A 57,671-nucleotide genomic window follows, 5' to 3' on the forward strand; every position below is an offset into this window, starting at 1 on the left:
CCCACCCGGTTCACTTGCCGGTGTTCTTCGCCGACGCGCCGCGCCGGGCGATGGCCGCATTCATCGTCTCGATCGACACGCTCTTGCGGGGCTTGCCGAACATGCCTTTCAGCGCGGTCACGGGCCGGGTCGCAGCGATGACCTCATAACGGCCGGCCGCGATCTCGACAAATTCGACCCGGTCGCCGGCATCCACCCCGAGTGCCGCCCGCACCGTCGCCGGTATGGTGATCTGCCCCTTGCTGGTCAGTGTGGCCGTAGTCATCGAAAGGCTCCGTCGGTTGTTCCTTACAATATAGTAAGGAATGGCTCTTGCGCAAGGACCCGCTTCCGGATTGACGATCATGCCGTCCGTGGCGGCGCGTCCTGGCCGCTCACTTCTCCCCCGGAAACCCCACACCCTTGGTCGTGAACCGCTGCCCCCCGCGCGCACGTCCCGCGCGCTGCTTCGGCCGCGCCTTCGCACCCGGCTCCTTCGCCGCCCACCCCGCCGGCTGCCGTTCCGGCACGAGCTGGTCCTCGCGCGACCCGATCAGATCCCCGCGCCCCATCTTCTGCAATGCCTCGCGCAGCACCGGCCAGTTGTCCGCATCGTGATAGCGCAGGAACGCCTTGTGCAGCCGGCGTTGCGTCAGGCCCTTCACCGCCTGCACTTCCTCGCTCCCGCCATGCCGCACCGCCTTCAGCGGGTTGACGCCGCTGTGATACATCGCTGTGGCCGTGGCCATCGGTGAGGGCAGGAAGGTTTGCACCTGGTCGGCGCGGTATTTGTTCTTCTTCAGCCAGAGCGCGAGGTTCATCATGTCCTCGTCGGTCGTGCCGGGATGCGCCGCGATGAAGTAGGGGATCAGGTAGTATTTCTTCCCCGCCTTCTTCGCCGCCGCGTCGAACATCGCCTTGAAGCGGTCATAGGCGCCGATCCCCGGCTTCATCATCTTGTCGAGCGGCCCGCGCTCGGTGTGCTCCGGCGCGATCTTCAGATACCCGCCGACGTGATGCGTCACCAGCTCCTCGACATATTCCGGGCTCTTGATCGCGAGGTCGTAGCGCACGCCGCTCGCCACCATCACCTTCTTCACCCCCTTGGTCTCCCGGACCTTGCGATAGAGCCGGATCAGATCGTCGTGGCTGGTGTTGAGGTTGGGGCAGATCTCCGGGAAGACGCAGGAGGGGCGCCGGCAGGCGGCCTCGATCTTCGGGTCCTTGCAGGCCATGCGGTACATGTTGGCGGTCGGCCCGCCGATATCGGAGATCACGCCGGTGAAGCCCGGCGTCTTGTCGCGGATCTTCTCGATCTCTTGAAGAATTGAACCCTCCGAGCGGTTCTGGATGATCCGGCCCTCATGCTCGGTGATCGAGCAGAAGCTGCAGCCGCCGAAACAGCCGCGCATGATCGTGACCGAGAACTTGATCATGTCCCAGGCGGGGATCTTCGCATCGCCATAGGAGGGATGCGGCGCCCGCGCATAGGGGAGGTCGTAGACCGCGTCCATCTCCTGCGTGCTGAGCGGGATCGGCGGCGGGTTCAGCCAGATGTCGCGGTCGCCATGTCTTTGAACGAGGGGACGCGCATTGCCGGGATTGCTCTCCCGGTGCAGCACACGGCTTGCCCGCGCATAGGCCTCCTTGTCCTCGATCACCTGCTCGTAGTCGGGGAGGCGGATCACCACGTCGCCCTTGGCGCGCGCCGCGCCCTCATCGCTTGAGTCGAGATCGTCGGCGCGGAGCTCGGTGTACGTGTCGGGCACCTTGCGATAGAGCGCGACACCGCGGATGTCGTCGAGATCGCTGGGGCGTTCGCCGGCATCGAGCCGCCGCGCGACTTCAACGACCGCGCGCTCGGCATTGCCATAGAGCAGCAGGTCGGCCTTGGCATCGGCCAGCATCGAGCGCCGCACCTTCTCCGACCAGTAGTCGAAATGCGCGATCCTTCTGAGCGAGGCCTCGATGCCGCCGAGGATCACCGGCACGTCCTTCCAGGCCTCGCGGCAGCGCTGTGCATAGACGAGCGTGCAGCGGTCCGGCCGCTTGCCGCCTTCGCCGCCCGGCGTATAGGCATCGTCATGCCGCAGCTTCCGGTCGGCGGTGTAGCGGTTGACCATGGAATCCATGTTGCCGCCGGTGATGCCGAAGAAGAGCCGCGGCTTGCCCAGCGCCTTGAAGGGCTCCGCCGACTGCCAGTCCGGCTGCGCGATGATCCCGACCTTGAACCCCTGCGCCTCCAAGAGGCGCCCGATGATCGCCATGCCGAAGCTCGGGTGATCGACATAGGCATCGCCGGTCACCAGCACGATGTCGCACTGCTCCCAGGCGAGCGCGGTCATCTCTTCGCGGCTCATCGGCAGGAAGGGTGCGGCCTGGCTCGCCCGGGGGCGGGACGCGGGCATCAGCGGCGGGGTGATCGCGACCTGGGTCTCCATGGCGCACGCATAGGACGCTGCGGCCGCAAAGGCAACCCGCCGACTCCCGCATCGACTCTCGAGAACAAACATGGTACAGTTACCGGGTTGCCGATTCCAGCCGACGGGATCCGCCGGCCTGCAACCCCGACCGGGCCCCGACAGAATCACCCGACCCCGACGGGACCAGCGAACCTTTACAGGGCCTTTACGCTGCGCGGATGTGCTTTTGGCCCCTGCCGCGAGAATTTGTGAAGTCCTGCCAGAGAGTTAGCCTGCCTTTCCAGGGTGGGAAAAGGCCGGGGGGTCGTAAAGGTCGGCCCGCGCCCGGCTCACGGCGCGACCTGTCCAGCGTAGCTTTAGCGAAGCTGGATGGCGGCCCGGAACGTGACGTCGAAAGAGGAGGTGTTGCCGAAGAACTCCGTCGGTTCCGCGCTCTGGTAGCGGGCGTCCACGGTCTTGCCGTCGAGCGTCTTCGGGGTGAACACATCGGCGGTGGAGAGCCCGCTGGGCGAGGGGCCCTTGAAGCCGTTGTGGCGCCAGACGGTGGAAATCGGCTTGCCCGAGGCGTCGAGGATGATCTCGAAGGCATGCAGCTTGCCGGCATCGGCGAGATCGCTGCGGGCGAAGTCGTCGCTGAGCGCGGTCGCGTCCAGCGGCACGTCGCTCACGATCACCAGCGTGTCGGTGGTGCTCTTGTCGAAGAAGCCCGGCACCGACTGCGCATAGGCATAGGCGACCTCGGTCACCTGGCCGTTGACCGTCAGCGTGCCTTCGGCCTTGCCCTCCGCCGGATCGGCCAGGCTGCCCATCGCCGTCGCCGAGAGGGCGAGCAGGCTGAAACCGGCCAGGACCATGGATTGGCGTGTGAGCGGATTCATCGACGAAGCTCCTGCGGATACGGGTGGCAGAGGCCAGTGGGTATCCCGGGCTTCACCGCGGGTTCACGCCCGCCCCGTGATCCCGCTCACTCCCACTCGATCGTTCCCGGCGGCTTGGAGGTGTAGTCGTAGCAGACCCGGTTGATGCCCTTGACCTCGTTGACGATCCGCGTCGCCATCCGGCCGAGCAAAGCCGGCTCGAAGGGATAGAAATCCGCCGTCATGCCGTCGGTGGAGGTGACGGCGCGCAGCGCGCAGACATGATCATAGGTGCGGCCGTCGCCCATCACGCCGACCGTCTTCACCGGCAGCAGCACGGCGAAGGCCTGCCAGATCTGGTCGTAGAGCCCGGCCTTGTCGATCTCTTCCAGATAGATCGCATCGGCCTTCCTGAGGATGTCGAGCTTCTCCCGGGTGATGTCGCCGGGAATGCGGATCGCAAGGCCCGGGCCGGGGAAGGGATGGCGCCGGATCATCTGCTCCGGCAGGCCGAGCTCGCGGCCCAGCGCGCGGACCTCGTCCTTGAACAGCTCGCGCAGCGGCTCGACCAGCTTGAGGTTCATCCGCTCCGGCAGGCCGCCGACATTGTGATGGCTCTTGATGGTGACGCTGGGACCGCCGGTGAAGGAGACGCTTTCGATGACGTCGGGATAGAGCGTGCCCTGGGCCAGGAAGGCCGCGCCGCCGATCTTCTTCGCCTCCTCGTCGAACACCTCGATGAACAGGCGGCCGATGGTCTTGCGCTTCTGTTCCGGATCGGTGACGCCGGCGAGCTGGCCGAGGAAGAGATCGGAGGCGTCGCGATGCACCAGCGGGATGTTGTAGTTGTCGCGGAACAGCCGCACCACCTGCTCCGCCTCGCCGCCGCGCAGCAGGCCGTGATCGACGAAGATGCAGGTCAGCTGATCGCCGATCGCCTCATGGATCAGCACCGCCGCGACCGAGGAATCGACGCCGCCGGAGAGCCCGCAGATCACCTTGCCCTTGCCCACCTGGGCGCGGATCTTGGCGATCATCGATTCCTTATAGGCCGCCATGGTCCAGTCGGCCTTGCAGCCGCAGATCTTGTGCACGAAGTTCTTGATGAGGGCCGCGCCCCGCGGCGTATGCACCACCTCGGGATGGAACTGCACGGCGAAGTATTTGCGCTTCTCGTCGGCGATCGCGGCATAGGGCGCGCCGTCGCTGACCGCCACCACCTTGAAGCCTTCCGGCAGCCGGACGACGCGGTCGCCATGGCTCATCCAGACCTGGTCGGTGTCGCCGGGCAGCCAGACCCCATCGAAGATCGCCGAGGGTTCCTTGATTTGCAAGGTGGCGCGGCCGAACTCGCGGTGATCCGAGCCATGCACCTCGCCGCCCAATTGCGCGCACATGGTCTGCTCGCCGTAGCAGATGCCGAACACCGGCAGCTTCGACTGCCAGACCTCGTTGGGCGCCCGCGGCCCGTCCTCCGTCGTGACCGAATGCGGGCTACCGGAGAGGATGATCCCCTTCGGGTCGAAGCCCTTGATCTTCGCGGCGTCGGTGTTGAACGGCATGATCTCGCAGTAGACGCCGGCCTCGCGCACCCGCCGCGCGATCAGCTGCGTCACCTGCGATCCAAAATCGAGAATGAGAATGCGATCGGTCATGAATATCCTTGCGTCGTCTTAGAAAGCATTCAGGGACAGGCGATGCTCAATGGCCTGCGACAGCGCCCGCGAATCGAGTCCGAACAGCACGGGCGGGATGCCGATCCGTTTGCACGGTCGCTTACGCCAGCGCGGGCGCGTCATGCGGTACTTGTCGGAAGTGATGAGATCCAGAATCACCAGCGGAAAAGGGAAGACTGCCTTCCTTTGAATGCCCGCAATATCTCCCCAAAGGATTGTCGATGGCGTTATCCGGTTGAAACGGAGACCATCCTCCGAAAGCTCCAGCGCAATCGGGGTGGTGAAGACGGTGGCAAACAACGAATAGCCGCCCATGGCGAGGAAGGCATACTCATAGCCGGGAAAGACGTGAAGGCTCGGCAGACCCAGCATAGGCAATAACCCTACCGAAGCGATCCCTACGGAGGCGATTATGCGGCAGCAGCGCTCTGCGAAAGGCTCGGAGAGCCGGACGGTCACACTCGGATTAAACAAACCGGCAGGATGATGAGGGCGAATGTCACGCCAGACGCGCAAGAGGGCGCCAGGCAGGAACCCGGCGAACATGCAGGCGATGCCGAGGCTCTCGGACTTCAAGAGAGAACTTCTCGCCGCGATTTCGTAGGAGACGCTGGAGTAGATGCACCACGCCAGGAGCAGGAGGAAACCGAGGTGGAAAAGCAATGTGCGCCGTCCGGACACAGATCAGCCTCTCTGCGCCGGTTGGCAGGCCGCGATCAGCGCATCGAGGTCCTGCCATCCATACGCCACGTCCGGCGCGCCTTCATCGACACCCTCGGCGAAGACCGTGCCGCCGAGCTTGTCGTAGAGCTTGCGATAGTCGTTGTCGCGGAAAGCCCAGAGCATCGGCGCGCGCTTGCCGCCGACCTGCCAGTGATGGGCGATCTCGGCCATTAGCGCGCGGCCCAGGCCTTTGCCCTGTGCTGCGTGGCGGCAATGGACGATGTTGATCTCGCAGTCGAAGTCCTTGAGCTTCGGCTGGCCGGGGATCTCGCGGGTGATCTCGTGATCCAGCACCGGCCCGCCATAGATGAAGCCGAGGATCGGCCCGTCGGGCTCCTGCTGGCCGACCAGGACCAGGTTCTGCCCGTCCTGCATCTTGTGCTTCCAGTAATCCAGCCGCTTCTCCGGCTGCTTCGCCGCGATCTGCGCGTCGCTGACGACGCCGGCATAGGCGCTCTTCCAGCCGAGGTAGTGGATCTCCGCGATCTCCAGCGCGTCGTCGAGCACGGCCGGGCGGATCAGGTAGCCGCTCACGCCGGCGTCTCCACCGCCGCCTTCCGCTCCATCACCGCGACGAAGAAGCCGTCGGTGCCATGCTTGCCCGGGGTCAGCACCAAAGTATCGCCGTCGCCCGGATACGGCGTCTCAAGGCCCAGCCGCTCGGTCGCCTCGGCCCAGACCTTGGGCGCGGGCAGCAGCGCGAAATCCTGGTTGGCTTCGAGAAAGGCTGCGACTTGATCGGCATTCTCTTCCTTGAACAGCGAGCAGGTCGCATAGACCAGCCGCCCGCCGGGCTTCACCAGCCGCGACGCGCTGTCGAGGATGCGGCGTTGCAGATCGACCAGCTCCTCGAGGTCCTTTGGCTTCAAGCGCCATTTCGCATCCGGGTTGCGGCGCCAGGTGCCGGCCCCGGAGCAGGGCGCGTCGATCAACACCCGGTCATAGCCGCCGGCATGGCGCTTCACCCAGGGATCGCGTTCCGAGGAGAGATCGCGGCGCTCGACATTGTTGATCCCGGCGCGGCGGATGCGGGTCGCGGAGCGCTCGATCCGGCCTTTGAGCACGTCCATCGCGACCAGCTTGCCCTTGTTCTCCATCATCGCCGCCAGGGCCAAAGTCTTGCCGCCGGCGCCGGCGCAGAAATCGACCACCCGCTCGCCGGGCTGAGGGTTCACCATCAGCGCGATAAGCTGCGAGCCCTCGTCCTGGATCTCGATCAGGCCGTCCTTGAAGACGGTGAGGGTCGCCAGCGGCGCGCGGCCTTCGACCCTGAGGCCCCAGGGCGAGAGCGGCGTTGGCTTGGCCTCGATATCGGCCTCGCGCAAGGCGCGGATCGCCTGCGCCCGCGTGCCCTTCAGGGTGTTGACCCGGATATCGGTGGTGGCTTCCACCAGCGCCGCGCGCATCTCGGCTTCGAGATTCTTGCCGAAGGCGCGTCTCAGGCGCTCCTCGCACCATTCGGGAAATTCGTAGCGCACCCAGAGCGGCGCCTTGGGATCCTCGAGCGTCTGGCCTTCCAGCGCCTTGGCGATCCGCTTCTCGGTCTGGTCGAGGGTCGGCGGGCGATATTGGCCGCCGTCGAAGGCGCCGGCGATCCGGTCGGCCGACCAGCCTTCCATCACCGCCATGCGCGCAATCATCCGCGCCCGCTCCAGCTCCGGCAGCTTCACGTCGCCGCGCGCCCGGTCGAGCTTCCAGCCCAGGGCCGCGCGCCGGCGCAGGATGGCATAGACATGGTCGAGCACCGCGCGCCGGTCGGCGCCGCCGATATAGCGCCGGGTGCGGAAGTAGGCCGCGGTGGCGCGATCGGCCGGCGCCGTTCCTTCGTGGATCGCTTTCAGCAGTTCAATCGCGGCTTGGAGTCGGGCGCCTGGAGTCACTTACGGTGTCACTTACATGTTCTGCCGATAGTTCGGCGCTTCGCGGGTGATCTGCACATCATGGACATGGCTCTCCGCGAGGCCGGCATTGGTGATCCTGAGGAACCGGCACTTGGTCTGCATCTCCGGGAGCGTGGCGTTGCCGGTATAGCCCATCGCCGCCTTCAAGCCGCCGACCAGCTGGTGGATCACGGTGCCGGCGGGACCCTTATAGGGAACGCGACCCTCGATGCCCTCGGGCACGAGCTTCAGCTTGTCGGCCACTTCCGCCTGGAAGTAGCGGTCGGCGGAGCCGCGGGCCATCGCGCCCAAGGAACCCATGCCGCGATAGGACTTGTAGGAGCGGCCGTTGTAGAGGAAGACCTCGCCCGGGCTCTCGTCAGTGCCGGCCAGCAGCGAACCGACCATGGCGCAATCCGCGCCGGCCGCGATCGCCTTGGCGAGGTCGCCGGAATATTTGATGCCGCCGTCGGCGATCACCGGGATGTTGGATTTGTGGGCGCGCTCCGCGGCATCGGTGATCGCGGTCAGCTGCGGCACGCCGACGCCGGCGACGATGCGGGTGGTGCAGATCGAGCCCGGGCCGATGCCGACCTTGATCGCATCGGCGCCCTGGTCGATCAGCGCCTGGGCGCCGTCGGCTGTGGCGACATTGCCGGCCACCACCTGGCAGTCGTTGGAGAGGCGCTTGGCCGCGGCGACCGCGGAGAGCACGCCTTCAGAATGGCCATGCGCGGTGTCGATCACCAGCACGTCGACGCCGGCCTCGAGCAAGGCTTCGGCGCGGCGGAGCCCGTCTTCGCCGACGCCGACCGCGGCGGCGACGCGCAGGCGTCCGCGCTCGTCCTTGCTGGCGGAGGGATAAGCCTGGGCCTTCTCCATGTCCTTGACGGTAATGAGGCCGATGCAGCGATAGGCGTCATCGACCACCAGCAGCTTCTCCAATCTATGCTGGTGCAGCAGCTTGCGCGCCTCGTCATGCGCGGTGCCGGACTTCACCGTGACCAGGCGGTCCTTGGTCATCAGGTTGCCGACGGTCTCGTTCATGTCGGTGGCGAAGCGGACGTCGCGGTTGGTGAGGATGCCGACCAACTTGCCGGAAGACTTCTCGACCACCGGGAAGCCGGAGATCTCATGCGCCTCCATCAGCGCGCGGGCCTCGGCCAAAGTCGCCTCGGGATGGATGGTCAGCGGGTTCACCACCATGCCGCTTTCGAACCGCTTCACCTTGCGGACCTCTTCGGCCTGGCGCGCAATGTCGAGATTCTTGTGGATGACGCCCATGCCGCCGTGCTGCGCCATGGTGATCGCCATCCGGGCCTCGGTCACCGTGTCCATGGCCGAGGAGAGCAGCGGGATCGAGAGCTGGATCCGTTTGGTCAGCTTGGTCGCCGTGACCGCCGTCGCGGGCAGCACGGCGCTTCGCGCCGGCTCCAGCAGCACGTCGTCAAAGGTCAGAGCGTCACGGATTTCCATCGCCAAACCCCGCTGGAGGGACCGTCGGTGGAAACCGGTCCGTCCTTAAAGTGTATTCCTGCCCGGAATCGGGTTGGCGCGGCATCATACACAGGGACTTCCGGCCGTCCAGGAAAAGGGCCGGAAAACCGCGGTTTCGAGCCGCAGGGCAGGCATGCCCCCATGGCTATGGCGTCCGAGATTTGACTTCGCTATATCTGGGAGTCGGGGCCGGTCTCCGGCCTCAATTCCGCGCTCATCTTGAATTGGACCATTGGATGGTCCAAATTGTCTTGGATGATTGGTCCAGCGATAGGTGCGGCATGCGCATTTCGGTCTCCGAAGCAAAAGCCCAGCTCACCGAACTCGTACGTCGTGCGGAAGCCGGCGAGGAAGTCGTGCTGACGCGTCATGAGCAAGAGGTCGCGCGCATTATTCCGTCGAAAAAGGTGGTCGATCGCGCGGAGCGTCGCCGCATCATTGAGGAGATCAGCAAGGCGGCGGCAGCCGAAGCGACTCCCGGCCCCTGCGCCGCGCGCAGCCAGGATTTCCTTTATGACGAGTTCGGCGTGCCAAGATGATCGTCGTCGATACCTCGGCGATCATGGCTGTGTTGTTGAGAGAAGCGCCGGGCGAAGCCTGCTCCAAAGTTCTCGATCTCGAAGAGGACTTGCAGATTTCAGCCGGCACGTTCGCTGAGGTCTTGATCGTTGCCGCCGGGCGCCGCATTGCACGACGAGCGTCGGATCTTGTCGAGCAACTGGGCATTGCGATCATCCCCGCTACCGAAGCTACGGCGCGCCAAGTCGGTGCTGCATACGAACGGTGGGGTAAAGGCTTCCACGCCGCGAGTCTCAACTTCGGAGACTGCTTTGCCTACGCTCTGGCGAAGGAGCGCGGCTGCCCCTTGCTCTATGTCGGTGGCGATTTCTCAAAGACGGATATAAAGAGCGCGATCTAACGCTCTATAGGATGCTGCCGGGCCAGTTCCCAACCACGATCGTAGCGGCAAGTCCGGAGATCGCCATAAAGCCCGCCGACGCGCCACGCCGTTGCAGTAGAAACGGCATTGCCAAGCCTGTTGCGAGCAGGACGACTCGAACCCAGCCGCCCGTCAGATAATTCTCTTGGCTTCGCAGGATTCGCAACTCGGCAAATGCACCTTCCCAGCCCCAGGGATAGCAACCGCCTTGCATGAAGGCATCGACGGTCTCGCAACCTTGCCCAAAATGGGCCTGCCACAGATCGACGGTGAAGTAGAGCAACGCAAGCAGCAGAAGTGCCTGGAGTGCGATTTCCCATCGGGATGGAGCGCGCAGCGTCACGACCGTCCCCGGAAACTCAGCGCCACCACGTAGATCTCCGCCGAATCCTTGCGGCTGGCGGCCGGCTTCACGTGGCGGACCTCCTCGAAATCGCGTTTCAGCGTCTTCAGGAGATCGCCGGTGGCGCCGCCCTGCAGCACCTTGGCGATGAAGGTGCCGCCGGGCGCCAGCACCTCGGCCGCGAAGGCATAGGCGGTCTCGGCGAGCGCCATGATCTTCAGATGGTCGGTCTGCTGGTGTCCGGTCGCGGAGGCGGCCATGTCGGACAGCACCACATCCGCTTCGCCGTCCAGCAGGGCCTTGAGCTTGTCCGGCGCCTCGTCGCTCATGAAATCGAGATGCAGGATCTCCGCGCCCGGCAGCGGATCCATCTCCAGGATGTCGATGCCGATGACTTTACCGCGCCCCGACTTCAGCACCTTCTCGCCGGCGACCTGGGTCCAGCCGCCGGGCGCGGCGCCGAGATCGACCACGCGGGCGCCGGGCTTCAGGAACTGGAAGCGCTCGTCCAGCTGCAGCAGCTTGAAGGCGGCGCGCGAACGGAAGCCCTGCTTCTTTGCCTCGGCGACATAGGGGTCGTTCAGCTGGCGGTGCAGCCAGCGCGTGGAGGAGGCGGTGCGTTTGTTGGCAGTCTTCACCCGCTCGGTGAGGCCGCGCCCTGATGGATTGGAGCTCCTGCCGCCCCTCGTCATGTCCGGCTGACGCGCCCCGCCCTTGGGGCCACCCTTCGAACCGCGCGCCATGCTCTAGGCCGAGAGGACTTGGCCGTTGGCGAGCGGAATCGGCGCTTCCAGTGCGGCGTTGCGCGCCGGGCCGCTCATCAGGCTCATCAGAATGCCTTCGCGCACGCCGCGATCGGCGACCCGCAGCCGTCCCACCGGCCAGAGCTTGCAGATCGCCGACAGAATGGCGCAGCCCGAGAGAACGAGATCCGCGCGCTCCAGACCGATGCAGGGAATCTGTGCGCGGCCGGCCACGTCGCGGCGCGCGATGTCGCCGCTGATCCGCTCGACATCGGCGAAGTCGAGATAGGAGCCGTCGACCTGGCCGCGGTCATAGCGCGGCAGCCCGAGGCGGATGCCGGCGAGTGTCGTCACCGTGCCGGAGGTGCCGAGCATCTGCACCTCGCCGGCGCCGATGGCGCGGGCGGCGCTGATGGCGCGGTGCAAGGGCTCCAGGTGTGCCGCGACCAGATCGACCATGCGCTGGTAGAAGGCCTCGGCGCTCTCGCCGGCCCCAGCCTCGGCGCCGAATTTCTCGGTGAGCGACACGACGCCCAGCGGCACCGAATGCCAGGCCACCATCTCCGGCGCCTGGTTGGGTCGGAAGCGCAGCCAGCCAAGCTCGGTCGAGCCGCCGCCGATGTCGAAGACGATCGCGTAGGGCCGGTGCTTGTCGAGCAGCGGCAGGCAGCCCTTGAAGGCGAGCTGGGCTTCCTCGCCGGTGGTGATGATGTCGAGCCGCACGCCGGTCTCGGCCAGCGTCCGGCCGACGAAGTCGGTGCAGTTCTCGGCGCGGCGGCAGGCTTCGGTGGCGACCGCGCGGCTGAGTGTCACCCCACGCCGCGCCATCTTGCCGGCGCAGATCTTTAGGGCTTCGAGGGTGCGGTTGATGGCGGCTTCGGAGAGCCGGCCGGTCTGCGACACGCCCTCGCCGAGGCGGACGATGCGCGAGAAGGCGTCGATCACATGGAATCCGGATCCGGCATGCCGGGCCACGAGCAGCCGGCAATTGTTGGTGCCGAGATCGAGCGCGGCCATGATTTCGCCGGGCCGGGCGGCGCGCGCAAACACCGGCTGCGCAGCCTCCGCCGGACCGGAAAGGCCCGTAATCACCGTCTGTAACTCCTCAGCCCGGGTCGCCGCCGCCGCGCTTCGCCCGGGGCCTCCCCGGAGCGCCGGCCGCTCTCGCGCCTGGACCGTTCCACCGCCGATCCTACACGCAACGGGGTACAAAATGAAGGATTTGGGACAGGCCTTCAGCCCAAGCCGGGCTGAATCGGGCGGAAAACCGCGGGATTCCGCGCTTTTCGGCGCCGGGAATGCCGGAAAGCCGTCCGCGTGAAAGGCGGGTTGAAACTCCAGAGTCGAGACGATAAATTCCGCCCGCTTCCGCCGACCCGGCCTCCTTATATAGAGTGCCGGTCATAAGGCCCCTGCTGGGGGATCGTCTAGCGGTAGGACTACGGACTCTGACTCCGTCAACCCTGGTTCGAATCCAGGTCCCCCAGCCATCCGCTCCCGCCACAGTTTCGATCGGCACACTGCGACGCTGACGCCGGTCAGCGGCCGCACGGCGATTCGTGCCGTCGATGATCCGGAAGGATCTAGGCCAATGGATCCAAGGCCATCCTCCGCCTGATCTGCGCCCGTTTAACCGCCGCCTGAACCGTTGGCTGCATCGCCGCGCTCGATCTTCCATGGACCATCGGCATCGATTGTCAGTCTCGGTTGCACGCGATCATCCTCGCTCGAATTGCGCGACCAGCGAAGACGAGGCGGCGCGACGTGGCTCTCAAGGTCATGATCATCCAATCGCAGAAGGACGTGCTCGGCCAAGTCGTCGAAACGGCCATTATCGACGCGCCGGATTTCGAGCTGGCGGAAGACCGCGTTGTCGCGATCGAGAACATGGGTCTCGCACTGGAGACGCATGGCGCGACCCTGGACGTGCTGATCGCGATCGGCGACGGCCTGCCGGTGCGAACCGTGTTGGCCTGGTATCCGAGCCTCATCGTGTCGCACATCGTCATCGGCCCGGATGCCGTCCACCTGGACTTGAAGCATGTCGGCCTCGATCAGCTGCTGTCGACCTTGCGCCTGCTCCACCGCAAAGAGGATGACCGCGCCGCCGGCTGCGCACTGGAATACCACATCGCCTCTCGCCCCGGCCAAGCCGCCGACGATGCCTGCGAGGTGGTGCCGGCAGGCATGAAGGTCACCACCGCCATGACCAAGGCGCTGCGCTGGGTGGACGCGCTGCTGCTGCTCTATCACCAGCAGAATCCGCCGGCGGAAGGCGACATTCCGGGGCTGTCGCGGGGCGGCCGACTGCCGATCGAAGCCATGGTCAAGCCTGCCGCCGCAGAACAGGCCCTGCGGCTCGAGGCGGCGCGCGCCGCGCTGCTCGAAGCGGACAAGGCGTTGCGGGCCGAACTGGAGCGGGTCGGCGGGTCCGAGCCGCTGGGCGCGCTGCTTCATAATCTCTCGCTGAGCTTCCTCGAACTGCAGGCGATCCTGCTCTGCCTCGCTCCTGAACTCGATCTCCGCTACCAGGCGGCCTACGGGATGCTGCACGACGATCTCGGGCGGCGCTCCGCGACCCTGGGTCTGATCTGCGCCTTGCTGGGCGAAGCGGAGCTTGTCCGCGCCGAGCTGTCGCGGACGCAAGGCCTGGTGCGCTGGCGGCTGATCGAACAGGCAACCGCGCTGCCGCATGCGGACGAGCCGCTGCGCCTCGAACCTGAGCTTATCGCCTGGCTGCTCGGCGAGCATGACGCGCTGGCCGCGGATGGGCGTCTGCGGCGTATGGTCCGAGTTGCACCCTGGCCGGGCGCCGGCTGGGCGCGCGAACCTGAGCGCGCGCAGATGCCGCAACAGCTCGGCCGGCTGCTGGCGGAAACCGTCGCCGAGGACCGCGTCGTGCTCCTGACCGGCGACGGCGCCGATCGCTGGCGTGCCGATCTCGAGGCGGGGGCGACGACAGTTGGCAAGCCGCTGTTGCGCATCGTCCTCGGCGCCGCCAGCGAGGGGAATGCCGAGGAAATCGGCATCCGCATCGCGCGCCTGGCGCAAGTGCAGGCGGCTGTGCCGGTCGTCGATCTCTCGGAAATGGAGCCCGGCGCGACTCCATCGGACGGCGTCGCCCGCCTGTCGGTCGCGATCCAGGAGCGCGTGCCCCAGACCATGGTCATCGCGCCGGACGGCGAATGGCTGTTGGGCGCGATCGGTGCAAGGCGTTGCCTGCTGCTCCGGAACCAGAGGCTCGATCGCCGCGCCACCGGCGTGAGTTACGTCGCGGCCGCGGCCGAGGCCGGGCTCGCCATCACCGCGGAGGAGGGCGCCCGCCTCGCCCTCACTTTCGAACTGTCGCTGGGTGGAGTCGCGGCAGCGGCACGGCTGGCCGCCATGGAAAAGCCGGCGGCCGAGCTGGAAGGCAGAGCATTCCCGCGCTTGGTCGCGGCCTGCCGCAGGACCGCCAGCCCCGACCTGCCCAAGTTCACCCAGCGGATCGAGCCCGCCTTCTCGCTGGACGATGTGGTGCTGCCTGCGGAGCGCAAGGCGCAACTTCGGGAAATGATCGGCCATGTCCTGCATGCCCCCCGCGTGCTCAACGACTGGGGCTTCGGCGCGCAATTGCCCTATGGGCGCGGCGTGGCCGCGCTGCTGAGCGGTTCCAGCGGAACCGGCAAGACCATGGCTGCGCATGCGGCGGCGCGCGCGCTGGATGCCGTACTTTATGTTGTCGATATCTCCCAGGTCGCCAGCAAATACGTCGGCGAGATGGAGAAGAACATCGATGTGGTGTTCACCGAGGCCGAGCGCGCGGGCGCGGTCCTGCTGTTCGACGAGGCGGATGCCTTCTTCTCCAAGCGCAGCGAGGTCAAGGATGCCCATGACCGCTACGCCAACATGGAGGTGGCCTATCTGCTGCAGCGAATGGAGTCGTTCGCCGGCCTCGCCATCCTCACCACCAACTTCCGCCAGAACATCGATCAGGCCTTCCTGCGCCGGTTGCGATTCGTGATCGAGTTCCCGCGCCCCGGCGTCGAGGCCCGTGAGGCGATCTGGCGGCGGTGCTTTCCGCAGGACATGCGACAAGATTCCGCGATCGACTTCGCTTTCCTGGCGCGGCAGCTCGACATCACCGGCGGCAATATCCGGCAGATCCTGGTCGGCGCCGCCTTCGCCGCGGCGGCGGAGAACGCGCCGGCAATCGAGATGCGCCACATCGTTGCCGCCTCCGGCGCAGAACTCACCAAGCTCGGCAAGCAGAGCACGGCGCGCGAGTTCGCGGAGTACGAAAACTATCGCCGCCAGTCGGCCAACGCGGCGTGAGGCGAGGATGCAAAGCAACGCGATCCAGCAGGTCGGGGAAGCTTTCAAGGAACGCATCCGGGCAGCGCTCGCGGCGGAGCCGGATGCGCCGATCGGCGACCAGATAGTGGTGCATCTCGGACCGCTGGACGACGACGAGGCGAAGAACGCGGACGCCGTGCTCTTCCTCTATAGGGTCGCGACCAATGCCGAGCTCCGCAACAGTCCACATGCCGTCGATCCGGCGCACAATGGCGCGCCACCCGTACTTCATGAAGGCGCAGTCCCTCTCGATCTGCATTTCCTGCTGACCGGCGGGGGCGCGCTGAAGGGCGGCGAGACGGAAGCCCTATGGATCCTCGGCATCGCCATCCAGGCGATGAACGAGGAGCCGAACCTGGTGGCTGCGTCGCTTCAAGGCGAGACCGTTCGCGTCAGCCTCGACCCGGTCACGAGCGAGGAGATGAGCCGGATCTGGTCGCTGTTTCCGACCGTGAACTACCGCACCTCGGTCGCCTATCTCGCCTCGCCGGTCTGGATCGATCCCAAAACGCCGCGGGTCCAGGGACCGCCGGTGGTCGAGGAGCCGCACCGCTTCTGGCACAAGCGCACGAGGGCAGAGGCATGATCGCCGACGATGTCATCGGCCAGCCGGATCGCCCGAACCGCACGGTGCTGTTGGCGGTCGAGCTGATCGACCCGGTAGCGCGGAGCCTGGTGTCGCGGGGCGTCGAGGTGACGGCGGTCGGGTTGAGCAGCCGGCCGATCGTCAACGCGTCCGGCCGGTTCGTTTGGCTGACCGAGGGCCAGGCTTGGCCCCAGCGGATAGTGGTGACGCCGACCACGGCGCCCTATGCCGCGCAGATCGCCGCGCCGCCGGTCCTGCCCGAGCGGCTGCGCAGCATCTTCCTGCGACCGGCGCGCGACTACGAGCCGGTGGATGGAATCACTGGATTGCGCGGGCGGCTCAAGGCGACGGCCGCAGACGACGCGCCCCCGATTGTCGGCGCGCGTGTCCAGCTCGCCTGGTCCGATCACAAGGGCAATTTCCGCCCGCTGAAACCGAAGCCTGAGAGTGCCGGCGCCGACGATCCCGACGCGCCGTCGCCGGCCGAGGTGCAGACCGACGCAAACGGCGAGTTCATCGCCCTGCTGCGGCCGCCCGGACTCGGACCGAAGATCGTCAACGGGGAGATAACCGTGCGTTTGCAGTTCACCCGCGGACGCGAAGTTCCGGTGACGAAGTTTTCCGCCGCCCACATCGTCCGGGAGGGCCGGCTGTCGGCGAAGCCGCTGACTCTCTCCTGGGCCAATCTCGATGACCCGATCTGACACAACGATAGGAAGGTGGAAAGTGGCACAGGCGAGAACCCCAGACGAAATCCTGACGATGGTGAAGGACGACCTTCGTCTCACAGACTCCAAGAAGTACGCCCAATACAAGAGCGAGCTCGAGGAATACCTCGGCAAGCGCAAAAAGCTGATCGAAGATTACCAGGCTGCCTACCCGAACAAGCTGAAGCGCTGGCAGGATCATCATGGCGACCTGCGCCGCCTGTGGAACGATCTGTCGAAGATCTATCCGAACTGGATCGATGCCGTCAAAGGTCCGATCTGCCAAAGGATTTCCGAGATCAGCGGGACCGAATACCTGATCAATACCCGAAAGTATCGAACCAAAGGGATCTACGAGCGCAGGCTCGAGGCAAGCAACGCGGCCGCCCAGCTTGCCCTGGACGAAAGGAAAGCCTGGATCGCCGCCCCGCAGCAAATCGATGCCGCTCTGACGGCGCATGATGGGCTGATCAAGGCGATCGACGACCTGGTTCCAGGCCGGCAGCAGGGACAAGCGATCTACACATTCTGGTTCAAGTTGCTGCCGGATCATGTCCGGGTCGGACCCGAGAGGCCGGGCGCCGAGTTTCCATCCTTCCCACCGCAGGACACCGGCGCCGCTTGGTTGTGTCCGGTCCAGGACGACACCGTTACGACGCCGCCGGAAGACGGTGCGTTTCCGCCCAAGCCGACCGCCCCCGGAAAGCGCGCGCCTTGGCTCGTCCCGCCGGAGGACTACGGCGACAAGCTGGATGCCGCCTGGATCGCCTACGACGCTGCGCGACAGGCTGCAGTCGCGGCGGAAGTCGAGTTCAAGAGGCAGCCCGACGACACCGACACAATCAGTGCACGGCTCAAGGATCTCAACAAGACCCTCGAGCAGCGAATCGCCGATGCCCTGACCGGATACGGCGCTGCTGCGGCCGCCGTGTCCCAGAAGGGCAACGGCGACCACACCGCCGATTAACCCCAGACGCACGAACCCAGGGAGCCAGTCATGCCGGAATATTTGACGCCAGGCGTCTATGTCGAAGAAATCGAGCGCGGGCCTCGACCCATCGAGGGCGTGCCGACCAGCACTTCGGCCTTTCTTGGAGAAACCGAGCGTGGGCCGCTCTGGCCGCGCCTGGTGACCAGCTACACGGAGTATCGGCGCTGGTTCGGCGGCGTCTTCCGTGCCGGCTGCTTCATGCCCTATGCGGCGAATGGCTTCTTCGAGAACGGCGGCAAGCGGCTCTACGTCTGCAGGATCGTCGGGCAGAACGCCACGCCGGCCAGAAGGGTGTTCGGCGACTTCACCGTGACGGCGGTCGGTCCGGGCGCTTGGGGCAAGCACGTCTGGGTCAAGATCCAGGACGGCTCGACCAGAGACAACAATGGAAACGCCGGCTTCCGCCTGCAGCTCGCCTACTGGAGCGAGGATCCCGGCAGCTTCCAGAAGTACGATCCCTTCGACCGCGACAACCGGAACCAGCTGCCGCGCCCGCAGTACCAGGAGGACTTCGACGACCTCTCCGTCGATCCGAAGTCGCCGGACTTCTTCGAGAAGCGTCTGGTTAATAGTTCGAGCAACATGCCGGTCTCCGCGCTGGCGATGATCGAGCGGACCAACGGGACCGATTCCAAGCCCACGAACACCGCGGCCGATGGAGAGTATCTGGACCAGGACGGCGTCGATGACAACGACCTCAGCGACGACGACTACAAGGGCGAGGTGAATCCTCCGCGCGAGGACGTGCAGGGCCTGGCGGCGCTGAAGCTTGACGCGTTCAAGGACGTCGCGCTGGTCCATGCGCCGTTCCCACTGGCCAACCAGGTCGCCATCGCGAAAGCCGTCATCGAGCACTGCGAGCTCGAACGCTTCCGCTTCGCCGTGATCGATCCCGGCCGGACCGCGGCGCCAGGAGATATCAATCCGCGCGACGATTTCACCACCGACAGCTCCTACGCCGCGCTCTACACGCCCTGGATACACATTTCCGATCCACAGACCGGGGTCATCCTGCCCGTCCCACCCGGCGGACATGTGCTCGGCGTCTACGCGCGCACCGACATTGAGCGCGGCGTCTTCAAGGCGCCCGCCAACGAGATCGTCCGCGGCGCCTTGGACGTCGAGTTCGACATCAACGACGAGGTTCAGGGCACAATGAACCCGCGCGGCGCCAACGCGATCCGCAAGTTCTCAGGTCGCGGCATCCGCGTCTGGGGCGCGCGCACCATGACCTCCAACGGGCTGTGGAAGTATGTCTCGGTGCGGCGGCTGTTCATCTTCCTCGAGCGCTCGATCTACGAGGGCACGCAGTGGGTGGTGTTCGAGCCGAACGACGATCGGCTGTGGGCTCGGGTGAAGGACACGATCCGCCTGTTCCTGCGCACGCAGTGGCGGGAGGGCGCCCTGTTCGGGCGCACCGAGGACGAGGCGTTCTTCATCACCTGCGATCGAACCACCATGACCCAGGACGACATCCTGAACGGTCGCCTGATCTGCGAGATCGGCATCGCGCCGGTCAGGCCCGCCGAGTTCGTCATCTTCCGCGTGTTCCAGCAGACCGCGGAAGCGCAGCGTTAGAGGAGGCAGACCGAAATGGCACGCAAGGACCCGCTCCGCAATTTCCGCTTCCGGCTGGAGATCGCCGGAATCAAGCAGGGCAATTTCAGCGAAGTCACCATGGGCGAGACCACGACCGACGCCGTGGACTACCGGGAGGGCAGCGACCCCGCACATGTGCGCAAGCTCGACGGCCTGACCAAGTTCGGAAACATCACGCTCAAGTGGGGAGTCACCGACTCCACCGAGCTCTACGATTGGCACAAGGCGATCATGGCCGGCCAGATCCAGAGCAACCGCAAGCAGGTCGCGATCATCGTGATGGACGAAGCCGGCGCCGACAAGGCCCGGTTCGTGGTCAGCGAGGCCTGGCCGATGAAGTACCAGCCGAGCGGCCTCAACGGCAAGGGCAACGAAGTCTTCATCGAGCTCCTGGAGCTCGTCAACGAAGGCATCGAGCGCGTGCAGTAGTAGCGCGGCAACAGGAGCCAAGACATGCAGCCGAAATCTTCAGCCGGATTCCAGACCGAGGTCGAGTTCACGCTGCCGAAAGGCTATCTCGACCAGACCGGCATCCTGCATCGCAAGGGCGTGATGCGGCTCGCCACCGCGGCCGACGAGATCCTGCCGCTGCGCGACCCGCGGGTGCAGCAGAACGAGGCCTACCTCGCGGTCATCGTGCTCTCCCGCGTCGTCACCCGCCTCGGCGAGCTGCAGGAGGTGGATACGCGGGTGATCGAAGGCCTGTTCGCTTCCGACCTCGATTACCTGCAGCGGTTCTACGAGCGAATCAACAGCGTGCCGGAGGACGAGCCCCTGCCGGCGCCGATCGCCGGCGGCGTGGCGCGCGGCCAAGAGGCGCTGCAGAAGGGCTTCCACACCGTGGGGGAAGCTTGAAGGCCTATCCGCCCGAGCAGCTCCGGGAGGAGATGGCCTTCATCGCCTTTCACTTCCATTGGGGACCGGGCGAGCTGTTTGCGCTCGAGCATGCCGAGCGGCGCCACTGGTGTCGCGCGATCTCCGGCATCAACCGGACGCTCGACGGCTCGCCGCCCAATCCTTTCGAGGGACTCTAGGACCACCGCATGGCGCGCAAGGATCCCTATCACGGCTTTCGCTTCCGCGTGGAGTTCGATCACGTGCAGCACGGCGGGTTTGCGCGGGTGAAAGGCCTGGTGCGCGAAGTGAAGGTCGAGACGCGGCGGGAAGGCGGGGTCAACGATTTCGAGCACAAGCTCGCGACGCTGACCAGCTACGGGAACCTCATCCTGGAGCGCGGCCTGATCGACCAGTACCTCTGGGACTGGCAGGAGGCGGTGGTCGAGGGAAAGATCGAGCGGCGCACGCTCACCATCGGCTTGCACGACGAGACCAAGACCGAGGTCTGGCGCTGGCTGGTACTGGACGCATTCCCGGTCAAATGGTCGGTCGGCGATCTCGACGGCGCCAGCGGCCAGGTGCTGATCGAAAGTGTCGAGCTCGCGCATCACGGGATCAAGCGCGGATGAGAATGGTGCCCCACCGGATCAAGCCCCAGGCCCGTCGGCGCTCGCCGATGCGGCGACGCGTCCTAGCGATGTTCCGGCTGCGACGGCTGCAGGCCGGCCGGCGGTCGCTTTCCCTGCTCGCGCTGCATTGGCGCCTGCGGGCGCGGTCATCCGCTACCACGGTATCGTCCGCTACCACCACGCCGTTGGCTGTGCGCGCGCCCGAAAGCCGGGCCTCAGGCGAAGCGATGCGGATGGTGCGGCTGCAACCGGATCCGACGCCGCAGCAGACGGCGGCGCTGGCACTGCGGTGGCTGGAGCGGGCCCGGCTGCCGCGGGACATTATATATAGAGATCGAGAGGCGAAAGCGGCTGCAGCCGGAGCAGCCGCTGCCAAGGGGATGCGGCCGGCCCCGGCGCGTGTTGTGTGGGCGCCAATCCGCGCGGGCGCGAGCCCGTCCACGCCGATGACGCTGAGCGTGAAACGGCATCGCTCGGTCGTCCAGTCGCGGCATATTGCAGCGCCCATCCGCTCGGCTTTACACAGCGCCGCTGCGGTCGACTTCCGCCGCGCCGCCCGCCCGCGCCATGAGATCGCAACCACGCGTCCGGTGATTGGCAGAACGGCGTCCGCCGTCTGGCGCGGGGGACGCGCGGTCACTCTCCACCAAGCCGCCCGCAGCGAAGGGACGGCTGCGACGCGGGCCCAGGCTTCTGCATTGACGCCACGCCGTCTGGTTCCGACCCAAGCCTTCCGCCAGGCGGTGCAACCGGTCGCGCAGATAGTGCGCAGCGACCCTGTCGCACCGGTCCCGCCGCGCGCCGCCGACTCTGGCGCCGAGCGCATCTTCCGCAAGTCGAAGCAAACGGCCCTGGCGCTGCCAGCAGCTGCCGGCGGCCCTGCCCAGGCTTCGCCGATGGCCGATGCGAGCGCCGCGGCGCCGTCGGCGGTTGCCACCGCTGCCTCGGTTCCGGGGTCGCGGCGCCCGGCCGCGTCGCAGACCGAGACGGCGCTCGTGCTTGCACCGCCCGTGCTGGACCGCATCGCCGATGACGTGATGCACCGGCTGGAGCGCCGGATGCGCATCGAACGCGAACGCCGCGGACTCTGAGGTCGCCATGGCACTGGAGAAAGCCACCATCGAGATCCTGCACGGGGCCAACGCCTCGCAGCGGATCACCGTCATGTTCAATCCCGCGGAATACTCGATCGAGCGGGCGAACGCCTTCAAATCGACCTCGATCCCGGGTCTCAGCGGGCCGCTGCTGCAATTCATCAACGGCGAGGCCGACCAGCTGTCGATGGAGCTCTTCCTCGACGACTACACCGACAAGCCAAAAGATGGAAAGAGCGTCGAGCAGAATGTCGCCGCCTTGGCCGGGCTGCTGGAGATCGACCGCGACCTCCATGCGCCGTCGCCGGTGCAGTTCGTCTGGGGCAAGCTGCATTTCACCGCCGTCGTCGAGAAGCTGTCGCGCAAGTTCACCCTGTTCCGGCCGGACGGGACGCTGGCGCGCGCCACGCTCAACATCAGTTTCAAGGAATACAAGACCCTCCCCGAGCTGGTGCGCGAGCCGCGCCTGCAATCTGCCGACAAGAGCAAGCGCCGCGTCATCGTCGGGCGGGATTCGCTCTGGGCGCTGGCGGCGCGCGAATACAACGACTGCGCGCTCTGGCGCAGGATCGCCGAGCACAACGATCTCGACGATCCGCGCGACATTGCGCCCGGCGACTGGGTGATGGTCCCACCCTTGGAGCGCGACGATGGACATTTCTGACGCCTCGCGCACCTATGGAGCCTTCTACGTCCCGGCCTTTGCGATCAAGGTGTCCGGCAAGGACCTGGTGCGGGAGCTCGGCATCGGGGTCAGCCAGGTCGAGGTCGATCTCACCCTGGGCGCCGCCGGGCGTTTCAGCTTCACCGTCGTCCACACCTACGACATGGAGCGGCGCGCCTTCCTCTATGCCGACGGACAGCCGCTGTTCGGCCTGTTGAAATTCGGCGCGCAGGTGGAGATCGGCATCGGTTATGGCGATGCCACCAAACTCAAGGTCATGCTGCAGGGTGTGATCACGGAGATCACCACCGGTTTCTCGGAAAGCGGCGCGCCGGAGCTGAGCGTCGCCGGCTATGACCATCTCTTCCCGATGACGCTCGGCAAGCGGTCCCAGAGCTGGACCGACCAATCCGACAGCGACGTCATCGCCAAGCTCGCCAAGGCGCACAATCTCCAGACCGCGATCGAGCCCACCGCCGAGAAGCATCCGCAGATCGAGCAGAACCAGGAAAGCGACTTCGAGTTCGTCAAGAAGCTGGCGGAGCGGAACCACTTCGAGTTCTACGTCGACCAGGACAAGCGGCTCCGGTTCGGGCCGCCGCACGACAAGGATGATGGCATCATCACCCTGCGCTGGGGCGAGAGCCTGCTGAGCTTCAAGCCGGAGGTCAATCTCGCCGCACAGGTGTCGACCGTCGAGGTCTATGGCTGGGACCCCGACACGAAGAAGCCGATCGTCGGGCGGGCGGTCGCCGGCGAGGAATCCGGGCACGACGCCAAGGGCAAGAGCGGCGGCGAGCGGGTCAAGACCGCACTCGGCATCGACCCGGTGCTGCAGCTGCGCCAGCCGGTCTTCACCGAGGCCGAGGCGAAGCGCCGCGCCCAGGCTGTGCTGAACGACCATGCCAAGCGCTTCCTGACCGGCGAGGCGGAATGCATCGGGCTCCCCGAGCTGCGTCCCGACCGGAATGTCGTGTTTGGCAACCTCGGCGAGCCGTTCTCCAAGACCTATTACATCCAGCAGACCACGCACAAAGCGGACAGCGGCGGCTATCGCGCCCGTCTCAAGGTGAAAGAGAGCACGATATGAACATGATGGACCCGATGCCGCGCGAGACCACGATCGAGGCCGGCGGCTACGCCAAGGGCGTCGCGGTCGCGGTGGTTCGCGACAACAAGGACGCCAGCGGCCAGGCGCGGGTCAAGGTCAGCTATCCCTGGTATGAGCAGCCGCGCCAGAGCTATTGGGCCCGGGTCGCGATGCCGATGGCCGGCGGCAAGCGCGGGGTCTACTTCGTCCCTGAGGTCAACGACGAGGTCCTGGTCGCGTTCGATCGCGGCGACCTGCGCTTTCCCTATGTCATCGGCTGCCTGTGGAACGGCGTCGACAAGGCGCCGGAGACGAATGGCGACGGCAAGAACGACAAGCGGCTGATCCACACCCGCAAGGGCCACAAGCTGATCTTCGACGATGGCGCCAAGGGCCTGGTGCAGCTTCAGCTCAACGACGGGAAGATGCTGAAGATCGACGACGAGGGTATCGCCATCGACGACGCCAAGGGCAACAGCATGGTGATCCTGAGCAACAGCGGCGGGATCACCATCACCGCGAAGGCCAAGCTCGCCCTGAAGGCGGCGCAGATCTCGATCGAGTCCAGCGGCACCATGGACATCAAGGCGGGCGCGACGCTCGGCCTGCGCGGCGCCATGGTCAACATCAACTGAAGGGGACAAGGTCATGGGACAGCCCGCCGCCCGCGTCGGAGACCAGACCAGCCACGGTACGCCGTTGGCGCCGGGGCCGGGCTGTCCCACCGTCCTGATCGGCGGCCAGCCCGCCTGGCGCGCCAACAGCGACTTCCATGCCTGCCCGCTGTTCAACGCCCTGCAGCCGCATGTCGGCGGCACGGTCGCGGTCGGCAGCGTGACGGTGATGATTGGCGGCCTGCCGGCGGCGCGGCAAGGCGACATCGTGGTCGAGCCCGGCGGGCCGAACCCGATCGCCCTGGGCGCGCCGACGGTGCTGATCGGATGAAGGTGCGCGCATGAGCGGCGAATCCCAGAGCGTCGACGAAACCGAACGCAAGGAATGGCTGGGGCGCGGCTGGGCCTTTCCGGTGCAGATCGATCCGCGCACCGGCGGAGTCAAGTGGTCGGCCCATGAGCTCGATATCCGCCAGTCGATCCAGATCATCCTCGGCACGGCCCGCGGCGAGCGGGTGATGCGGCCGGATTTCGGATGCGGCATCCACGATCTGGTGTTCGAGGTGATCGATGTCGCGACGCTGACCCGCGTCGAGGCGGCCGTACTCGACGCGATGCGCCGCTACGAGGCGCGAATCGAGGTCCTGGGCGTGCGCGCCGATCCGTTGCGGGCGGCCGAAGGCAAGCTGCTGATCGAGATGGAGTACCGAGTCCGCCGCACCAACCAGATCGGCAACCTGGTCTATCCCTTCTACTTCCGCGAAGGCGCGGTCGGGTTGATCGAGGAGAGCCGCCGGTGACCCTGTCCGAAGCACCGCATCTCGACCGCCGGCGGCGCAGCGCGCTGCGCGACGAGCTGACGGCGCGGGCGCGGGCCTGGCTGCCCGAATGGCGACCGCGCGCCGAAGGCGCGGACGGCGAGCAGACCGATTTCGCCGCGGCCCTGTTCGAGATCGCCGCGCGAATCGGCGCCGAGGTGACGCAGCGCTTCGACAAGGTGCCGGAAAAGAGTTTCCGCGGTTTCCTGCATTGGCTCGGGCTGCGCGGCGAGGCGGGGCGGGCGGCATCGATCCCGGTCGTCTTCAGCAGCGGCGAGAACGCCGACCCGATCGACGCGCCGGCCGGCGTGCAAATCCAGGCCACCGCCGGCGACGCGCCGGTCACCTTCGAGACGGCGCAGCCGATTCGCATCCTCCGGGCTAAGCTCGCCACCGTGGTCGCCGCCGATCCGGCGCACGATCGTTTCACCTTGGTGCCGAAGCTGCTCTCGCCGCTGCAGCCCCCGGCGGCTCTGCCCGAGGAATGGACCCTGCGGTCGCTGGCGCCCGACGGTGCGACGCGACTGCAGCTCGATCCCGAGGTCGGCCTGGAACCGGGCATGGTGCTGAAGGACTCGAAACAGCGGGAATACCAGGTGACCGGTGTCGATGCTGGCATCGTCAGCATCGCTCCACCGCTGAATACGCCGACGAATGACGCTCTCGCGGACAAGCAGGCGCTCCCGGCCGGGGAGAAATTCACGCTGGTGACGGTCTTCGATCCCTTCGGCGAGACCATTCGCAGCCGCCAGCAGCACGCGCTCTACATCGGCGCCAAGGATGCACTCAACCTGGAATCCGCCGCGACGATTGAATTGACGCCGGTCGGCGCCGGCTTCGAGGCCGCCGACTGGCACTATTGGGGCAAGCAGGGCAACTCGGAATCCGACTGGCAGGAACTGAAGCGGGACAAGACGGCCACGGGCGGCTTGCTGCTCGAGAAGCCTGCGGGTGCCATTGAGGAAGCGGAACCCGACGGCCTGCCGAAAAGCCGTTGGATCCGCGCCACCTATGCGCCGCTAGCGAATGCGGAACCGTCGGAAGCATCGGCGCTGCAGCTGAAGATCAACTCGAAGGACTGTGGGACCGCGACGCCGCCGGCGCCGGCCGGTGGAGTGAAGATTGAGGCCTTTGCTAACACGCGACCGCTGGTGCTCGATGCGCCATTTAACCCGTTGGGGCTCGAGCCGCGCCAATTCGATGCGTTCTATCTCGGCTGCAAGGAGGCGTTCTCGAAGCCGCGTGCGACCGTTGTGCTTGGATTTAAGTTTGATGACGGCTTTAAGACCGCGGCGACAGCGATTGCGTGGGACGGCATGGGAACCCTAGCGCTTGCCGTAGGCCTGGATCACAAACTGAAGCGGCTGTGGCGGCCCAGTGCGGCGAACGCCGCCGTCCAGCGCGATTCCATTCAGGCCCAGACCCGCGAAGAGGAGTTCATACCCCTGGGAGGAAACTACCCGCCGAGCGTCGCCATGCTGAACGGTGAAGTTCACGCTATCGTCGGTGACGGACGCCGCATCTGGCATTGGGTGTCTAACACGCCTAACGGAGCGGGCACTTGGACCTCATTAGGCGCGCCGGTCAAATCCACGGTGCCGGAACCGGAATTCGAGCCACTCCTGATGCGGAAGGGGAATGGACTCATTCTCTATCTGCGTGCGAACGAGAAACTGTTCGCCTGGGATTTCAGCAAAGGAGACTTGGCGGGCTGGGAGTCAGCCCAGCGCGATGGTGACACCGTGAAGCTCGCCAGGCTCGCATCGGTGGTGCGCGAGAACGCGGTCTTGGGCGGAAGCGATGAGTCGGACGGATTGTTCGTCATCGACCAGGCAGACCGTCTGCTGCGTCGCAGGACCACGGGGACTTGGCAGACACTTTCCGCCCTCGGTAAAGTCGATCCCGAGGTCCGACCGCTGATCATGAAGATCGGATCGGGTCATGCTTATGTCGCGGCGCGCAAGCCCACAGCGCAGGGGCGGCAGCTGGTCGGCTTCGACCCCGACAAACTGATCGGCGATAACGCGAATCTAGTCGAACATACGATCGATCTGGTCGGCGGTTCCATTGCGGTCTCCACCGAGGCCGGCAGGGCCGGTGTCGGCGTGATACTGGCAGCGCGGGAGTCGGGCGCCGTGCGGGCGGCCGTTTGGTATCCTTTCAATGGCGACGTCTACCGGTCGCTGCTCGGTGTCGGCGGCATCGGCGAACAATCCACCGGTCCGGTCAATCTCGGCACCGATGTCGTATTCCCTGCGGTGACCGGGGATCTAGGCATCTTGAGCTTGCGTCGGGAAAGCATAGCACCCTTGGCCGACGCCGCGCTCAGCGACGCCGCGGTGTTCACCGACGGCACAGACTGGTCGAACGAGGGCCCGTTGCTGCTTCAGCTGACAGCCGGCGGACTTGTGGATCCGTTCCTCGACGTCCAGACGATCCTGCCGCTGCCCAACAACGGCTGGGCTCTGGAGCTCAAGAGCGCGCGGGCGCCCAATCCAAATCCCCAGGCGGTCGAGATCTATCAGGCGCTCGACGCGACTCCGCGGGACGGTACGCGCAAGTCGGGCCACAAGATCGCGCTTGAAGCCACCGATAAGGAAACGCAGCCGAATGATCTTCTGCACGTGACCGACGGCAGCAACGCCCGGATCTATGAAGTGAGTGCGGTGACCGGATCTTTACCAAACCGGGTCGCCGAGATCGACTCGGACGCACCCGCCTTGCCGGCGGGGCCGGGACTCTCTTACCGACGCGTGAAGCATAAGCAACCGATGACTGTACAGATGCTACCCACTCTGAGCACCGAGGGGGTTGCTGCGGTGACTGTGAATGCCCTGGCCAACGGGCGCGTCAGCGTCTCAGGTCTCTCTCCCGATCCGCAGACGATCAAGGTTGTGGTTCCAGCGAAGAATCGTGTGCTGCTGGATGCCGTGTGGAACGGGACAGTGCCACCGAGTGCGAAAGTCAAAGGGCTCGCCTATTCGAGCGTGCCGAACTGGCAGCTTCTGTCGGTTGAGCCGCCACGAAACCCGGAACTTTCCTGGGAGTACTGGAACGGTAGCGGCTGGTGGCGCATCCAGGGCGTGCTCGACCGCACAGCCGACTTCGTCTCCTCTGGCAACGTCACCTTCTGCGTGCCCGCCGATATGCAGGCGACCGACGTTGCCGGCCGCACCAATTTCTGGATCCGGGCGCGCCTGGTAAGCGGTGACTTCGGCAAGGAGACGGTCAAAGTCACCGACAAGGGCAACGGGGTCCAGGAAATCGAGCGCAACACGGACAACCAGCGGCCGCCCTACGTCACCGACTTCCAGCTGGCCTACCAACTCTGCTGCCCGATCGCCCCGGACAAAGTCATCGCGCTCGACGGCGGTACCTTGCGCGACCAGACCGATGCCAACCGCACGCCGGGGGCAAGTGTGCGGTACTTCATGCCTTTGGCCTGGGAGCTGGCGCGAGTCAGCGCGGACAGCTTTGCGGCAACCGGGAAGTCCGACGACAAGGCGAAGCCGCCGGCCGCAGACTGCATCGATTGCGCCACCGGCGCTGCCTGGAGTCCCGGCGATGAAAAGGCGAGCGGGGAGTCGAAGGTCGTCAGTGCAGGTCCGGCGATCTATCTCGGCTTCGACGGTGAACTGCAGGGCAATGCGATCAGCCTGCTGTTCCTGGTAAGCGAGACCGAAGGTCTGGTGGACGAGCCACTGCGCGTCGACGCGCTTGCCAATGGCGCATTCCAGCGGATCGAAGGGGTCAGGGACAACACCCGCGGCCTCAACGAAAACGGCACCGTCACCTTCAACCTGGCGCGGTCGCCGGAACGCATGCGTCTGTTCGGAGATGAGCGATACTGGCTGCGCATCCTTCCCGGCCTCGCAGCCGCAGACGCATGGCGGCCGCAGATCCAGGCCATCTATCTCAATGCCGCCTGGGCCAGCGCCACCGAGACGCAGGCCTTCGAGCGGCTCGGTTCCTCCGATGGCGCTCCAGACAGGAAGATCGCCTTGGCGCGGCCGCCGGTGCGCAAGGACAGCCTCAAGCTTCGGATCCGCGAATCCTTGAGCGACGAGGATATCGATCAGCTGCGCAGGAACGGGACCGATGTCGAGGCGGAGTTGCACTTCTGGAAGGGGCCATGGGTGCTCTGGAAGGAAGTGTCCAATGTCGCGGACTGGGGCAAGCATGACCGCGTCTATTCCCTGGATGACGAGACGGGCACGATCACCTTCGGCGACGGCCTGCGCGGGATGATCCCGCCGATCGGCACGGACAACATCGTGGCCGAGTCCTATCAGAAGGTCGGCGATGTATCGGCGAACGCGGTGCGGGCCTGGAGTCAGCTCAGCCTGGTGACCCCGCTTCCGGGAGTGGAGGGCGTGATCGCGCCCCAGGGTGCCGCCGGCGGTGCTTCCGCGCAGGATGCGGCGGCCACAATTCGCTTCGCGCCGGCCAATCTCAACATGCGGGAGCGTGCGCTTACCTTGCGCGATTTCGAGACGCTGGCCCTCCAATTCTCGCCGTTGATCGGCCAGGCGAAAGCGCTGCCGCGCGGCAGCGGTCTCCGACTGGTCATCGCCGGCCGCGGTCCCGATCCGCTGCCCGACCGGGCGTTGCGCCGCACCTTGCGCGACTATCTCGCCGGGTTGGCCGCGCCGGCCGCGGGCTCCGCGACGGCGCTGCAGGTGGTGGCGCCGGATCCAGTGCCGCTGCGGGTCGAGCTCAAGTTGACCGTCGCCGCGATCGAGATGAGCCCGAAGGTGGCGCAAGACTCCGTCGCCCGGCTGGTCACGCTGTTCGACCCCGGCCGCGGCGGCCTCGACGGCGCCGGATGGCGCCTCGGCACGGCGCCGTCCAAACCGGAGATCGCCGCCGCCCTGGTTGAGATCGACGGGCTTGAAGGCGTGGACGATGTCGTGTTCAAGACGATCGACAAGGACGATGCACTGATCCCGCTGCCCGCGGTGCTGAAACCCGCCCAGCTGCTGCAGCTGACCGGTGACGACATCCGCATTTCCTTCAACATCGGCAACGACACGGTGCCGGCATGAAGGACCTGCGCCTCCCGCTCGACGACACCACCTTTGCGGCGCTGGCCGAGCTCGGCCGCTCGGTCATTCCGGCCTACGCGCCGGATTGGACCGACCACAACATCCACGATCCCGGGATCATGCTGATCGAGCTGATGGCCTGGGTCGCAGAGGCACAGATCTACTCGCTGTCGCGGATGCGCCGCGACGAGCGCACCGCCTATGCGGGGCTGATGGGCCTGCATCCGCGCGGCCCGCGTCCGTCCAGAGGACTGGTCTGGCCCGATCCGGAGAATCCCTGGTCGCCGCAGCAGATCGCCGATGGATTGATTGCGAAGGCGACCGCGATCACGCCGGACTACATGCAGGCGCCGGACTTCCAGATTGCGCGGGACCTCCGTCTTACGCCGGCGGTACTGGTTGAAATCCGCTCCGAGTTCGCCGACGGCAGGCAGCCGAGCTGGACCAAGATCAACAACGAGGAGGGCGGCAGCTATCTGCCGTTCGGTGCCGCACCCGCGCCCGGCGACCGCCTGGTGCTGGCGTTCAGCGGCCGGCTCTTTGCCGGAAGTGCGTCGGACGCCATGCCGATCAGCATCGGCGTCGAGCTGGCGGGCGATCCGGCACCGGCGCGTCCGGCCCGCGGTGCCCCGGCGGCAACCCACGGCGCGGTCCGCCTTGCCGTCACGCTGGAGGATGGTGCAGGCCGGCGGCCGGTCGAGCTGGTCGAGGATGGGACGCGCGGGCTCTCGCGCGGCGGCGTCCTGCTGCTGCGCATCCCGCGGCCGGTCGATACCGACTGGCGGCTGGTCATCCAGAGCGCGACCGGTGGCTTTCTGCTGCCGCCCCGCGTGCAGCGCATCGCCCCCAACGTGCTGCCGGTGGAGCAGGGCGGCACCGCCTTCGAGGAGATCGGCGAGTTCGGCACCGGCCGTCCCGACCAGGTCTATGAGCTGCAGAACCCCGATCTCAGCTACGGCGCCGGCGAACTCGACCTCGAGGTCAAGATCTCCAAGCGGATGGAATGGAAGCGCTGGCGCGCGGTCGCCGATCTCTCGGCGGAAGGGCCGGCGGCGCGGGTCTATGTCTTCGACCCGATCGAGCGGACGCTGCGTTTCGGCAACGGCATCAACGGCGCCATTCCGGAGCTGGGCGCCGCGATCCAGCTGCAATATCCGGTCAGCGCCGGGGCGCGCGGCAATCTGCCGGCCCGGATCTCCTGGCAGATCGCGGGCACCAACGTCGCGTTCGGCAAGAACAGCAAGCCGACTGCCGGCGGCGAGGGCGCGCGCGATCTGGCGGCGCTGCAATCGCTCGCGCGATCCGACCTTCGCTTGCAGCGGCCGATCGTCAACCGCGGCGACCTCGAGCAGGCCGCGCGGTCCTGCGCCGATCTCAAAGTGACACGCGCCCAGGAGATCGTGACCGCCGCCATCGGCCGGCGCTACCCGCACGGCACACGGGTGCTGCTGGCGGTCGGTCCGCACGATGCCGAACAGCCGCAGCGGGAATCCGCCGATTGGCTGAAGGAGATCCGGGCGCGGCTCGCCCCGAATCTTCCATTGGGCCAGCGGCTGATCGTCATCGCGCCGCGCTATGTCGATGTCCGGATCACGGCGGAACTGATCGCGGCGCCGAAAGCGGATCCGGCCGTGGTCCAGCGCATGGCGATCGAGGTCCTGAAGGCCGAAACGGCGCTGGTGGCAGAGAAGTCCGGCGACAAGGCATGGCCGCTCGGCCGCGATCTTGCACCGTTGTCGGTCGCCGGCTGGTTGCGGAAGGTTGCCGGCGTGGCCCAGGTCAAAGCGCTGCAGCTGTTCGCCGCCGGCCGAGATACCGGCGACAAACCGATCGTCCTCGGTGCGACCGGGTTACCGCGCCTGGCGATCGAGCCCGCGGACATCGCGGTGAAGCGCGCCGCGCCGGGAGGCGACCGATGAGCGCGATCCCGATCAAGTCCTATCAGTTCTCGACCGGGGATCAATGGCGCGCCTGCCTCATCCATGGCTTCGATCCCGGCCGCGACGGCACCCTCAACCCGGCGACGCGGTTCGGCCTGCATCCGGCGCCTATCGCCGCGCCGGCCGCCACAGCGATCGCGGTGGATCATCTGGGCGGGGTGCAGTGGCGCATTTCCGATCCGCATGCGCAGGCGCCGCGCTTGATGCAGCTCGACGCGTTCGGCGCGGTCGCCGGGCCGTTCGAGATCGACACCGCGCTCGCCGAGAGCCCGCGGTGGCTGCTCGACCGCCACTGGCTCTGGGCCTTCAAGGGAAGCCCGGCACGGCTCCGTCGTTACGATCGCGAAACGCTGCAGCTCGACCTTTCGCTGGGAGGGGCCGAGCTCGGTGCGGACGCTGTCCTGCTGGATATGGCGCCCGATGGCGAAGAGGGCGTATGGCTGCTCGCCCGGCTTCCGGATGGCAGCCACCGGCTGGTTCGGGTCGATTGCCATGGGGCGATCCGCGCCCACCGCAGGCCGCCGGCGGAGTCCGGTCCGCTGCGCGCGCTGACCATCGTCGCCGGTGGTGCCACCTTCATCTTGCTGCAGGAGGATGGGCGGGCGATCTGGGTGGTGCAGAGCGACGACCGCACCGCGCCGCGCAAGCTCGATCTCCGCATCGCCGGGCCGACGTGGACGGCGGAGCGGATCGCGAGCGACGGCCGGACGCGCTTCGTGCTGCTTGGAAGAGAGGGGCAAGCGGCGCCGACGGTCTGCGTGTTCGACGCCAGCGCCGATCTCATCGAAGGTCCGCTGGACGGTCTGTCGGGCGATGCCCAGGACCGGATCGATATCGCCATCGGCGACGGCAATCTCTGGCTCGCCCGTGCGGACGGGCTCTGGCGGCTCGATAGCAGTGAAGCCTCGGGGCAGCGCGAATCCAGCAGCGTGCTGCTGACGCCGATGCTGGACTCGCCGCCCTTCGGCGACGATCGCGGCTGGCTGCGCGCCGAAATTATGACCGAGCTGCCCATCGGCGCGGTGCTCGCGGTCGCCTATGCCAGCACCAGTGATCGCAACCTCGCCGGCCAGGTGCGGCGGATCGCGGCCGACGGCACGCTGACCCAGCAGGCGCGGCAAGACCGGATCTGGAGGCTGCTGGCGCCACCGGCCGAGCAGGAGCTGCGGATCACCGGACCGACGGCCAAGGAACAGCCCGTGGCGTTCCCGCTGTTCGAATCGCAGGACCGCTGGCTCTGGCTGCGCATCAGCGTCACGACGCCGCCTGGCACGCCGCCGCCGGTCCTCACGCGGCTGCGCGTGCTCTATCCCGATTTCTCGTTGGTCCAGTATCTGCCCGCGATCTTCCGCGGCCCGAAGAACGATCCCCGGGGCTTCCTGCGTCGGCTGGTCGGCGTGCTCGAGGTGACCAGCCAGGGCCTGGACGAGAAGATCCGCGGCATCGGTCGCAACATCGATCCGGACACGGCGCCGGACGAATGGCTGGACTATCTCGCGGGCTGGCTCGACCTGCCCTGGGATTCGGCGCTGCCGGAAGCAGCGAAGCGCTGCATCCTCCGTCATGCAGCGGTACTCCAGCGCGGGCGCGGCACGCGCAACGGACTCGAGCGCTTGCTGCGCTGCCTGGTCGGCGCCTCGGGTTCGGTCGCGATCCGCGACGACACGGTCGACCGGGATGTGATCCGGCTCGGCGGCGCAGGTTGCCCCGGCGCGGCGCTGCCGGCACTGATCGCCGGCATGTCCGATCGGGTTGCGGCCTTCAACCACAAGGCGGCGCTCGGCCGGGTGCGGCTCAGCTGCAGCCCGTCGGACTGTGATCCGCTGCGGGTGCTGGCGCCCGGGTTGCGCATCGTGCTCACCGCGCCGCGCGACGTCCGGCTGAAAGTCGAGCCGCTGGTCGGGGCGATCCTGCGCCAGTTCATCCCTGCAGGCCTCGGCCTCTCGATCGGCTGGCGCACGCGCCCGGCAGCGCTCGCACCGCAGGGCGACGGGGAGATTCTCGACGGCAACGGTCCCGGCATCCTCGGCTCCGACAGCGCGCTTGCGCGCACGGTGCTGGCCGGGCGCGGCGCCAATCGCATTTCGGAGACCGGTCTCGATCTCGGATTCCGGTTGTAACAGGAAGGTCGGCAAGGAGGCACAATCATGCGCGACGAAGCGGCGACCAGGCATCCCGATCACGGCTCCCATGACTGCGGGTCCGGCGATTGCGGGTCGGGCAAGCGAAACCGTTTCTTCCGCGGCAAGCAGATGCGCGCCGAGGAATTCAAGATCGAGCAGCGCCACATGGTCGAGCGGCGGCGGCTGATCAACCGCGCGGTGCTCGGCTGGGGCGTGGTCTACGGCTTCAAGCTGAAGCTCCACGACACGCACCCGCCGCAGCACGCGCCGACGACTGCCGCTCAGCAGGCTGCGACGCCGGGAGCTCCTGTGCCCCCGCCGCCGGCCATGCGCAAGAAGCTCAAGATCGGGCGCGGCTTTGCGCTCGATCGTCACGGGCGCGAAACCGTGCTCGAGCACCGGCTGACGCTCGACGCCGGCAACACCTTCCTGCTGTCGGAAGACGGCTGCGAGCCGCGCAAGATTTCCGAGGCCAAGCCGGGGCGCTATGTCCTCGCCATCCACTATGCCGAACGCGCGATCGAGGACAGCAAGTCGCCCTGGGGCTGCGGCTGCGGGAAGCCGGAGAAGAAGTACATCTGCGAGACGGTGGCGTTCTCGCTGCGGCCGCTCGGCGATCACGCCTGTCCCTGCCCGGAGCTCCATTGCCATCGCCACTGCAAATGCCCCGATCGCGACGACGCCTGCGGCACCGCGGGCCGCGGACCTCATTCCTGCCTGTGCCAGTGGCTGAAGCATGCCGAAATTGCCGGCGAGGCCAGCCCGGCCCATGGCTGGCAAGGCCTCTGTGTCGATCCGCATGCCGGCGTCGATCTCGCCTGCATCACGCTTGGCGAGTTCGACTCCAAGTGCGAGCCCATCGCCGTCACCGCGATCGACGACGATTGCGGCCCGCGCCGGTTGGTCAAGAGCAATGACCTGCTCTACGACCTCGCCCGCGGCTGCGACCTGACCAAGATCGAAACGATCAGCTGGGATCAATGGCACCGTGATTTCCTGAAAAAAGAGCCGCCTGTGCCGTTGTGGAGATTCTTCGAGTTCTTCGGCACCAGCGGGCAGACCGAGTTCACAGTGGATTTCTCAGGTCCGGTGCTGACGCGTTCCATCATGCCGAATGCGCTGATCATCAGGGTCTACACTCAGGATCCAGGGACCGGTTGGCGCGTGCCAATGCAGGTACCCATCGATAGCCTCTTGGACGAATCCGATTCCAGGAAGACCACCACAAAGCATATTTGCGTCTATGTGAGTCCGGAGTGGATCAGGGACGAGTTGACCGGGAAGAACTCAATTCTCCGGCGAGAAGACGACAATTTCCTCGTCGAGGTGGAGGTCCGTGGGACGATACTCCGCGACTGTCACAATCAGGCGCTCGACGCAGACCCGGGTTTTGAAAGCCCCACGCCCAGTGGCAACGGCACACCCGGCGGGGTCTTTCTTTCGAGCTTCTTGGTCGATCCCAAGCAGAACATCAAGCCGCCCGTGTCCGCGAGCTCTGGATCCTAAGATCTAAGGGAGAAATGAAATGAACGCGTCCAATCTACCGATCATGCAACAGGGTCTCTCGAACTTGTCGCGGCCGCGGTTCAGCCCCGGCCTTCTGCTCGAGGACGAGGACCTGACGGCGGGCGTCGATTACACCCGCAATCTCATGAAGCTGATGTTCAGTTCGCTGTTCGGCTGCGGCGTCGTCTGTGGACTGAAAGTGACGGCGGTGTCGGAATGCGACGGGCGGAGGCTGGGCATCAAGATCGGCCGCGGCCTCGCCCTGGACTGCGCGGGCAATCCGATCAATCTGCCGGATGACGTTTCCTTCCCCTATGATCCCGGCTGCGAGAAGATGCCGAAGGAGCTCTGGGTCTCGGTCTGCTACATAGAGAAATGCTGCCGCAAGCGCGACGTTTCGTGCGCGCCCGATGACGAGGGTGAGGCAGTCTACACCCGGGCGGTCGCCGGGTTCGAGGTCCGGGTCTGCGACAAGCAGCCGAAATGCGCCTGCGCCTGCCTGCCGAAGCAAACGCAGCCGCCCCGCCAGCAGGAAGGATGCTGCGAGGAGCATGCGGAGCGGAACGCGGCGCAGCCGGGCATCAGCGCGGATGCGACGGCTGAGGATTTCTGTCGATGCTATGACGATCACATCAACGGCGTCTGCGGCTGTGACTGCGGCTGCGAATGTGTCGTGATCGGCAAGCTGGATGCTTTCGACATCGCGACCAAGAACGAAAAGAAAGACATCCCCGCCGACAGCCGCATGGTGCGCAACATCCGGCCGATGCTGATGGGGCATTGGAACTGCATCAAGCCGAAGCAGAAAGACGAAGCCAGCGCACCGCCGCCGGGTGACGGCACCAGGCCGCCGAGGGGTTGATGCCGGTGGGCGCTTACGTCCATTAGGCGGCGCTCATGCCGATGACACCGGAGCGCGCCACGGATTTGCGGCGGTCGACGTCGGAGCGGCGGCCGCCGGCCGCGGCGATCGCGCGCGCGACGGCAGGCGGGGAGTCACATCCGGCGCAGTTGCTGCAGCGGCGGCTCGGCAATCAGGGTGTGGCGGCGATGGCGCGCCAGGCCTTGCAGCGCTCGGGTGCTGCCGAATCCGCCGCCCCCGGCCCGCCGCTCCGGATCTCCTCGCCGCAAGACGCCTCGGAGCGCGAGGCCAAAGCCATGGGGGCGGCAATCGCGCGGATGCCCGCGCCGGCTGCGGTCGGCGTAACCGCGACCGCCGGTCAGGCGGAGCTGCAGCGTGACGCGGCAGGGCCCGCGCCGGCGGTGACGCCGTCGGCGAGCGAGATCGGCGGCGCAATGGCGACCGGCGGCGCGCCGCTGGCAGGCCCGGTGCGCAGCTTCATGGAGCCGCGCTTCGGCGCCGATTTCGGCGCGGTGCGCGTCCATACCGACAGCCGGGCCGCCGGACTCAGCGATCGCCTCAACGCCAATGCCTTTACGGTCGGCAGCCATATCTTCTTTGGCGGCGGCCAGTACCAGCCGGAGACGACCGGCGGGCGCGAGCTGATCGCGCATGAGCTGACCCACACGATCCAGCATGGCGCCGCAGCCCAGCGATCGGAGATTCGCCGTGACGCGGCCTCCGGCCCGATCCAGCGCGAAGAGGAAGACAATCGCCCCTGGTACGAGAAGCTGCTCGACTTCGGCGAGAGCGCGGGCTGGACCTTGCTGCGCCAGGTGGCGCCGGGCCTGGTGCCGATCATCCAGAACGGGCCGTCCGGCGTGTTCGACTGGCTGAAGGAGCGCGCGACCGGCGCGATCGAGGGCGTGTTCAACACCGTCATGGCCCCGGTCCGCGCGGTCAGCGGCATCGGCCTGCAGCTCGGCGCCGAGTTCCAGCCGCTGGTGGTGGCGCTGCAGACCGCCGCTGCGCAGATCGCCCAGAACGACTGCACGCCACTGCGCATCGCAGCGGACAAGATCGAGAAGACGGCCGAGCAGCTGATCCTGCCGATCGTGGAGCGGCTGCAGCCGGTTGTGGTGAAGATCAAGCAGCTCTTCGCCATGCTGTGGGACAAGATCGGCGCGCCGATCTGGGAGCTGATCAAGCAATACGCCGCCCAGCAATGGGAAATGCTGCAGTGGATGTGGGGGCTGATCAAGGACTACTACAGCTGGGTCTGGGAGAAGACCTCCTGGATCCGCTCGATGGCGGCCAAGGCCTGGACCTGGATCAAGAACAAGCTCGGCATCGGCGAGGGTGCCGAGGGCCAGGACGGCCTGCTGCAATGGCTGCAGGCCAAGCTGCAAGCCGCCTGGAGCGCCATCAAGGCGCGGCTCGAGCCGTTCAGCCGGGAGCTCGCCGTCATCGGCGGCATCGTCGCGGGCGTCGCCATCGCGGTCTCACCGGCCGGTCCGATCGCCGCGGTCGGCGCGGCCGTCGCCGCGGCGGCGCAGGGCCTGCGCTGGATCGCCGCCAACTGGGGCAAGGGCAACATCATCGTCCAGGCCCGGGTCCAACTCGAGAAGGTGCTGATCCCGCCGCTGCTCGCCGCGGCGCAGCGGCTGGGCGGCGCCGTCACCCAGGTCGCGAACACGATCAGCGGATTGCTCGGCGCCTTTGCGGGCAGCCTGGCGCGGGCCGCGGCCTCGCTCGGCGGCTCGCTGCTGCAATTCGCGGTCAACGCGGTGCAATGGGTGGCCGACCAGGTGACCGCAGTGGCGGTCTGGGCGAACCAGCAGCTGGCGCAGGCCGCGCAATGGATGACCGGTGCGCTCGGCCGGCTGCAATTCTTCCTGCAGCAGATGCTGACCCTGTTCCAGAAGGTCGGCGGCGTCGTGCTGGACATCTACGGCCTGCCGCTGCTGCTGGCGGAGAAAGTCTGGAACTGGATCCCGGCCTGCATCCGCGACCCGATCGTGGATTTCATCGGGCCGATCATCCTGGAGCAGATCGAGCTTTTCTCGGAGCTGGCGAAGGATGCCGACGCCTGGCAGAAGACCAAGGCGGATATCGCCAAGCTGATCAAGCTGGTGTTCAAGGACCACGACCTGATCGGCGCGGTGAAAGAGGCGTTCATGCTGGTGCTGCGCGTCTTCAACCTGCCGCTGGACCTGCTGCAGACGGTCGCGGCGAAGGCGATGGCGGCCTGGGACACCGTGAGCAAGAAGCCGCTCGACTTCATCAAGAACACGGTGCGCAGCCTCGGTCACGGCTTCAAGCTGCTGTGGAGCCGGATCGGCTATCACCTGGAATACGGGCTCAAGGGTTGGCTGCTCGGACCGCTCGCGGAGAAGAACATCACGCCGCCGGCCAGCTGGACCGACCCGAAGGATGTGTTCTTCTTCGTGCTCGACGTGCTCGGGCTCTCGGTCAACCACGTCTTCGAACTGCTGGCGAAGCGCTTCGACAAGGAGAAGGTCGCGAAGCTGCAGGTCTGGTACGGCCGCATCGTCAAGGTCGTGGACTGGGTCAACAAGACGATCGACGTCAACAAGTCGCCGGCGGAGAACACCAAGGGCCTGATCGGCCAGGCCAAGGAGTTCGGCAGCACCATCCTGAAGGGCCTGGTCTCCTGGGTCACCGTCAAGGTCGCCGAGGAGCTGGCGCTGATGGCCACGTCCGCCGCCGCTACCGCGGGCCTCTCGGAGGTGATCGACGTCGCACGCCGCATCTACAAGGCGCTGGTCACCGCCAAGCGTTGGGCGCGGCGGCTGGTCGACATGGCGAACGAGGCGTTGGACAATGTGCTCGACATCGCCGACGGCAAGATCGAGACGGTCGGCGCGAAGTTCCGCGACATCCTGCACAAGGGCATGCCGGTGGTGATCGGCTTCCTGGCCGACCAGGTCGGCCTCGGCGACGTCGGCCGCGAGATCTCCAATATCATCGACAAGCTGCGCGCCCAGGTGGACTCGGCCATCCTCTGGCTGATCGACAAGGTCAAGGCGGCGCTGGACGCGGTGATCGCCGGCATCAAGTCGGGAATCGCCGCCATCAGCGAATGGTGGAAGGTCCGCCTGAAGGTCGGCAGCGGGAAGGACACGCACACCCTGTCCTTCCACGGCGACGAAAACAGCGAGGCCGAGATCTATATCGAGAGCTCGCCGCGCCGGTTGCGGAACTTCATCGCCGACCTGCAGGCCGACCCCAACTACGCCGATGCCGACAAGCAGAAGATCCTGAGCGCCGTCGACAAGAAGATCGACAAGATCCAAACGCTGCAGGGCGAGCTCAAGAAGGCGCTCAAGCTCGGGCATGTGAACGTCGCCGCCACCAAGCGGACCGAGATCAGCGACGCATTCGATTCGATCGGCGAGCAGCTGGGCAAGGTATTCGGCAGCGACGACTACGGGACCGAGGACAATCCGATTCCGATTGCCTGGCCCGGCCCCGCCTCGGCGAACTATCCGACGCTGGTCCTCGGCGGCCGGCTGCCGCCGGACCGACGGCCGAAGTCCCAGTCGGCGATGCGCGCCATCCTGACCAAGGGCCAGAAGGACGAAACCGGTTCCGCGATGGTGGTCTATTCGCCGGAGAAACCCGCCAAGCTGCCCGGCGGAGAAACCATCGGTCTCGGAACCAAGTTCCGGATCCGGCTCGGCAGCATCGTCGGGCCGCTCTCCCAGGAAACCACGGCCGGCGGCGACAAGCTCCTGCGCCTGATCGAGCCCTACGGCTTCAACGCAACGCAGGACGGCTACCAGCTTGACCACGTGCACGAGATCCAGTTCGGCGGCCTGGCCCAGAACGACCAGGTCGAGAATCTATGGCCGCTGGAGCAGGCGACCAATGCCGGCAAGGGCAGTTCCCTGAAAGGCGCTTCCGTCGAGTACCCGAAGGGTCAGACGATCAAGATCGCCACGCTGAAGACAGTCCAAAACGACGACGTCAAGAAGCGCCGGAAATTCTTCTTCAAGATCTCGTCGTTGCGCTGATGCCGCGGAACCTGGCTTGCGGCGGGATCATCTAGGTGCCGCGGCGGCCCTCTCTTCGCAGCCCGCCGAAACTCTCCGTCGAGACCCGAAGCGAAGCCAGCCAGGGCTTTTCCTGGACGCGGCGCATGGCTTGCGAACGCCGCGATACCTGCATCTTGTCGAGGAGATTGTGGACGTGGTGCTTGACCGTGGCGACACTCAGGCTGAGGTCGCGCGCGATCTCCTTGTTCGACATGCCGCGGCCGACCAGGACCAGGACTTCGCGTTCGCGCTGCGTCAAATTCGGCGCCAGGTTGCGCTCGTCTTCGGGTGCCTCGCCGGCGCCGTCGAACAAGGCTCGCAGCAAGCCGGCGGAAATCTCCGAAGGGCAGGCGAGACGCCCCGTGGCCACGTTGGAGAGCGCTTGCCCGAGCTCCTCGATCGACGCGTCCCGGGCCACGTAGCCGCGGAATCCGGCACGCCCGCAGCGGATCACGTCCTGCCGCTGCTCGCGCAGCCCGAGCGCAACCAGAGCCAAGGCCGGCCACTCGACGGCAAGGGTCCGTATCGCCATTAGATCGGTTTCTTGCGTCATATCGATCAGCGCAATGTCGAAGCATTGCGACGGCAACGCCGCGTGCAAAGCCGCGATATCCCGGAACAGGGTCAGTGAAAACGTCGCGTCGCAGCGGGCTAAGCCAGCCACCAGCCCTTCCCCGAGGAGTCTTACAGGCGTGAGGATCGCAACTTGCAAAGGGTAAGAACTCCGACCGAACAAGCATGCTGCAAATACTCAACTGCGACTTGCAATAGTTTACCAGAAAATAGTCGGGGTGGGCGCGATTATTTGCCTAATAGGGGCCCAAGGGCCGTAACGCATAGGCTCTCGAACCACGCTAAAGTGTGAGGGTCTTTCTACTTATGCGCGGTACCCCATTTGAGTGAGGCCCACCGTAAACAGGACGGCATCTGGTCAAAGCCAGACTGTCGATAGGGGTGTTTGCGGGCATGATCGCTGCCGGTGACACAGACGCCCGGCACAATTCTTCAGTGACTTGATCTCGTTCATTTTTTGTTGACCTAACCCGCTTGTCCTGCCACGCCCCAGATATCGCTGGCGTATTCGCGGATGGCGCGGTCGGCGCTGAACCAGCCCATCTTGGCGGTGTTGGTGATGGCCTTCGCGGCCCAGAGCGGTCGCCGCCGAAAGAGATCGTCGGCCTCGCGTTGCTTGGCGGCATAGGCGGCGAAATCGGCGGTCACCAGGAAGTGGTCGTTGTTGACGAGGTCGTCCACCAGGCCGATATAGCGCGCGGGGTCGTCCGGCGAGAACACGCCGCCGCGGATCGCGGCCAGCGTTTCCGCCAGCGCCGGCGTGACCGCCACGGTCTGGCCCGGCGCATAGCCGGCGCGGCGCTTCTGCGCCACCTCATCGGCGCGCAGGCCGAAGATCATGATGTTATCGGCCCCGACATGGTCGTGGATCTCGATATTCGCCCCGTCGAAAGTGCCGATGGTCAGAGCGCCGTTCAGCGCGAACTTCATGTTGCCGGTGCCGGACGCCTCCAGACCCGCGGTCGAGATCTGCTCGGAGAGATCGGCCGCCGGGATCACCAGCTCGGCGAGACTCACATTGTAGTTCGGCAGGAACAGGACGCGCAGGCGGTCGCGGGCGATCGGGTCGTTGTTGACGATGCGCGCGACGTCGTTGATCAGCTTGATGATCAGCTTGGCGCGGTGATAGCTGGCGGCCGCCTTGCCGGCGAAGATCTTCACCCGCGGCACCCAGTCGCGATGCGGTGCGGCGCGGATCTCGTTGTAATGCGCGATCGCTTCCAGGATGTTCAGCAGTTGCCTCTTGTATTCGTGCATGCGCTTCACCTGCACGTCGAACAGGCTGTCCGGATTCAGCGACTGGCCGAGATGGCGCAGCACCGATCCCAGCAGTCGCTCCTTGTTGCGCCGCTTCACCTCCAGGAACCGCTGCTGGAAGCCCGCATCCTCGCGCAGCGGCATCAAGCGCTCGAGCTCGGTCGAATCGCCGATCCAGCTTGTTCCGATCGCCTCGGTGATGAGATCGGCGAGGCCGCGGTTGCATTCCAGCAGCCAGCGCCGGAAGGTAATGCCGTTGGTGATATGGGTGATGCGGTCGGGATGGAGCTGGTGCAGTTCGCGGAACACGCTTTCGCGCATCAGCTTGCCGTGCAGGCCAGAGACGCCGTTGACCCGGTGCGAGCCGATGAAGGCGAGATGGCCCATCTTCACCCGCCTTCCGCCATGCTCGTCGATCAGCGAGAGCGCGGGAATGCGCTCCTTGTCGATTTCCTTGCGCTCGGCCACTTCGGCCAGGTGCAGCGCATTGATCTGGTAGATGATCTGCATATGCCGCGGCAGTAACCGTTCCATCAGCCCGACCGGCCAGGTCTCTAGCGCTTCCGGCAACAATGTGTGGTTGGTGTAGGAGAGGGACGCGCGCGTCAGCTCCAGCGCCGTGCGCAGCACGAACTTATGCTCATCCACCAGGATCCGCACCAGCTCGGCGACGGCCAGGGCCGGGTGCGTGTCGTTCAACTGGATCGCCGCCGATTTCGGCAGGTTCGCGACCGTGCCGTGCTGCATCACATGGCGGCGGATCAAGTCCTGCAGCGAGGCGGAGACGAAGAAGTATTCCTGCTTCAACCGGAGTTCCTGGCCGGCCGGCGTCGAATCGTCGGGATAGAGCACGCGCGAGATGCTGGTCGCGCGCACCTGCTCGGCGAAGGCGTCCTGGTATTGGCCGCGGTTGAAATCGGTGAACTGCATCGGGGCCGCGGGCCGCGCCGACCATAGGCGCAGCGTGTTGACGCGGTTGCCTTCCCAGCCCACCACCGGCGTGTCATAGGCGACCGCGACCACGTATTCCGACGGACGCCACTCGAAGCGCTGGCCGCCCGGACCCTTGGGCTCGACGCGGCCGCCGAAGCCGACATGGAAGGTGACCTCGGGCCGCTCGAACTCCCAGGGATTGCCGAAGGCAAGCCAGTCCTCCGGAACCTCCACCTGGTTGCCGTCGCGGATGATCTGGCGAAACAGGCCGTGGTCGTAGCGGATGCCGTAGCCGAAGCCGGCGATGTCGGTCGAAGCCATGCTCTCCATGTAGCAGGCCGCGAGCCTGCCGAGACCGCCGTTGCCGAGCGCGGCATCGGGCTCGGAATTGCGGACCGCATCGAAGTCGACACCGAGCTCGTGCAAGGCGGTGCGGCAGGCGGCGATCAGGCCGAGATTGGTCAGCGTGTCGATCAGCAACCGGCCGATCAGGAACTCGAGCGAGAGGTAGTAGACCCGCTTCTCCGCCTGCGCATAGGTGCGCCGCGTGGTCTCGACCCAGCGGTCGACCATTCGGTCGCGCACCGCCAGCGCGGTCGCCATGTACCAGTCGTGCACGCTGGCATGCTCGGGATCCTTGCCCACGGTGTAGAGCAGCTTCTTGGTGATCGCCTTCTTGAGCGCGGCGACGCCCGGCGCATCGTTGCGCCCGGTCTCGCTCTCCGGCTCTTTCTGATGAAGCTCGACAGGTCGGTTCATCAACCCTCCATGTCAAACGTCTTTCCGGGCCGACTCGGCGTCAGGCGGCGGGTCAGGTCCTGCGACAGGTCCTGGAGATCGCCGGCCTCGAGCGCGATCACGCTGCCCGCGGGCGAGCGCTGATACTTGACCGTGGCCGCCAGTTCGATCAGCGCGCGATTCTGCTGGAAGCGCGCGATCAACGCAGCGGGCCGGTCGCTTTGGCTGCAGCCAATCACCTCGAGCGCGGAGCGCGTCACGAAGCAGTCGAGCGCGTCGCCACCGGACAGCGCCGTGAACCTGATGGCGTCGCGATCGGGGAAATAGATGCCTGCCTCGCCGAGAAAGCGCAAGAGCACCGCAGTCACCTTCTGATGCGGCACGTTCCCGTGCCGGGTCCGCTGGGGGCAATGTAATGAACATGGTCGTTGCATGCTGCGCGGGCAAGCCAAGGTGCGCTGCGCTGCGCCTGCGGAGCGGCCGGTTTGGGGAGATTCGGAGATTTCTGGCGCGGTTCGGAACCTCTCCAACCAGCATCGGTTGACCGCACACACCCGCAGCAAGGAGTTGACCGATGGGCAGCGTGGCCAAGCAGGAACGGCTCTATGAAGTCATCAAGGATTTCGACAATGCAATGCTGGTGACCAGCGGCGCCAGCGGCAGCAATCACGCCCGGCCGATGCATATCGCGGAGATCCGCGAGGACGGCGACATCTTCTTCGCGACCAGCATGGATTCGCCGAAGATCACCGAGATCGCGGTCAGTCCGGAGGTCGTTGTCACCTTCCAGGGCAACCGGCAGTTCGCCGCCGTTTATGGCCGCGCCGAGATCGTGAAGGACCGCAACCTGATCGACCACCTCTGGTCCGAGGCCTGGAAGGTCTGGTTTCCCGAGGGCAAGGCCGATCCCACGCTTTGCCTGATCCGGGTCGATGGCCGCGAGGGCGAGTACTGGGACAATGCCGGCGTCCAGGGCATCAAATACGCCTTCGAGGCCGCCAAGGCCTATCTGCAGCACCGCAAGCCGCACCCGGACGAGAAGCAGAACGCCAAGGTTCGCGTGAACTGATCCGTAGCGGCGCTGCAGGCGCCCTTGCCCGGGTCCCCGTCGGCTGCGCTACACTGCGGCGCAGAATCGGCGGGGAGGGTTCATGACTGCGGGATGGGTGCGCGTTGCAGTACTGCTGCTGATCGGGATCCCATCGGCGGCGCGCGCCGATGACGCACCCTTCGGCAATCGCGACACGATGTGGCGCAGCGAGCACTACATCGGCGCGCTGCGGCATATGGGCGAAATCTATTTCGCGCGGCCGGTCAAGCGCGGCGACACGGCTTCAGAGCTGCCGCAGGGCGAGGCGATCGACAGCCTCACCTATCGCCATGACGGCAAGGACATCCCGATCGAGGATTATTTCTCCCGGGCCCGCAGCACCGGCCTGATCGTGCTGAAGGACGGCAAGGTGGTCTACGAGCGCTATCTGCTGGCCGCCGATCGGAATTCTCTCTTCACCTCCTGGTCGATGGCGAAGTCCTTCACCTCCACCCTGGTGGGCTTCGCCATCGGTGATGGGTTGATCAAGAGCGTCGATGACCCGATCGACCAGTATGTGCCCGGTCTGAAGGGCTCCGGCTTCGAAGGCGTGCCGATCAAGGCAGTGCTGCAGATGTCCTCCGGCGTCGATTTCGTCGAGGATTACGACCGGCCGGAATCCGACATCAACACGCTCTGGGCCGCGACCATCCAATACAACACCAAGCCGGTGACCGAGTTTCTCTCCCACGCGCGGCCCGGCAAGCCGCCGTTCTCCACCTTCAACTACAGCGGCCTCGACACCTCGGCCCTGGGCTGGCTGGTGAGCTCGGTGACCAGGAAGCCGCTCGCCGATTACCTCTCGGAGAAGCTCTGGGTCCCGCTCGGCATGCAGGCCGACGCCAACTGGAATCTCGACGGCGACGGGGGCGGCGCGAATGAGATCGCCTATTGCTGCCTCAACGCGACGCTGCGCGACTATGCGCGGTTCGGGCAGTTCCTGCTGAACGGCGGAAACTGGAACGGCCGGCAGCTCCTGCCGGCCGGCTGGGTCGCCGAGGCGACGCATCCCGACCGGCCGCAGGTCATGCCGGGCAAGCTGCACGAGGGCTGGACCCTCGGCTATCAATATCAGTGGTGGGTGTTTCCCGACGGGTCGGATTCGATCGGCGGCTTCACGGCTCAGGGCATCAACGGCCAGTTCCTCTATGTGAATCCGAAGGAGCGGCTGGTGATCATCGCCACCAATGCCTGGCGTGAGTTCTGGGACGACGATCTGGAGCGCGAGATCTATGACATCTTCGCGGCATTCCAGGCGAAGCTGCGCTGAGCGCGGCCGGTGTTGCGGAAGTGCATGAGAAGCAATGCATTTGTGGGAAAATGTTCAATTCATCGATATACGGTTTCTTTACCCGCTACGGGGCATGACTGAGGTCCAATTTCGGAGGATCTCATGTTCAATCGCTTGTCGGCGAACGCGCTGCTGAAGTCGGTCGTCGCCGCCCTGGCCGCCATTGTGGTCGTCATGCTGGCCTTTGGTGCCTGGCAGTCTTGGCAAAAGGTCGCGAGCGCCGGCCGCATCGTCACCGTGGCCGAGGCGGCCGGCTCCGCCTTCCGCGCGATGCATAACCTGCGCACCGACCGCTCGACCACGACGCGCGCCGTCAATGCGGAGTCAACCGTCACTGACGGCGATCTTGAGATCATGAACCGGACCCGCGGCGCGGAGATGCCGGCCCTGGCGGATGCCCTGGAACGGCTGCCGGAGATCGACTTCGCCGACAAGGAGACGCTGCTCCCGGCGCTGGTCGCGCTCAACGACACGATCATCAAGCTGCAGGCCGAGACCCTCGAAGCGGTGAAGAAGCCTAAGGCCGAGCGCCGTGCCGGCCTGTTCGACGATTACATGAAGACCGCAACCGACCTCATCGCCGCGCTCGACCAGTTGTCGCAGAAGCTTTCGGCCTCGGTGAAGCATGAGGATGCCGTTATCGACCAGATGCTGACCGTACGCCAGCTCGCCTGGATGGTACGCAATTCCGGCGGCAATGCCTCGCTCGGCGTCACCAACGCGATGGCCGCCAAGGAGATGACGCCGGAAGCGATGGACAAGTACCGCACCTCCGTCATCGAGGCGCAGACCGCCTGGAACGCCCTCCTGGCCGAGACCGTCGTCACCCCGCGGTCGGCGGCGGCGCTGACCGACGCGATCGCCAATGCGAAGTCGCAGTATTTCTCGGACGAATACGTCGCCAAGCGCGAAAGCCTGATCAACGCGATCGCCGCCGGCCAGGTGCCGGACATGAACCCGGCTGATTGGTCGAACTACACCGTGGCGCGCCTCGCGTCCCTGGTGGGTGTCGCCGAGGCGGCGCTCGACAGCGCCAAAGGCTATGCCGGGAGCCAGCGCGGCACGGCGCAGATCAACTTGGTGACGCAGCTCGTGCTGCTGGCCGGCGCGATCGTGCTCGCCATCGGCAGCATGCTGTTGATCGGCCGCCGCGTCATCCGCCCGCTGCACCAGATCCGCGACGCCATGCTGCGGGTCGCCGCCGGCGATCTCAGTGCCGAGGCCGCCTTCCCCGGTCGCAGCGACGAGATCGGCGCACTGGCCGGCGCGCTCGGCACCTTCAAGCAGAATGCCGAGGACAAGGCGCGGATCGAGGCTGAGCAGCATGAACGCCATGCGCAAGCCGAGGCGCGCCAGCACAGCGTCGAGGCCAGCATCAGGGCCTTCGAGGCCGAGGTGAAGCAGGCGCTGGATGCGCTGGCCCAGTCGTCGCGGCAGATGCTCGACACCTCGTCTGACATGAGCCGGGCGGCCGAGCGCAGCAAGGGCCAGGTCAAGGCGGTGGCCGGCGCGTCCGAAGAGGCGTCGTCCAACGTGCAGACCGTGGCCGCGGCCTCGGAGGAGCTTTCGGCCTCGATCGGCGAGATCAGCCGCCAGGTCGCCAGCGCCGCCGACATCGCCGGCCGCGCCGTCGAGGAGACCCGCGAGACCGACCGCACCGTGCAAAGCCTGGCGGAGATCGCCAGCAAGATCGGCGAGGTGATCGGCCTCATCAACGACATCGCCGGCCAGACCAACCTGCTGGCGCTCAACGCCACTATCGAGGCGGCGCGGGCCGGCGAGGCGGGCAAGGGCTTCGCGGTGGTGGCATCCGAGGTGAAGAGCCTCGCCAACCAGACCGCCAAGGCGACCGAGGACATCTCGGCCCAGATCGCCGCGGTGCAGAACGTGACCAAGGAAGCGGTCGATGCGATCAAACGCATCGGCGGCACCATCGCCGAAGTGAGCTCGATCGCGACCTCGATCGCAGGGGCGGTCGAGGAGCAGGGTGCGGCGACCCAGGAGATCACCCGCAATACCCAGCAGGCCGCGACCCGGACCCGGGACGTCTCGGAGAACATCTCCGGCGTGACCGACGAGGCCGATGCCACCGGCATGGCCGCGGAGGGGGTTCGCACGGCCGCCGAGGGCCTCGGCAAGCAGGCGGATCGCCTGCGCGGCCAGGTGAACGACTTCCTGTCCAAGATCCGCGCCGCCTAGGCGCGCGTCCATTCCACCCGACCGTCAATTTCGCGACGGTCTCTCCAGCAAGCCGGGCCGCCCCGTCGCGGTCCGGCTTCGCACTTCCCGGGTTCAGCTCGAGAGCAGCAGCACCGAGGCTTCGGCGTCCGCGATCACCGCGCCGGCGACATTGCCGAAGAACAGCGCCTCGCCGGGCCGGCGGTTGACGCCCATGACCACCAGGTCGAAACCGCGGCGCTTGATCTCGCGCAGGATGGCTTCGTGCGGCGCCAGCTCGGTATGAACCGAGATGTCCGCCTCGGTGTCATAGCGTTCGGCCCAGGTGACCAGCTCCTTCAATGCCGCCTGCTCGTGCTGGTGCAGGGCGCCGCCACGCCGGCGCCCGTCGCGCTTGCCGCTCGCGACATAGAGAAAGGTGATCGGCACGCCCTGGGCCCGGGCCAGCATCACCGCAACCTCGGCGGCGCGGCGCGAGACGTTGTTGCCGCTGACGGGAACTAGAATCTTCAGCCGCTGCGTCGGGTCTTCGCGATGCCCGCCGCGGGCGATGGTGACCCCGAGCGGGCCCTCGAAGCCGGCGACGATGCGGGCGATGTCCTCATGCAGCGCGCCGTCGGGACCGAGCGTCTCATCGACGCCCACCATCATCAGGTCATAGCCCTTGCGCGATTCCCGCGCGACCATTGCCTCCGCCTGCGCGGCGGTGGCTTCCGCCTTGATCAGCGGGACCGGGGGCGTCGCGGTCTTGGGCGCCTTCTTCTCCTCCGGCGCCGCCTCTTCCTGGGAAGGCTCCGCCTTGCCCGTCATTTCCTCCTGCGCCGCCGCCTCCGAAGCCGCCTGCTCGGCGTCATGGGCGCCACGTGCGGTCTCCGCACCGGCCTTGAGGTCGGCCTCCGGTCCGTGATCCTCTTCCTTCGGCCTCGACTTCGGCCTCTCGTCCGGCGCCCGGACCCGCAGCAGCGTGGTCGGCGTGCCGCGGCGGCCGGCGAGCAGTCCGGTCAGATGCGCCATGAACTTTCCGTTGGGGCTGTCGTCGACCGCGAGCAGCAGGCGCTCGACATTGGGCATGAAGCCCTTGGCCTCGAACTCCTCGCGCTCGATCCGCTGGCGTTCTTCCTCGCGCATCGGCAGCCGCGCCAACGCCCAGCGCAGCGACGGCGGCATCGCCAGCGTGGTCAGCACCGCCATGGTGACGATCATGGTGAAGAGGTCCTGGCTGAGCACGCCCATCGAAAGGCCGATGGTGGCGACGATCACCTCGGTCGAGCCGCGCGCATTCATGCCGCAGGCGATGGCCAGCGATTCCGGCAGCCGCAGCCCGCCGAGCCTGCCGCCGGCAAAGGCGCCGGAGAACTTGCCGACCGTGGCGATGGCGACGATCCCGGCGGTCAGCATCAGGATCTCGGGGTTGGCGAGGATGGTGAGATCGGCGGTGATGCCGGCCAGGCCGAAGAAGATCGGCATGAAAAGCGCGGTGATGACGCCGCGCAGCTGCTGGTCGATCTGCCGGGTCAGGATCGGCGATTGTCCCACGAGGATGCCGGCGACGAAGGCGCCGAGCACGTCATGGACGCCGATCGCATCGGTGATCAGCGCCATGCTGAAGGTCAGTGCCAGCACCAGCGAGATCACCGGCAGCTCGCTCTCGAAGTGATCGTTGGCCCAGCGGATCAGCCAGAACACCACGCGGCGCCCGACGGTGAAGCTGACGACCAGGAAGACCGCGGTGCCCAGCACCGACTTCGCCAGGGTCGGCCAGTCGAGATGGTTGTTCTCGACCAGGCTCAGGGTGATCGCGATGACGATCCAGCCGATCGTGTCGTCGATCACCGCCGAGGCCAGGATCACCTGGCCGATATTCCGCCGCATGAAGTTCATCTCGCGCACGACCACCGCGACGATCTTCACCGAGGAGATCGAGAGCGCGGTGCCGAGCAGCAGGGCGGCGGGGAAGCGCTCCTCCGGATTGGGCAGCAGGAAGTCGGGCAGATAGATCCCGAGCGCGAACCCGCAGGCGAACGGCAGCAGGATGCCGCAGATCGATACCGCGAGACTCGCCCGGCCGGTGCGGCGCGCCAGGCCGATATCGGTTTCCATCCCGGCCAGCAGCAGCAGCATCAGCACGCCGACCTGGCCGACCGCGTCGATCATGCCCTTCTGCGCCGCTTCCGAGGGGAACAGCGCCTGTTGCGCCTCCGGCCAGAGCGCGCCGAAGACGGAGGGGCCGAGCACCACGCCGGCCAGCAGGTGCCCCATGACCGAAGGCTGTCCCAGCCGCTGCATCGCCTCGCCGAGCAGGCGCCCGGCGACCACCAGGATCAGGACCTCGGTGACGAAAAGCGGCGTCGAGGGCTTGCCGGCCTGCTCCGCGGCAAAGGCACCAGCGGCCGAGCAGAGAATGAGCGCGCCGACGAGCGGCGGAAGCCAGCCTGAGAATGCGCGCCGCATGCGATCCGGTTGTCCTTGAGACCGCGGACACACCCGATCCGCACCTGGACCAATGTGAAATCGGGCAGGAAGGTTCCCTGCGGAGGCTAGGGTGTGCAGGCCTTGGCGCTGTCGCGCGGGAAGGCGCGGATCCGGTCGAACACGGCCCGCAGCGGATCCCGGGTCCAAGCATCGGTGACGAAGTCATTGTGGACGACGGTGGGGCCGGTCTGCAGGAAGACGATGTCGCCCGCCTCGAGGCAGGGCGTCAGGTCAAGCGCGAAGTCGATTCCGTCGCGCATGAACTGGTCTTGGAGATCGCCGTTGCCCGCGGCACTCGACGCGCTATAGGCGCTGAAAAAGAAGGCCTCGCTGCGGCGATCCTCGATCCATTCGGCGAACTTCTCGGTCTCGTCGTAGATTGCATCCAGCAGGATCACACCGGCGATGCGCCGGTTCGCCTCGCCGACCGCCAGCGACCAGGCTGCCGGCAGATAGCCGCCGCTATAGGCGACCAGGATCACCGGCATCCGCGCGAAATCCTGCGCGCTCATGCCCTCGCCGGCAAGCGCCGCCAGCTTGTGGTCGGTCTCGCGCAGATAGCGGGCGAAGGCCCCGGATTGCCAGAAGCCACCGGCGCTGGAATCGAGCGCATCGACGGCAAGCTGCGGGGCGACCAGCGCCGCGTTCAGGTTGGATTCCGCAAGCTGGCGCGGCACCTGCTGGCGCTCGACCACGTCACGCGCCAGCATCGCCTGGTTGCCGTGCAGGAAGACCACGATTGCGCCCTTCCTGCGGCGATCAAAGCCCTTCGGGATGTAGAGCAGGCTGCGACGGTCGTTGTAGGTCTCGTCCTCCCAATAGACACCGCTGCGCGGCGCCGTATGGCCGCGGCGCGAACCTTGACTGGCATCGAGGAAGGGCGCGTCTTCGTGCGTCTCGTCGCCGGGGACCATGCCGCGATAGGGGAAGGGTGCGCTCTCGAACGGCACCAGCGCCGCCTTGCCGTCCAATGCCTTCACTGCAGGATCCACGCTATCGGCCCCTGAATTGGCGCTGGGCCAGATGAGGAGCAGTAGAGCGATCCAGAGGCGACTTGCCATGCACGGCTTCTTCCCCACTCAGGCCTCGGGTTCGTGGCAGACCGCTTCGATATTGTGCCCGTCCGGCCCGATCGCGAAAGCGGCGTAGTAGTATTCATGATACTGCGGGCGCAGGCCGGGCGCGCCATGATCCTTACCGCCCGCCGCCAGCGCCGCCCGATGGAAGGCATCGACCTGCCGGCGATTCTCCACCCGGAAGGCGAGGTGAAGATAGGCCGGTTTCTCCTGGGTCTGGAACAGGCAGAGCGAGGATTTGCCGTCGGTGCTCATTTCGATGCCCAACGGCCCTTCCTGGACGACCGCGACACCGAGCGGTTCGAGCGCCTTCAGGAAAAAGGCCTTGCTCGCCGCGTAGTCGCTGACGCCGATGACGACATGGTCGAACATGCGCTATCCTCAAGGGTTTGTCGCCCGCGCGAGGCCTAACCTGTTTCAAAGGCCTGGGCAAGCGACCCGTTCCGGCGCGCCAGAAGGCCGGCCGGCAGCCGACCCATGGACCAAGGGTCAGATGCGGAATCCAGCGAACTTGCCCTAAGCTTCCCGTCTGACAATGGCTTGTGACCGTCGAGGGGCGCATGACACGCAAAAGGTTCTGGTTGGTCTTCCTGGCGGTGTTCTGGCTCGGCGCCTGCTCGTCGCCGGCCGAGCGGACGCTTTCCCTGCAAGCGCCGCTCTATGCCACGCTCCCCAATGGCGCGGATCCGCTCAATGCGAGCCGGCCGTCGAGCATCTATGCCGAGGTGGCGGAGGTTCCGGGCGACAATCTCATCCGCTACCTCGAGCGCAAGCGCGGCCATGCGCTGAACCTGCTTTCACTTTCCGGCGGGGGCCAGAACGGGGCCTTCGGCGCGGGCTTCCTGATTGGCTGGCGCGAGAGCGGGAAGCGGCCGCAGTTCGATGCCGTCGGCGGCGTCAGCACCGGCGCGTTGCTGGCCACCCATGCCTTCCTCGGCACCCCGGCCGACGACGCGATCCTGGAGGAGATGTACACCAAGATCACCGCGGCCGACATCTACACCGATCGGAGCATCCTCGGTCTGCTCTCCGCCGACTCGCTGAAGGACACGACGCCGCTGCGCGCGATGATCGCCAAATACATCACCGCGGAGACGTTGCAGCGCGTGGCCGCCGCCTATGATGAGAATCGCATGCTGGCGGTGGGCACGACCAACATCGACTACGCCCAGACCTGGGTGTGGAACATGACGATGATCGCGAAGGCGGGCGACCTGGAGCTCTATCGCGATGTGCTGCTGGCCTCCGCTTCCTTCCCGATCGTCTTCCCGCCGGTGGAGATCGACGGTCATCTTTTCGTCGACGGCGCGGCGCGATCGAACCTGGTGATCCCGGGGATGGGCGGCCAGAAGAAGCCCAATCCGCCGCTCCACGGCGCGGGCAACCTCTATCTGATCGACAACGGCAAGGTGACGACGCCGCCGCAGGCCCTGATCCGGGCGCTGGGGCCGGTGGCCGCCACCACCATCAGCGTGATGATGGAGCAATCGATGCAAACCGCCCTGACGCGGTCCTATTTCGGGGCGCGGCTGCTCGGCTACAACTTCAACATGGTCGGGATTCCCGATGCGGTGAATGTCGGCAACGATCCCTTGGCCTTCGATCCCGCGCAGATGCGCGCCGCCTTCGACGCCGGGCGCGCACTCGGGGCGCAGGACAAGCCCTGGCAGGACCGGCCGGGTGACTCCGGCGACATTCCCGCCTGGGTCTTCAAGGCGGGAATGGCGCCCTGAGTGCATTTTCGCGCGCAACAGGGCCAAACCATCACCATTTCGGCATAGGCCGCACGCGCGCCCGGCGGTGGTCACATTCCGGTCGCGCGGCTAAAAAGCCGGAATGACATCCAAAGCCCACGGCTATCTCTTCGCCCTCGCCGCCACCACGATCTTCTCCTTCCAGGATGCGATCTCGAAGCATCTCGGCGATCACTATCATCCGATCTTCATCACCATGCTCCGGTATTGGGCGTTCGGCGCCTTCTGCATCCTGCTGGCGGCGCGGAAGCCCGGCGGCCTTCGGGCGGCGGCCAGCACCAGGCGACCGGTGCTGCAGATCATGCGCGGCGTCCTGCTGGCCACGGAAATCATGATCGTCATCACCGCCTTCTGGAAGGCGGGCCTGGTGCATTCGACGGCGGTCCTGGCGGCCACGCCGCTGGTGGTCACGGTGCTGTCGATCCCTTTCCTCGGCGAGCATGTGGGCTGGCGCCGCTGGTCGGCGGTCGTCGCGGGTCTCATCGGGGTGCTGCTGATCCTGAAGCCCGATGCCGGCGGCTTCCTCGATCCCTGGCTGCTGCTGCCGGTGCTCTGCTGCTTCATGTATGCGGCCTACCTGATCGCGACCCGGCTGGTCAGCCGCACCGACACCCCGGCGACCAGCTTCTTCTATATCGGCGTCGCCGGCGCGGTCACGGCGACCCTGGTCGGGCCGTTTTTCTGGACCAGCCTCGAAGGCTGGGACAAGCTCTGGATGGGCGTGTTGTGCATCACCGGCATGACCGGTCACTACCTGGTGATCCGCGCCTATGAGCTGCTGGACGCTTCGGCTGCGCAACCGATCACCTATCTCGGGCTGGTCTATGCGGCGTTCTTCGGCGTGCTGCTCTACGGCGAATCGTTGACCTGGAACATCGTTGCCGGCTCGGTGATCGTGGTCGGCGCCGGTCTCTTCACCGTCTGGCGCGAATACGTGCGCCGGCATCGACCGACGCTCTAATTCTGCCGCGCCCGATAGCGCGCATCCTCGGCGCGGATCCAATCCGCGGCCGGGATGGTCTGGCCTTCGCAGCGCACCTGATAGGGCTTGCCGCTCATCAGGCTCTTGCTGGCGGCGCGCGCGATGAAGTCCTCTACCGAGGCAATCTCGTTCTTGAAGTAGTCGTATTTCGCCTGGATGTGTTCGGCGGCCTCGGCGCCGGAATACTCCGACCCGTTGCGGATGAAGGTGCAGGACGAATGGCGGACGAAGCCGACCAGATGGGCGATCTCATCCGCCAGCGGATCGGCGCGCGCGGTCGGCATGGCGAAGACCAGCAGCATCAGGACGGCGGCGATCATTCTCATTGCGGCAGCTCCGTCTCGGATACGACACCGGACCAGGCCGAGGCGAGATCGGTCGCGCCGTGGAAGCGGTGATCCGGCCCGGCCTGGACCGCGCTCGGGTTGGCGAATTGCGCCGGATAGGGCGCGAGATCGGTGAAGCTGGCGGTCATGGCTTGCGCGATTCCGTCCAGCGTGTCTTGGCCCAGGCGGCGATCCACCAGGGCAACCCCCGGACCCGAGACATCGATCCGCGGCGTGTGAAAAGCGCCGTCGAGATCCATGCCGAAATCCACCAGGAAGGACAGGATCTGTGCGACCGCCGGCATGATCTTGCGGCCGCCGGAGGCGCCGAAGCCGACCGCGCCGAGACGCTCCGAAAGCGCCACCGTCGGACACATGTTGGAGAGCGGCTTGGCGCCGCCGCGGATCGAGTTCGGCTTGCCCGGCACCGGATCGAACCACATGACGCCGTTGTTCATCACGATGCCGGTCGAAGGCGACATCACGAAGGAGCCGAAGCGCGACAGCAGGGTTTGGGTCCAGGCGACCACGTTTCCTTGCTTGTCGACGACATTGAAATGGCTGGTGCAGGTCTCGCGCGGCTCCGACTTCTGCTCGCCCATATTGGCCAGCCGGTCGCGATAGGCCCGGTCCAGGCCGCTGGCATAGCCGCGGTAATGCTCCGCCTTCGGCGCGCGCCCCGCAGGCGCCAGGTTCTTGGCCCATCCCTCGAGCACGGCTGCGAGTGTCGGACCCGCGGTCAGCCCCGACGGTGCGAAGACCCGCGCGTCGCGATAGGCGATCTCGACCGGGTCGATGAAGCGCGCCTGGTATTGCGTCAAGTCCGCTTGCGAGAGCCGGCAGCCCATTGCGCCCAGGTCCTCTATCAGCGCCCGGCCGATGGCGCCGGCATAGAACGCGTCCGGGCCGTCACTCGCCAGCTGCCGCAGCGTCTCGCGCAACCGGCCGAGTTTCAGGAAGCCGAGCGCGCCGGCCTCGAACGGCACGGGGACGCGACCCTCGGGGAGATAGGTCTTGCGGGTCTCGTCGAACTTCGCGAGTAACTTCGACTCCACCAGGATCGAGAGCGCGCCGTACCAATCGAGGGCCAGGCCGCGATCGGCCAGGGCGATCGCCGGCTGCACAAGATCGCTCCAGGGCAATCGGCCGAAGCTCTTATGCGCGAGGCCCAGTCCGGCCAGCAGGCCGGGGATCGCGATCGAGTGCGGGCCCATGATGTTCCGGTCGTCGACCACGCCCGGCCAGCCGAAAAAGCCTTCCGCGGTTGGCTTGCCAGTCAGCGGATAATCGGCGGGATCCAGCGCCGCCGGCGCCACCATGCCGAAGTCGAGGCAGCGGATCTCCCTTAGCTGCGCGTCCCAGATGGTGGCGAAGCCGCCGCCGCCCAGCCCACTCATCCAAGGTTCGACCGCCCCCAAGGCTAGGCTCGTCGCCACTGCGGCATCCACCGCGTGGCCGCCGGCCGCGAGAATCCGCGCGCCGGCCGCGGCGGCGTCGCGCGATTGTGCCGCCACCACGCCACCCCCGCTCTCGACCGCAGGCTTGCGATAGAGGGCGCTGGTCGGAACTACGTCTGCCGGCATGGTCATCTAATCATCCAATCTGTTCAGCGGGAATCTGGCCTTTTCCAGGCGATCGGCCAAGCCTAAAGCCGCCGGATTATCCGACTAATGCCCGCGACAAGAAACCTATGCGCCGGGGCGGAGTTTATCGCCGTTAATCGAGCCTCGATGCGGATGGTTCGAAGCCCATTGCGTTGCCCGGCCACAGCTCGAAGGGGTGACAGTTTTCAAGGGGGACCGCAGCTGTCGAGGCTGTTCGCAATTGCGTTGGAGATATACCCCATGAAACGCGCTCTGCTTTTCTCGGCAGCAGTCTGCCTGGTTTGGAGTGGCCATGCCATGGCCCAGCAAGGCAACTACGTCGTGCTCTTCCCCTTCGACCAGTCGACCCTCGATGCGGGCGCGAGGGCCACCATCTCCGCCGCGGCGGAGGAGTTCAAGCGCACCGGTTCGGCCAATATCTCGGTGCAAGGTCACACCGACACCGCTGGCAACGCCGACTACAACCAGGCGCTTTCGGAGCGGCGCGAGGCGGCCGTGACGAATGAGTTGGTCCGCTTGGGCGTGCCGGCGGGGTCCATCAACGGCATTGCCGTCGGCGAGAGCCAGCCCGCGGTGCCGACCGGCGACAACGTCCGCGAGGCACAGAATCGCCGGGTCGACATCCAGATCGCCGCCCCGCCACCGCCGCCCGCGCCGGAACCGGCACCCGCGCCTGCGCCCGTCGCCGAGACTCCGCCGCCCCCACCGCCGCCGGAACCTGAAGAGAAGCTCTGGAGCTTCTCGCCGGGTCTCTTCTACGGCTACAACTTCCACGACCAGCAGGCGACGCACAGCCAGCTCGTCGGCCTCAACTTGAGCCTCGACTACAAGCCCATCGACTGGATGAGCGTCGGCGTCG

At 66.4% G+C, this 57,671-nt stretch carries 48 protein-coding genes and 1 tRNA gene (1 of these 49 only partly in view); 30 read left to right on the forward strand and 19 right to left on the reverse strand.

Annotation, left to right across the window (positions count from 1 at the left end):
- Positions 1-10: 10 nt before the first annotated feature.
- The 8 genes from ACH2CY_RS09425 to guaB form a co-directional block, all read right to left on the reverse strand.
- A complete protein-coding gene (locus ACH2CY_RS09425; protein ID WP_395018432.1) occupies positions 11-265 on the reverse strand; it encodes an AbrB/MazE/SpoVT family DNA-binding domain-containing protein in 255 nt (84 codons plus the stop codon).
- Between the two features lie 109 nt (positions 266-374).
- Positions 375-2,387, reverse strand: coding sequence for a YgiQ family radical SAM protein (locus tag ACH2CY_RS09430; RefSeq protein ID WP_395018653.1), 2,013 nt, complete (start codon positions 2,385-2,387; stop codon positions 375-377).
- 371 nt (positions 2,388-2,758) lie between these two features.
- A complete protein-coding gene (locus tag ACH2CY_RS09435; RefSeq protein WP_395018433.1) occupies positions 2,759-3,280 on the reverse strand; it encodes a hypothetical protein in 522 nt (173 codons plus the stop codon).
- An 86-nt stretch (positions 3,281-3,366) separates the two neighbouring features.
- Positions 3,367-4,914: a glutamine-hydrolyzing GMP synthase gene (guaA, locus tag ACH2CY_RS09440; protein ID WP_395018435.1), complete on the reverse strand. Its 1,548-nt coding sequence runs from the start codon at positions 4,912-4,914 to the stop codon at positions 3,367-3,369.
- Between the two features lie 18 nt (positions 4,915-4,932).
- Complete coding sequence (locus ACH2CY_RS09445; RefSeq protein WP_395018437.1) at positions 4,933-5,511, reverse strand: hypothetical protein; 579 nt, start codon at positions 5,509-5,511, stop codon at positions 4,933-4,935.
- Between the two features lie 108 nt (positions 5,512-5,619).
- Entirely contained in the window at positions 5,620-6,192 is a 573-nt protein-coding gene (locus ACH2CY_RS09450) for a GNAT family N-acetyltransferase (protein WP_395018439.1), read from the reverse strand.
- Positions 6,189-7,538, reverse strand: a complete 1,350-nt coding sequence (locus tag ACH2CY_RS09455) for an RsmB/NOP family class I SAM-dependent RNA methyltransferase (RefSeq protein ID WP_395018440.1) — start codon at positions 7,536-7,538, stop codon at positions 6,189-6,191. The genes ACH2CY_RS09450 and ACH2CY_RS09455 overlap by 4 nt, the downstream gene beginning before the upstream one ends.
- 12 nt (positions 7,539-7,550) lie before the next feature.
- Positions 7,551-9,014: an IMP dehydrogenase gene (gene guaB, locus ACH2CY_RS09460; protein WP_395018441.1), complete on the reverse strand. Its 1,464-nt coding sequence runs from the start codon at positions 9,012-9,014 to the stop codon at positions 7,551-7,553.
- Positions 9,015-9,316: 302 nt separating this feature from the next.
- Between guaB and ACH2CY_RS09465 the strand changes: the two genes are divergently transcribed.
- Both ACH2CY_RS09465 and ACH2CY_RS09470 read left to right on the forward strand, forming a co-directional pair.
- Positions 9,317-9,574 carry a type II toxin-antitoxin system Phd/YefM family antitoxin gene (locus ACH2CY_RS09465; protein WP_395018443.1) on the forward strand — a complete coding sequence of 86 codons (258 nt, stop codon included), beginning with the start codon at positions 9,317-9,319 and terminating at the stop codon, positions 9,572-9,574.
- Positions 9,571-9,954, forward strand: a complete 384-nt coding sequence (locus tag ACH2CY_RS09470; protein ID WP_395018445.1) for a type II toxin-antitoxin system VapC family toxin — start codon at positions 9,571-9,573, stop codon at positions 9,952-9,954. Before ACH2CY_RS09465 ends, ACH2CY_RS09470 begins: the two co-directional genes overlap by 4 nt.
- A gap of 4 nt (positions 9,955-9,958) precedes the next feature.
- Here ACH2CY_RS09470 and ACH2CY_RS09475 read toward each other — a convergent pair whose 3' ends face one another.
- The 3 genes from ACH2CY_RS09475 to ACH2CY_RS09485 are packed head-to-tail and all read right to left on the reverse strand — an operon-like array spanning position 9,959 to position 12,153.
- Positions 9,959-10,318 carry a hypothetical protein gene (locus ACH2CY_RS09475; RefSeq protein ID WP_395018446.1) on the reverse strand — a complete coding sequence of 120 codons (360 nt, stop codon included), beginning with the start codon at positions 10,316-10,318 and terminating at the stop codon, positions 9,959-9,961.
- On the reverse strand, positions 10,315-11,010 hold the full coding sequence (locus ACH2CY_RS09480; protein WP_395018655.1) for an RlmE family RNA methyltransferase: 696 nt from the start codon (positions 11,008-11,010) through the stop codon (positions 10,315-10,317). The genes ACH2CY_RS09475 and ACH2CY_RS09480 overlap by 4 nt, the downstream gene beginning before the upstream one ends.
- Positions 11,011-11,064: 54 nt before the next feature.
- A complete protein-coding gene (locus ACH2CY_RS09485) occupies positions 11,065-12,153 on the reverse strand; it encodes a Ppx/GppA phosphatase family protein (protein WP_395018447.1) in 1,089 nt (362 codons plus the stop codon).
- A 324-nt stretch (positions 12,154-12,477) separates the two neighbouring features.
- Here ACH2CY_RS09485 and ACH2CY_RS09490 point away from each other — a divergent pair.
- The 22 genes from ACH2CY_RS09490 to ACH2CY_RS09595 all read left to right on the forward strand — a co-directional run bounded on the left by ACH2CY_RS09490 (position 12,478) and on the right by ACH2CY_RS09595 (position 40,517).
- Positions 12,478-12,551: transfer RNA gene (locus ACH2CY_RS09490), tRNA-Gln, on the forward strand.
- A 274-nt stretch (positions 12,552-12,825) separates the two neighbouring features.
- The gene (locus tag ACH2CY_RS09495; protein ID WP_395018449.1) at positions 12,826-15,375 is read left to right on the forward strand and encodes an AAA family ATPase; all 2,550 of its coding nucleotides are present in this window, start codon (positions 12,826-12,828) and stop codon (positions 15,373-15,375) included.
- Between the two features lie 7 nt (positions 15,376-15,382).
- On the forward strand, positions 15,383-15,982 hold the full coding sequence (locus ACH2CY_RS09500) for a DUF4255 domain-containing protein (protein ID WP_395018450.1): 600 nt from the start codon (positions 15,383-15,385) through the stop codon (positions 15,980-15,982).
- Complete coding sequence (locus ACH2CY_RS09505) at positions 15,979-16,686, forward strand: hypothetical protein (protein ID WP_395018452.1); 708 nt, start codon at positions 15,979-15,981, stop codon at positions 16,684-16,686. Before ACH2CY_RS09500 ends, ACH2CY_RS09505 begins: the two co-directional genes overlap by 4 nt.
- 58 nt (positions 16,687-16,744) lie before the next feature.
- Positions 16,745-17,656 carry a hypothetical protein gene (locus ACH2CY_RS09510; protein ID WP_395018454.1) on the forward strand — a complete coding sequence of 304 codons (912 nt, stop codon included), beginning with the start codon at positions 16,745-16,747 and terminating at the stop codon, positions 17,654-17,656.
- Positions 17,657-17,686: 30 nt separating this feature from the next.
- Positions 17,687-19,258 (forward strand): phage tail sheath family protein, encoded by a 1,572-nt coding sequence (locus ACH2CY_RS09515; RefSeq protein WP_395018455.1) that lies wholly within the window; start codon positions 17,687-17,689, stop codon positions 19,256-19,258.
- A 15-nt stretch (positions 19,259-19,273) separates the two neighbouring features.
- On the forward strand, positions 19,274-19,708 hold the full coding sequence (locus ACH2CY_RS09520; RefSeq protein ID WP_395018457.1) for a phage tail protein: 435 nt from the start codon (positions 19,274-19,276) through the stop codon (positions 19,706-19,708).
- Between the two features lie 24 nt (positions 19,709-19,732).
- The gene (locus tag ACH2CY_RS09525; protein WP_395018459.1) at positions 19,733-20,134 is read left to right on the forward strand and encodes a hypothetical protein; all 402 of its coding nucleotides are present in this window, start codon (positions 19,733-19,735) and stop codon (positions 20,132-20,134) included.
- Positions 20,131-20,313, forward strand: coding sequence for a DUF6760 family protein (locus ACH2CY_RS09530; protein ID WP_395018460.1), 183 nt, complete (start codon positions 20,131-20,133; stop codon positions 20,311-20,313). Before ACH2CY_RS09525 ends, ACH2CY_RS09530 begins: the two co-directional genes overlap by 4 nt.
- Positions 20,314-20,322: 9 nt before the next feature.
- Positions 20,323-20,745: a phage tail protein gene (locus tag ACH2CY_RS09535; protein WP_395018462.1), complete on the forward strand. Its 423-nt coding sequence runs from the start codon at positions 20,323-20,325 to the stop codon at positions 20,743-20,745.
- Positions 20,746-20,813: 68 nt separating this feature from the next.
- Positions 20,814-21,836 carry a hypothetical protein gene (locus tag ACH2CY_RS09540; RefSeq protein ID WP_395018464.1) on the forward strand — a complete coding sequence of 341 codons (1,023 nt, stop codon included), beginning with the start codon at positions 20,814-20,816 and terminating at the stop codon, positions 21,834-21,836.
- A 7-nt stretch (positions 21,837-21,843) separates the two neighbouring features.
- Complete coding sequence (locus ACH2CY_RS09545; RefSeq protein WP_395018466.1) at positions 21,844-22,503, forward strand: hypothetical protein; 660 nt, start codon at positions 21,844-21,846, stop codon at positions 22,501-22,503.
- The gene (locus tag ACH2CY_RS09550; RefSeq protein WP_395018468.1) at positions 22,490-23,593 is read left to right on the forward strand and encodes a phage late control D family protein; all 1,104 of its coding nucleotides are present in this window, start codon (positions 22,490-22,492) and stop codon (positions 23,591-23,593) included. Before ACH2CY_RS09545 ends, ACH2CY_RS09550 begins: the two co-directional genes overlap by 14 nt.
- Positions 23,590-24,228 carry a phage baseplate assembly protein V gene (locus ACH2CY_RS09555; protein WP_395018470.1) on the forward strand — a complete coding sequence of 213 codons (639 nt, stop codon included), beginning with the start codon at positions 23,590-23,592 and terminating at the stop codon, positions 24,226-24,228. Before ACH2CY_RS09550 ends, ACH2CY_RS09555 begins: the two co-directional genes overlap by 4 nt.
- Positions 24,229-24,241: 13 nt before the next feature.
- On the forward strand, positions 24,242-24,538 hold the full coding sequence (locus ACH2CY_RS09560) for a PAAR domain-containing protein (protein ID WP_395018472.1): 297 nt from the start codon (positions 24,242-24,244) through the stop codon (positions 24,536-24,538).
- A 10-nt stretch (positions 24,539-24,548) separates the two neighbouring features.
- Positions 24,549-25,007, forward strand: coding sequence for a GPW/gp25 family protein (locus ACH2CY_RS09565; RefSeq protein ID WP_395018474.1), 459 nt, complete (start codon positions 24,549-24,551; stop codon positions 25,005-25,007).
- Positions 25,004-30,070: a hypothetical protein gene (locus ACH2CY_RS09570; protein WP_395018476.1), complete on the forward strand. Its 5,067-nt coding sequence runs from the start codon at positions 25,004-25,006 to the stop codon at positions 30,068-30,070. The genes ACH2CY_RS09565 and ACH2CY_RS09570 overlap by 4 nt, the downstream gene beginning before the upstream one ends.
- Positions 30,067-31,989 (forward strand): hypothetical protein, encoded by a 1,923-nt coding sequence (locus tag ACH2CY_RS09575; RefSeq protein ID WP_395018477.1) that lies wholly within the window; start codon positions 30,067-30,069, stop codon positions 31,987-31,989. The genes ACH2CY_RS09570 and ACH2CY_RS09575 overlap by 4 nt, the downstream gene beginning before the upstream one ends.
- The gene (locus ACH2CY_RS09580) at positions 31,986-34,130 is read left to right on the forward strand and encodes a phage tail protein (RefSeq protein ID WP_395018479.1); all 2,145 of its coding nucleotides are present in this window, start codon (positions 31,986-31,988) and stop codon (positions 34,128-34,130) included. Before ACH2CY_RS09575 ends, ACH2CY_RS09580 begins: the two co-directional genes overlap by 4 nt.
- Positions 34,131-34,157: 27 nt before the next feature.
- A complete protein-coding gene (locus ACH2CY_RS09585) occupies positions 34,158-35,639 on the forward strand; it encodes a hypothetical protein (RefSeq protein WP_395018481.1) in 1,482 nt (493 codons plus the stop codon).
- A 19-nt stretch (positions 35,640-35,658) separates the two neighbouring features.
- Positions 35,659-36,501: a hypothetical protein gene (locus tag ACH2CY_RS09590; RefSeq protein ID WP_395018483.1), complete on the forward strand. Its 843-nt coding sequence runs from the start codon at positions 35,659-35,661 to the stop codon at positions 36,499-36,501.
- A 35-nt stretch (positions 36,502-36,536) separates the two neighbouring features.
- Positions 36,537-40,517 carry a DUF4157 domain-containing protein gene (locus tag ACH2CY_RS09595; RefSeq protein WP_395018484.1) on the forward strand — a complete coding sequence of 1,327 codons (3,981 nt, stop codon included), beginning with the start codon at positions 36,537-36,539 and terminating at the stop codon, positions 40,515-40,517.
- Positions 40,518-40,548: 31 nt separating this feature from the next.
- Here ACH2CY_RS09595 and ACH2CY_RS09600 read toward each other — a convergent pair whose 3' ends face one another.
- The 3 genes from ACH2CY_RS09600 to ACH2CY_RS09610 form a co-directional block, all read right to left on the reverse strand.
- A complete protein-coding gene (locus ACH2CY_RS09600; protein ID WP_395018485.1) occupies positions 40,549-41,250 on the reverse strand; it encodes a LuxR C-terminal-related transcriptional regulator in 702 nt (233 codons plus the stop codon).
- Positions 41,251-41,576: 326 nt separating this feature from the next.
- Positions 41,577-44,060: a glycogen/starch/alpha-glucan phosphorylase gene (locus tag ACH2CY_RS09605; RefSeq protein WP_395018487.1), complete on the reverse strand. Its 2,484-nt coding sequence runs from the start codon at positions 44,058-44,060 to the stop codon at positions 41,577-41,579.
- Positions 44,060-44,422: a DUF1488 family protein gene (locus ACH2CY_RS09610; protein WP_395018488.1), complete on the reverse strand. Its 363-nt coding sequence runs from the start codon at positions 44,420-44,422 to the stop codon at positions 44,060-44,062. The genes ACH2CY_RS09605 and ACH2CY_RS09610 overlap by 1 nt, the downstream gene beginning before the upstream one ends.
- A gap of 191 nt (positions 44,423-44,613) precedes the next feature.
- Here ACH2CY_RS09610 and ACH2CY_RS09615 point away from each other — a divergent pair, with 191 nt between their 5' ends.
- The 3 genes from ACH2CY_RS09615 (at position 44,614) to ACH2CY_RS09625 (ending at position 48,619) form a co-directional block, all read left to right on the forward strand.
- Entirely contained in the window at positions 44,614-45,108 is a 495-nt protein-coding gene (locus tag ACH2CY_RS09615) for a pyridoxamine 5'-phosphate oxidase family protein (RefSeq protein ID WP_395018490.1), read from the forward strand.
- An 82-nt stretch (positions 45,109-45,190) separates the two neighbouring features.
- Entirely contained in the window at positions 45,191-46,399 is a 1,209-nt protein-coding gene (locus tag ACH2CY_RS09620; RefSeq protein ID WP_395018491.1) for a serine hydrolase domain-containing protein, read from the forward strand.
- A gap of 123 nt (positions 46,400-46,522) precedes the next feature.
- Positions 46,523-48,619 carry a methyl-accepting chemotaxis protein gene (locus tag ACH2CY_RS09625; RefSeq protein ID WP_395018493.1) on the forward strand — a complete coding sequence of 699 codons (2,097 nt, stop codon included), beginning with the start codon at positions 46,523-46,525 and terminating at the stop codon, positions 48,617-48,619.
- A 93-nt stretch (positions 48,620-48,712) separates the two neighbouring features.
- Here ACH2CY_RS09625 and ACH2CY_RS09630 read toward each other — a convergent pair whose 3' ends face one another.
- The 3 genes from ACH2CY_RS09630 to ACH2CY_RS09640 form a co-directional block, all read right to left on the reverse strand.
- Positions 48,713-51,049, reverse strand: coding sequence for a cation:proton antiporter (locus tag ACH2CY_RS09630; protein WP_395018494.1), 2,337 nt, complete (start codon positions 51,047-51,049; stop codon positions 48,713-48,715).
- An 86-nt stretch (positions 51,050-51,135) separates the two neighbouring features.
- On the reverse strand, positions 51,136-52,062 hold the full coding sequence (locus ACH2CY_RS09635; protein ID WP_395018495.1) for a hypothetical protein: 927 nt from the start codon (positions 52,060-52,062) through the stop codon (positions 51,136-51,138).
- A gap of 87 nt (positions 52,063-52,149) precedes the next feature.
- Positions 52,150-52,518, reverse strand: coding sequence for a VOC family protein (locus ACH2CY_RS09640; protein WP_395018496.1), 369 nt, complete (start codon positions 52,516-52,518; stop codon positions 52,150-52,152).
- A 188-nt stretch (positions 52,519-52,706) separates the two neighbouring features.
- On the opposite strand from ACH2CY_RS09640, the gene ACH2CY_RS09645 reads away from it, so the two are divergent.
- Positions 52,707-53,879, forward strand: coding sequence for a patatin-like phospholipase family protein (locus ACH2CY_RS09645; protein ID WP_395018497.1), 1,173 nt, complete (start codon positions 52,707-52,709; stop codon positions 53,877-53,879).
- Positions 53,880-53,982: 103 nt separating this feature from the next.
- A complete protein-coding gene (locus ACH2CY_RS09650; RefSeq protein ID WP_395018499.1) occupies positions 53,983-54,861 on the forward strand; it encodes a DMT family transporter in 879 nt (292 codons plus the stop codon).
- Here the strand turns inward: ACH2CY_RS09650 and ACH2CY_RS09655 are convergent.
- Both ACH2CY_RS09655 and ACH2CY_RS09660 read right to left on the reverse strand, forming a co-directional pair.
- Positions 54,858-55,208, reverse strand: coding sequence for a DUF5329 family protein (locus ACH2CY_RS09655; protein ID WP_395018500.1), 351 nt, complete (start codon positions 55,206-55,208; stop codon positions 54,858-54,860). The genes ACH2CY_RS09650 and ACH2CY_RS09655 overlap by 4 nt on opposite strands.
- Positions 55,205-56,797 carry a gamma-glutamyltransferase gene (locus ACH2CY_RS09660; RefSeq protein ID WP_395018501.1) on the reverse strand — a complete coding sequence of 531 codons (1,593 nt, stop codon included), beginning with the start codon at positions 56,795-56,797 and terminating at the stop codon, positions 55,205-55,207. Before ACH2CY_RS09660 ends, ACH2CY_RS09655 begins: the two co-directional genes overlap by 4 nt.
- 312 nt (positions 56,798-57,109) lie before the next feature.
- Here ACH2CY_RS09660 and ACH2CY_RS09665 point away from each other — a divergent pair, with 312 nt between their 5' ends.
- On the forward strand, positions 57,110-57,671 hold the 5' portion of the coding sequence (locus ACH2CY_RS09665) for an OmpA family protein (protein ID WP_395018503.1). 275 nt of this gene lie beyond the right edge of the window; only the first 562 of its 837 coding nucleotides appear in the window; it begins with the start codon at positions 57,110-57,112; its stop codon lies off the right edge, out of view.

This window comes from Dongia sp. (assembly GCF_041905885.1).
Taxonomy (GTDB): domain Bacteria; phylum Pseudomonadota; class Alphaproteobacteria; order Dongiales; family Dongiaceae; genus Dongia.

Excerpts from the sequence above, each read along its gene's own strand:
- ACH2CY_RS09505 (WP_395018452.1), top strand. The coding sequence starts at position 15,979 with ATGATCGCCGACGATGTCATCGGCCAGCCGGATCGCCCGAACCGCACG.
- guaA (WP_395018435.1), bottom strand. The coding sequence starts at position 4,914 with ATGACCGATCGCATTCTCATTCTCGATTTTGGATCGCAGGTGACGCAG.
- ACH2CY_RS09645 (WP_395018497.1), top strand. The coding sequence starts at position 52,707 with ATGACACGCAAAAGGTTCTGGTTGGTCTTCCTGGCGGTGTTCTGGCTC.
- ACH2CY_RS09590 (WP_395018483.1), top strand. The coding sequence starts at position 35,659 with ATGAACGCGTCCAATCTACCGATCATGCAACAGGGTCTCTCGAACTTG.
- ACH2CY_RS09515 (WP_395018455.1), top strand. The coding sequence starts at position 17,687 with ATGCCGGAATATTTGACGCCAGGCGTCTATGTCGAAGAAATCGAGCGC.
- ACH2CY_RS09660 (WP_395018501.1), bottom strand. The coding sequence starts at position 56,797 with ATGACCATGCCGGCAGACGTAGTTCCGACCAGCGCCCTCTATCGCAAG.
- ACH2CY_RS09595 (WP_395018484.1), top strand. The coding sequence starts at position 36,537 with ATGCCGATGACACCGGAGCGCGCCACGGATTTGCGGCGGTCGACGTCG.
- ACH2CY_RS09500 (WP_395018450.1), top strand. The coding sequence starts at position 15,383 with ATGCAAAGCAACGCGATCCAGCAGGTCGGGGAAGCTTTCAAGGAACGC.
- ACH2CY_RS09565 (WP_395018474.1), top strand. The coding sequence starts at position 24,549 with ATGAGCGGCGAATCCCAGAGCGTCGACGAAACCGAACGCAAGGAATGG.
- ACH2CY_RS09480 (WP_395018655.1), bottom strand. The coding sequence starts at position 11,010 with ATGACGAGGGGCGGCAGGAGCTCCAATCCATCAGGGCGCGGCCTCACC.
- ACH2CY_RS09650 (WP_395018499.1), top strand. The coding sequence starts at position 53,983 with ATGACATCCAAAGCCCACGGCTATCTCTTCGCCCTCGCCGCCACCACG.
- ACH2CY_RS09535 (WP_395018462.1), top strand. The coding sequence starts at position 20,323 with ATGGCGCGCAAGGATCCCTATCACGGCTTTCGCTTCCGCGTGGAGTTC.
- ACH2CY_RS09630 (WP_395018494.1), bottom strand. The coding sequence starts at position 51,049 with ATGCGGCGCGCATTCTCAGGCTGGCTTCCGCCGCTCGTCGGCGCGCTC.
- ACH2CY_RS09575 (WP_395018477.1), top strand. The coding sequence starts at position 30,067 with ATGAAGGACCTGCGCCTCCCGCTCGACGACACCACCTTTGCGGCGCTG.
- ACH2CY_RS09640 (WP_395018496.1), bottom strand. The coding sequence starts at position 52,518 with ATGTTCGACCATGTCGTCATCGGCGTCAGCGACTACGCGGCGAGCAAG.
- ACH2CY_RS09620 (WP_395018491.1), top strand. The coding sequence starts at position 45,191 with ATGACTGCGGGATGGGTGCGCGTTGCAGTACTGCTGCTGATCGGGATC.
- ACH2CY_RS09550 (WP_395018468.1), top strand. The coding sequence starts at position 22,490 with ATGGACATTTCTGACGCCTCGCGCACCTATGGAGCCTTCTACGTCCCG.
- ACH2CY_RS09425 (WP_395018432.1), bottom strand. The coding sequence starts at position 265 with ATGACTACGGCCACACTGACCAGCAAGGGGCAGATCACCATACCGGCG.
- ACH2CY_RS09585 (WP_395018481.1), top strand. The coding sequence starts at position 34,158 with ATGCGCGACGAAGCGGCGACCAGGCATCCCGATCACGGCTCCCATGAC.
- ACH2CY_RS09510 (WP_395018454.1), top strand. The coding sequence starts at position 16,745 with ATGGTGAAGGACGACCTTCGTCTCACAGACTCCAAGAAGTACGCCCAA.
- ACH2CY_RS09655 (WP_395018500.1), bottom strand. The coding sequence starts at position 55,208 with ATGAGAATGATCGCCGCCGTCCTGATGCTGCTGGTCTTCGCCATGCCG.
- ACH2CY_RS09625 (WP_395018493.1), top strand. The coding sequence starts at position 46,523 with ATGTTCAATCGCTTGTCGGCGAACGCGCTGCTGAAGTCGGTCGTCGCC.
- ACH2CY_RS09540 (WP_395018464.1), top strand. The coding sequence starts at position 20,814 with ATGTTCCGGCTGCGACGGCTGCAGGCCGGCCGGCGGTCGCTTTCCCTG.
- ACH2CY_RS09580 (WP_395018479.1), top strand. The coding sequence starts at position 31,986 with ATGAGCGCGATCCCGATCAAGTCCTATCAGTTCTCGACCGGGGATCAA.
- ACH2CY_RS09605 (WP_395018487.1), bottom strand. The coding sequence starts at position 44,060 with ATGAACCGACCTGTCGAGCTTCATCAGAAAGAGCCGGAGAGCGAGACC.
- ACH2CY_RS09435 (WP_395018433.1), bottom strand. The coding sequence starts at position 3,280 with ATGAATCCGCTCACACGCCAATCCATGGTCCTGGCCGGTTTCAGCCTG.
- ACH2CY_RS09430 (WP_395018653.1), bottom strand. The coding sequence starts at position 2,387 with ATGCCCGCGTCCCGCCCCCGGGCGAGCCAGGCCGCACCCTTCCTGCCG.
- ACH2CY_RS09520 (WP_395018457.1), top strand. The coding sequence starts at position 19,274 with ATGGCACGCAAGGACCCGCTCCGCAATTTCCGCTTCCGGCTGGAGATC.
- ACH2CY_RS09545 (WP_395018466.1), top strand. The coding sequence starts at position 21,844 with ATGGCACTGGAGAAAGCCACCATCGAGATCCTGCACGGGGCCAACGCC.
- ACH2CY_RS09470 (WP_395018445.1), top strand. The coding sequence starts at position 9,571 with ATGATCGTCGTCGATACCTCGGCGATCATGGCTGTGTTGTTGAGAGAA.
- ACH2CY_RS09555 (WP_395018470.1), top strand. The coding sequence starts at position 23,590 with ATGAACATGATGGACCCGATGCCGCGCGAGACCACGATCGAGGCCGGC.
- guaB (WP_395018441.1), bottom strand. The coding sequence starts at position 9,014 with ATGGAAATCCGTGACGCTCTGACCTTTGACGACGTGCTGCTGGAGCCG.
- ACH2CY_RS09525 (WP_395018459.1), top strand. The coding sequence starts at position 19,733 with ATGCAGCCGAAATCTTCAGCCGGATTCCAGACCGAGGTCGAGTTCACG.
- ACH2CY_RS09615 (WP_395018490.1), top strand. The coding sequence starts at position 44,614 with ATGGGCAGCGTGGCCAAGCAGGAACGGCTCTATGAAGTCATCAAGGAT.
- ACH2CY_RS09465 (WP_395018443.1), top strand. The coding sequence starts at position 9,317 with ATGCGCATTTCGGTCTCCGAAGCAAAAGCCCAGCTCACCGAACTCGTA.
- ACH2CY_RS09560 (WP_395018472.1), top strand. The coding sequence starts at position 24,242 with ATGGGACAGCCCGCCGCCCGCGTCGGAGACCAGACCAGCCACGGTACG.